Source organism: Clostridium neonatale, assembly GCF_900465025.1.
GTDB classification, from domain to species: domain Bacteria; phylum Bacillota; class Clostridia; order Clostridiales; family Clostridiaceae; genus Clostridium; species Clostridium neonatale.
Genome location: NZ_UICR01000001.1, coordinates 2,493,599 through 2,546,783, shown reverse-complemented (window position 1 = coordinate 2,546,783; position 53,185 = coordinate 2,493,599). Strand labels below are relative to the sequence as shown.

Genomic DNA, 53,185 nt, shown 5'->3' with positions numbered 1-53,185 from the left:
GATTTATATATATTAGCATTAAAAGAAGCAAAAAATAATTTAGATATGAAGTATACACATATAATAATGGATGATGCTCAAGAATTTACAAAAGTTCAAATAGAATTTCTAAAAGAACTATATTGTGAGAAGAGTTATTCTAGTTTTACATTTATAATCGGCCAAAAAGATATTAAAAATGAATTATCTTATTTAAGCAAAAATAGGTCTTTTTCTCAGTTATCTCTTAATTTTAAAGGTAAGACAAGGATCTTAAGTGAAATATATAATTTTGATGCATTGAGTGAAAGCAAAGAAATTTTAAGTGAAGATAAGATGATAGATGAATCTTTAGAATTGGATAAAATAGAATACATAGATTTAAAAAGAAATGTAGTACATAAATTTATTCAAGATGCTTTTAATAATAAAGAAATATATATAGAGGATAATGAAAAAGAAGAAAAGGAAGAAAATTTAGAGGAAATTCCAGTTTTTAATGAAATAGCTGCAGGAAGTCCTATTATAATGAATGATTCTATAGAGGATTTTTACTATCTTCCAAAGCAATGGATTAGAAGAAGCAATAATGTTTTTATTTTAAAAATAAAAGGTGATTCCATGATAAATAAAAATATTAATGATGGAGATTATGTAGTTATAAGCAAAGAACCTTCTGCAAATAACAATGACATAGTAGCAGTTGAATTTTCAGGAGAAGCAACATTAAAAACACTTAAAATAAAAGATAATAATATTATTTTTGTACCAGAAAATGAAAAATATGAACCTATTGTAGTTGGGGAATATGATGAATTTAATATTTTAGGAGTAGCGATTGGAATCATAAAAAAATAGAATTATACATAAAATTTAAATATAGAATTTTTAACAATATAGCTTTTATAAATATAGAATTAAATATAAAAGTTATATTGTTGTTAAAATTTATAATTATCTTGATTGTAAACGTATAAATATGATACTATAGTAATATGAGATAAGCGTAAAGGGGGATTGCTAATGGAAAAATTATATGAAATAAAAAATAAATTATATATAGCTATTCATAGTTTTATATGTACAGTTATGAATACATCAGATTATGCAATGTGGCAGCAAGATGAATGTGGAAATTGGATATATATGAGTGAAGAAAGAGATGCCATTACAGGTTAAATATATTATGGATAATTGTATTGCTTTTTTATATTATAAAAATGTATAGAAAGTCATTTAATAAAAGATAAAAATATTAAATGACTTTCTTCTTTTTGACTATTTTTAAATATATTTTAAAATAATAATTGAATTACTTGTTAATGTATTAGAATATATAAATATAAATCTTTATAGCAATATAATTTAATTAGACATATATCTATTAGTGAGAAATAATATAATGGAGATTGTTTTTACTCATGTCAGAATTAAATTATGAAGAACTAATTCTTTTAGATAATTTTATATATTTAAGATGGGAAAGCGAAAAAAACGCTTTAATAATAGATATTGTTAATGAGATTTTAAAAGATAATAATTTGGATAAACTTATTAATAAAGAAGAAAATTGTATTGTAAAGATGCCTGCAGAGGAATGGATTGATACATTAGAAAAAATGAAAATCAAACCTAATTTGAAGAATCTCAAACTTCACAATCTAAAAAGTACTAATGATGGGTTTAGAGCTGCCTGCTTTATTGATGATGAATTAAATGCAACAGTAGTTTTTAGAGGCAGCAGTAGTAAAGAAGAATGGGATGATAATGGAAAAGGTGCATATGAATATGATACAAAAGATCAAGAAAAAGCACTTTTTTATATTAATAGCCTAGAATTTGATAATATAACAGTAACAGGTCATTCAAAAGGTGGAAATAAAGCACAATATGTGGCTGTTTTATCTACTAAGATAAAAAGATGTATATCAATTAATGGACAAGGATTTTCAAATGAATTTATAAAGAAATATAGCGAAGATATTGAAAATAACAAATATAAAATCATTTGCATAAATTGCAAATATGATTATGTAAACTGCTTATTGAATACAATTGCAAACCAAAGTTATTACATTAGTACAGAGCTTCAGATTAATCCATTTTTCTATCATAAATGCAATATACTTTTGGACAAGCATGGAAACTTAAGAAAGGAGAGTAAAAGAGCATTTTTTTCTAAAATAATAAATGACTTTTCAACGTCACTTATATCAGACTTACCAAAAGAACTAAGGATATTAGTTATGGAAGGACTTATGAGCATTATAGAGGCTTTCTTATGCAGAAATCTGATTAACGAGAATATAATTAAAATTGCTGGGGGAAGTTTAATTATATTAATGTATGGAAAATACTTTAAATACAAAGAAGCATTTGCAATAAGTTATTCTGTATTAGAAATGATATTAGTACCATTGTTATTATGGAAGGATTTTATAGATATTGACGAAACACATTCAAAGGAAAAATATAAAGAACTCCAAAGGAAAATAATTTCTATGGAGAATAATGTTTTAAATAAACTTGGTATAATTAGTGATAAAGCAGAAATTTTTACTAAAATCAAAAATAACAATAATTTAATAGATAATAATAGAATAATAAAAAATATACAAAATACCTTGGATAAATTCACAAAAAGTCTTTATGATGAGGAGCTTAATATGCAATAATAATATTATAATTATTTATAAATAAACTTTAGATAATGTTTAATAACATATAGGAAGAGGTAATATAATGAAAACAACTTTATTGTTAGTAAGACATGGGGAAACAGAATGGAATAAACTTGGGAAATTTCAAGGATGTACTGATATTGAACTTTCAAAAGATGGTATTAATCAAGCTGAAAATTTAAAATTAAAATTAAATGAAGAATTTGATGTTATATATTCAAGTCCTTTAAAGAGAGCATATGAGACAGCTAAAATTCTAGCAAAAGATAAAGATATTACTATTTTAGAAGATATAAGAGAAATAAATTTTGGAGAATGGGAAGGACTAACTATAAGTCAAATTTCTGAAAAATATCCTGAAATTTTTAAGGTATGGAGAACAGATAAAAAAGAAGCTCCTTTTGTTGGAGGAGATGCTAGTACAAAAAACGCAGTAAATAGAGCATTAAGATGTATTATTGATATTATAAAGAAACATAAAGGTGAGAAGATAGTAATAGTTGCTCATGGAGGAATTATAAAAGCAGCACTAATAGGACTCTTTAATTGGGACATGAGTATGTATCATAAAATTGCTTTGGGAAATACTTGTATAAATACTGTTACTTTTGATGATGAGATGAAACCAACAATTATAGGTATAAATGATACTAGTCATTTAAATGAAAATGTAAAAACAGTATAAATAAAAAAGCTATACTATTTAAATAAGCATAGTATAGCTTATTTTTATTAGAAATTATGAAAATATACTATATAATAAATAAATTGCTACTTTTATTATAAATGAGAGTAATTCATGATATAATTTCATTGTTAAAGAAATACATTAGGTGAAAGGAAAGAATAAAAAAATGGAATATACAAATTTGCATGAAAATGATCAATTTGAAAGATTTCAAAAAGAAATTCAAAGTTATAATAATTTTGGGTATTACAATAGATCAGTTGTGATTTTATCAAATGCAATAGGCTGCTTTCCTAATCACCCTGGTCTTTATTATCTACTTGCTTTAACATATTATAATTCTAAGGAATATTTAAAAGCAACTGAATGTTTAAAAAATGCAATAAATTATGATGAAAAAAATAATAAATATTTAGGTCTCATTGGATGCTGTCTCTTTAATACAGGTGACTATGAAAATGCATTTAATTATTCAAGAAAAGCTTTTGAGCTAGATAATAGAAATTTAGATGCTATAGTAACACTTGGGAAAATTGAACTTTTTAGGCATAACTATAATGAGGCATATATGTATATAAATTTAGCTGTTGAAATAGATGATAATAATTATAAAGCTATAAGACTGTTAAGTAAGTATTATATAGCTAAAGAAGATGATCCTAAGAAAGTATTAGAAGTTTTATATGCATCACAAAAGCTAGGTAATGATGAAGAATTAGATTTAGATATAATTAAATTTTTATATATTCTAGGAGAATATACTGAATGTTTAAAAAGATGTAAATATGTTATAACCAATCATTCAAATGCTTATGTGGCTCAAAAAGCAACTAAATTTGTATCTGAAATCTATAATGAAGTTATGCAAAGCAAAAGTGAAATGAAAAAAGAGCTTAGTACGATTTTAAATGAAAAAGAAAACTTATTTAAGGAAAATAAATTAATTGAAGAAATTAAACAAGAATTAGATTTTAATAATGGTAAAAAAGAAGAAGATATGTATTCTATTTTAGATGACCCATCTAATGAAATTTATGAAAAAATAGAAAAAGCTAATATTATAGAAAAAGATAGTAAAAATAATAAAAGTCATAAGAATGATATAACTGATTCTGAAAATAGTAATGATTTATTAAAAGAATCATTAGATAAATTAAATTCATTAATTGGTCTTGATAATGTAAAAGGTCAAATTCAAAGAATAGTTCAACTTATAAAATATGAGAGAAATAGAGCTGATATTTTAGAAATTGAAGAAAATATAAATATGTCATATCATTTTGCTTTCCTTGGAAATCCAGGTACAGGTAAAACAACTGTTGCTAGGCTTATTGGAGATATATTTCATAATCTTGGTATATTAGAGAAGGGTCAGCTTATTGAAGTGGACAGAAGTAATATTGTTGGAAGGTTTATAGGAGAAACAGCTAAGCTTACACAAAAAGCTATTGATAATGCAATGGGAGGGATACTTTTTATTGATGAAGCATATTCTCTAGCTAAAGGTGGTAGCGATAGCAATGATTATGGAAGTGAAGCAATTGAGACATTAATTAAAGCAATGGAGGATAATAGAGATAAGTTCACAGTCATTTTAGCAGGATACACTAATGAAATGAATAAGTTAATAAAATTAAATCCAGGGTTAAAGAGCAGGATTAATTTAATAATAGAATTCAATGATTATAGCGATAAAGAATTATTAGAAATTGCAAAAAGCATGGCAGAAAAAGATTATTATAAATTATCTAAAAAAGGAGAGCAGGCCTTTATTGAAAAGATAAATAAAGAAAAAGTAGATGAGAACTTTGCCAACGCAAGAGTAGTAAGAAATATAATTGAAAATGCAATAAGAGAAAAAGCATTTAGAATAGGTGATAAAAAAGTTTCAAAAAAACAACTTACAATTCTTGAACCTAAAGATTTTGGGGTTAATTTATCATTTAATCGAAAAGAAAAAATGAATAGCTTGAAAAAAGAACTTTATAATTTAATAGGTTTAGATGAAGTTAAGAGGCTAATTGAAGGAGTAGTAGATACTTTAGAGTTACAATATAGAAAAAGAAATATGGGATTAAAGACAGAAAATATTTCATTAAATATGATATTTTCAGGCAATCCAGGAACAGGTAAGACAAGTGTAGCCAGAGTGCTTAGTAAAATATTAAAAGAAATTGGTGTACTTAAAAAAGGGCATATGGTTGAAGTTACAAGAACTGATTTAGTAGGTCAATATGTAGGACAAACAGCTCCAAAGACTCTTGAAAAGATAAAAGAGGCATATGGAGGAATTCTTTTTATTGATGAAGCGTACAGCCTAAATGGCGGAGGAGAAAATGACTTTGGACGAGAAGCTTTAGCAACCATTATAAAAGAAATGGAAGATAATCGTGATAAGTTAGTAATCATAATGGCTGGCTACACAAAAGAGATGCAGGAACTTATGGAATTGAATCCAGGACTTAAATCAAGAATAAAATTTTTAATTGAATTTCCAGATTATAATGATGATGAACTTATGGCAATATTTATGCTTTTATGTAAAAAAGAAGGCTATATGATAGAAAAGTCAGCACAGGAAAAATTAAAGGAAATATTTAAAAAAGAATATTTAATAAGGGATAAGCATTTTGGAAATGGAAGACTTGCACGAAAATATTATGAAAAAATTAAAATGAATCAGGCCAGCAGAATTATTAAAGAAGAAATAGATGATAAAATACAAATAATGAATATAAAGAAAGAAGATTTAGAAAATATATAAATCTTCTTTTAAATTTATTGTTGACAAATAACAATTATTAGTTAATAATATATTTGAGAAATGAAATAGAATTATTAATGTGTTTAAAAGATGGTTCTAAAGTATATATATTAAATTTAGGAGGTACTATAAATGAAAGCATTTGTAGATGAAAATACATGTATTTGTTGTGGACTATGTGAAGGGATTTGCGGAGAAGTCTTTTCAACTGAAACAGGAGTGGCTGTAGCAGGTGAAGTTAATGCTGAACAAGAAGACGAAGTAAGAGAAGCATGTGACTCTTGCCCTGTTGGAGCAATTTCAATAGAAGAATAATAATATTATCACCAGAGATAATAATATTAGAAACATTTGGATAAAGGAGCAAAATATTATGGAAAATATATGTCTATGCAAAAAAGTAACTAAGGAAAAGATCGTGGAAGCTGTAAAAAATGGTGCAGATACTTATGAAAAAGTTCAAGAAGCAACTGGAGCAGGAACAGGCGGATGCCACGGTGGAAGATGTAAATCTAAAATATTAGAAATAATAGAAGAAAACTAGAAAATACTCCAAATCTATAAGGGACGTACAAAGTTTAGAGTGAAATAATCGAAATAAAGCTCTTATGTGTGGCTCGCTTGCTACAAAAATGAAGGTGTGAATTTTAAACATCAATGATTGTGCCCAAAACCGTTTGCTCCAATAACGAGTATTGGACAAACAATTTTGGAACAATCATTAATGTAAAAATTCTACATATTCATTTTTTAATGCAAGACACCGCCAACATAAGAGCTTTATTTCTTTGTTTCATCTAGATTCATAGTATTGACATTATTGCTCTAAATAAATATACTTTTAAATTAAAGAATAGTTATTTATATATGACGAATTGTCAAGCTAAGTGTTGCACTTAGCTTGACAATTCGTCATAAATAAAAAAGCAATTGCAAAGTATAATATAGATTTGAGGTTAGATTATGAAGTGGAGTTTGAAAAAATTTTTTGAATTAACCAATGAAGAAGTTTATAAAATATTAAAATTAAGAAATGAAATATTTATTGTTGAACAATCATGTCCGTATATGGATTGCGATGGAAAAGATGAAGAATCATATCATTTATTTGCAGAAGATGGTAAAGATATTATAGCATATTTAAGAATAGTAAAAAAAGGAATTATATATGATGATACAGCTATTGGCAGAGTTTGTGTAAATAAAAAATATCGCAAAAATAACTTAGGCAGAGAAATGTTATTAAGAGCAATATCTTTTATTGACAATGAATTAAACGAGAAAAAAATTAAAATTCAAGCTCAATCATATTTACGTGATTTTTATAAAAGTTTAGGCTTTAAAGAAATATCCGACAATTATTTAGAAGATGGAATTTTGCATATAGATATGATATATAATAAAAAAGTTATATAAATTTAATATTTATTTAATATATTTATAAGATAAGTAAAAGAATATTGTTAAGAAAATATGTTATTATATGAATAGTTTTAAATATATATGAATATTCGTATTATAAAAAAATTTTGCGAGAAAAGAGGCGTAAATGTATACTTATAATATATTACAATGGTTAGCATTTTTCTTTATTTATTGTTTTATTGGATGGTGTATAGAATCAACCATTGTTTCAATTGAACGTAAAAAAATAGTTAATAGAGGATTTTTAAAATTACCTCTACTGCCCATATATGGTAGTGGGGCCATTATAATTTTAATTGTATGCTTGCCAGTAAGGGATAGTATTTTTAAGGTTTATTTTGTGGGCATGATATGTGCTACTATTTTAGAATATATAGTAGGATACTTTATGGAAGTTATTTTTAAAATGAAATATTGGGATTATAGTAACGATAAATTTAATTATAAGGGTAGAATTTGTTTAGTATCATCATTATTTTGGGGAGTATTATCAGTTCTGCTAGTAGAATTTATTCATACATATATTGAAGGTATAGTGCTTTTTATTCATGAGAATAATTTAGAAATACTTGTATCATGTATTTTTGCTATGACTTGCATAGACACATTTATATCTGCTAAAGAATCAATAGACCTTAATAAAGTTTTGAAAAAGATATCTTCTTTAAAAAATGAAATTGAAAACACCACTTCAGAAATCGAAGAAGTTTTAAAAGGTGGATATAAAGATATTTCATATATAACAGCAAAAGAGTTAATAGGATCAACTAAAGAAAAAGTAGAAAATCTAAAAATGAGGTTAGTAAAAGCAACCGAAAAAAGAAAAGAAGAAATTACTAAGCTTAGTTTAGTAAAAACACGTTTAATAAAAAACAACCCTACTGTTTACTCAATACAATTTAATGATGCTTTAAAAGAAATTAAGGACAGGCTATTAAATAAGTATGGAGAAAAAAAGAGTGATATTATGGAGAGAATTGGGATACTTCAAAAGAAAATTGAAGAATTTATTAAAGAATTATAAAAACTAAAAATTAGATAGAAATAAAGGTTTCTATCTAATTTTTAGTTTTTTAATTAATTCCATAATATATACTTTATCTTATAATATTCTTATAAGTCTCAGCCATACTGCAATATTTATCTACAAATGTAACAATTAATCCTTCTAAATGTTTAGGAGGAATTATGGTTAATGGCCACATATGCTTTAAAATTATATCCTGTTCTAATTTACTTAGTGTGAATTCTTTTAATGCATTATTTAGTGCAGTTCTTGGGTGTGTAAGACCATGGAATCTTAAGCCAGTTTCTTTGTAATGAGTATGCCAGTCATAAAGATAATAATCATGCAAAAGAGCCGCTCTGGCAACTGCATCATGATTTAATTTGAATTTTTTACATATTTTATAGCTTAAATAGGAAACATTTATACTATGAACTCTTGTATTTGTATTTCCATGCTGCATGTATTTATCCATAGAACGAAAATTTTTATTGCACAATATATCATTAACTACATTAATATACTCATAATCTCTTACATATTCTTTTGAATTTATAAAAATCATATCCAATATTTTTCACTATCCTTAAATAATATTATTATACATAATTGTATTATACACAATAAATAAATACATATTCTAGTTTAATTTATAAAAAAATTAAATAAAAAATTAGAAAATTGTACTTGAAAACAGCAAAGGAATATGTTACTATTAATACAAGTTAATGTTATTAAAGCCGTTGATAAGAATAGTAAATAATAGAGTTTAGTATAAAGAGAATTTGGCATTTGGTGAGAGTCAAATACTGTAGCTATTATTGAATGGGTCTTTGAGGTGATATCTTGAAATATTTAAGTAGGGATATACGGGAAGTCAGCCGTTAAAATGACAGGATATAATAAAACAATTGTTTTACGTATCTGATAAATATATATACATGGGTGGTGTAGCGAGTGTTAACATTTCGTCCTATTTTAGGAGAAGTGTTTTTTTTATTTATATAGCTTTTTATGCTGCATTAAAAATGTATTAATTTGGGTGGCACCACGAGTCACTTCGTCCCAATATTGGGGATGAAGTGACTTTTTTTATAGAAAATTAAAAAGAAGCTTTTCTAAGTTACATTAGCCACTATTTTTTAGAAGAAAGTAAAACATGGTAGAATTCTTAAAATTAGGAGGAGAAATATGGTCAATTTATCAAAAGAGCAGTTTGAATTAAAGAAAAAAGAAAAATTAAGTTTTTCACTAATAAGTGAATATAGGGGAGATGAAGTTACCCCAATCAGAATATTTAATGGATTTAGAGGAAGAAGAAGATTTATTTTCGAAAGTGGAAGTACAGAAAATTATTTTGGCAGATATTCATTTTTAGGTGAAGATCCATATAAAGAAGTAGTTGGAAGCACCATTTCAGAAATTGAAGAATTAAAAAAAGAAATAAGAATAGACTTTGATAAAACAAGCAATCCTTTTTCATTTAAGGGCGGAGCAATAGGCTATATGGCATATGATACTGTTAAGTTATATGAAAATAAAAAATTGGACTTTAAAAATCCTGATTTATTAAATTTACCAATAATAAGATTCAATATTTATAGCAGATATATTTGTTATGATCATTTTACTCATAAGGTATTTGTTGTAGACAATATTTTAGAAAATGATGAGAGAAAATATGAAAATATAGTAGAAAATCAAAAAGAATATATCTTTTCCCTACTACTTAAGCTTTCGAATATTGAAGATATAGAAGAAAAAAAGGACATAGATTTTGAATTTTGTACTACTAAAGATAAGTATGAAGAGAATGTAAGAATTGCAAAAGAGCATATACTTGCTGGAGATGTATTTCAATTAGTGCCATCCTTAAGAATGAAATGTGAAACTGATAAGTCTTTTATTGAAATATATAGAAGACTTAGAGAAGTAAATCCTTCACCTTATATGTATTTAATAGATTATGAGAATTATCAAGTTATTGGCTCTTCACCAGAAAGTGTTGTATCTGTTAAAAATGGCAAGATATCGACGAAACCTATAGCGGGCACAAGAAAAAGAGGTGAAACACCTGAAATAGATAGTCAGCTTGAAGAAGAACTTATTGAAGATAAAAAGGAACTTGCAGAACATGTTATGCTTGTAGATCTTGCAAGAAATGATGTCGGTAGAATAAGCAAAATTGGAAGTGTTGAAGTTCATGACTTTATGAAGATTGAAAAGTTTTCACATGTAATGCATATAACAAGCAGTGTTACTGGGACTATTTTAGATAATCTAGATGGCTTTGATGCATTAAGTAAATGCCTTCCAGCTGGAACGCTTTCTGGAGCTCCTAAAATAAAAGCCATGGAAATAATTGAAGAACTTGAAGAGTATAGCAGAGGAATTTATGGGGGTTCTGTTGGATATTTCTCATATGGCGGAGACACAGATATGGCCATTGCCATAAGAACAATAGTTATGAAAGGAAAAACAGCATACCTTCAAGCAGGTGCTGGAGTAGTATATGATTCTATCCCTGAAAAAGAATTTGAAGAAGCTCAAAATAAATTAATGGCATTAAAGGAGGCTTTAAGATGATACTTTTAATAGATAATTATGATTCTTTTACTTATAACCTTTTCCAATATATAAGTGAATTTGCTAAAACAAAGGTTGTTAGAAATGATGCAATAACAATTGAAGAAATCAAAATGCTTAATCCAAGTGGCATTGTAATTTCACCAGGCCCTGGTACTCCGGATGATGCGGGGATAGCGATTGAAGTAATCAAAAAACTTGGTGGACAGATACCTATTCTTGGAATTTGTCTTGGACATCAAAGTATAGCTCAGGCTTATGGCGGTAAGGTAATAAGAGCAGATGAAATATATCATGGAAAAACTTCAAAGATAAGTGTTAAGGGAAAAGACATATTTGAAGGAATACCAAGAAAAGTTGATGTTATGAGATATCATTCATTAATCGTAGATAATAAATCTGTGCCAGATTGTTTAGACGTTATTGCAGCAACGGTTGATAGAAATATTATAATGGCAGTTAAGCATAAAGAGTACGAGGTATATGGACTTCAATTTCATCCAGAATCGATTTATACACCTAAGGGGAAGCATATGATTTCTAATTTTGTGATTAATATATGTGGCGAAATGAACAATGAATAATTGATCATTAGTAAATGGAGGTATCAAAATGAATATTGTAGAAGGAATTCAAAAATTAACAGAAAAGAAAAATTTAACACAAGGTGAAGTTCGAGATATTATAAACCAAATAATGAGAGGTGAAGCAACTTCTTGTCAAAAAGGTGGATTTTTGACTGCACTTAAGCTTAAAGGTGAAACTGCAGAGGAGATGCTTGGTGCAGTGCAGGCTCTTAGAGATAATTTTACACGTGTTGAAATTGCAAATCCTAAAAACTTAATTGATACTTGCGGAACTGGTGGAGATGGTGGAAAGACATTTAATGTATCAACAGCAGTTGCAATAATAGCAGCAAGTGGTGGAGCTAAAATTGCTAAACACGGAAATAGAGCAGTTTCGAGCAAAAGTGGAAGTGCTGATGTCTTGGGTGAGCTTAATATAAAGACAGATTATAGTGCAGAAGAAAGTGCAGATATTATTATGAATAAAGGTATGGCTTTTCTTTTTGCACCACAGTATAATCCAGCAATGAAAAATGTTGCAGAAGAAAGAAAAGAACTTGGATGTAGAACACTATTTAATCTAATTGGCCCTCTTTCAAATCCAGCACCACTGACAGGACAGCTCATGGGAATATATGATGGAAGTTTGATAGAAAGCGTTGGACAAGTACTTAAGAATTTAGGTCTTAATAGAGCAATGGTTGTTCATGGTGATGATGGCTTAGATGAAATTACAACAACAACTACAACAACGGTATGTGAACTTAATAATGGAGTAATAAATAAGTACACATTAGATATTGAAAAACTAGGATTTAGTAAAGCAAAAATAGAAGATATAGCTGGTGGAACTCCAGGTGAAAATGCTCAAATAATAGTTGATATATTACAAGGACATAAAGGTCCAAAGAGAGATATTGTTGTAATAAATTCAGGAGCAGCATTATATGCAGCTGAAATAGTAGATTCACTTGAAGAAGGAATCAAAAAAGCTGAGGAGTTAATAGATAGTGGGAAAGCATATGAGAAATACAAAGAATTAATAATAGCTTAAAAGTTGAAAAGGGGGCGTAACTTTGATATTAGATGATATAGTAGCAAAAAAGAAAACTCGAGTAGATACTAGAAAAAAAGAAATTCCAATAGATATGGTAAAAGAAAAAGCCTTAGAAATAGTAAAAAGAGAAAATGAATTATATAAAGGAAAATATGAAAATCCATTTAAAAAGGCTTTAAGCAAAGAATGTTTATCAGTAATTGGGGAATTTAAAAAAGCATCCCCCTCTAAAGGTATAATAGTAGAAAATTTTAATATTGAAAATATATTAAATTATTATAATTTTATGAAAGTTGATGCTTTTTCAATTTTGACTGAAGAAGACTATTTTAAAGGAAAGGATGAATATATTAAAAAAATCAATTCTTTAAGTAATACACCCATACTTAGAAAAGATTTTGTCATAGATTTTTATCAAATCTATGAAGCGAAAATTCTTGGGGCAAGTGGAATTTTACTAATAGTAAGTGTATTAGGTGAGGAGCTAGGAAAATATTTTGAAGAAGCCAAAAAGTTTAATTTGCAGCCTTTAGTTGAAGTTCACAATAAAGAGGAGCTGGAAATAGCGCTTAAATATGACTGCGATGTTATTGGAATAAACAATAGAGATTTAAAAACCTTCAATGTATCTTTAGATACTACAAAAGAACTCATAAAGTGTATTCCAGAAGGAAAAATAAAAATAACTGAAAGTGGAATAATGAGTATAGGTGATTTAAAAAAAGCAAAAGAATATGAAGCAGATGGAGTTTTAATTGGAGAATTTTTTATGAGAAATATTGAAAATATTAAATTTCAAGCAGAATATAAAAAATTTAAGAATATAATATAAATTTTAATAAATACACATTTTTATTGAGAAACCTAAAATAATAATTTGGAGCAGAAAATATGAAAGAAATTAAAGTTTGTGGTATTACAAAACAAGAAGAAATAGAATATTTAAATGAACTTAAAGTACAATATGCAGGTTTTGTTTTTACACAAAGCAAACGTGCAGTAAATATTGGACAGGCAAATGAACTTATAAAATGTTTAGATAAGGACATTCAAAAGGTGGGTGTTTTTAAAGATAATTCACTAACAGAAATTTTAGAAATTTTAATGTATGTACCTTTGAATGTAGTTCAGCTTCATGGAAATGAAGACAAAAAGTTTATAAGTGATCTTAAAGAACGAATAAGTGATAATGTTCAAATTTGGAAAGCTTTATCTGTAAAAGATGAAGACAAATTAGATGAATTCTTGTTCAAAGATTACAGTTCACTTATAGATATGTATGTAATAGATGGAGATAATCCAGGTAGTGGAGAAGCTTTTTCTTTAGAAATTTTAAAACAAAAATTAAAAAATTGTGAAAATAAAATTCCATATCTTTTAGCTGGTGGTATAACACCCAAAAATGCATTGAAAAGAGCAGAAGAAGTATGTGCTTTAGGAGTAGATGTTTCCTCAGGGGTAGAAATAATTGAGGATAATATGAGAAGTAAGTCATTTAACAAAATTAGAGAGTTAATAAATAATCTAAAGTTTGAAAATACAAAACAAATTTCAAGAAATAGACAATATAAAAATTAAGAATAATAAAACTATAGGAAATTTATAAAATAAGAGAAATTTATAGATACATTTATGTCATAATTATCAAAACTTAATTTTATAAAAAAAGGAGAAGAAAACATGAATGGAAGATTTGGAGAGTTTGGCGGACAATATGTTCCTGAAACAGTAATGAATGCACTTATTGAGCTTGAAGAAGCATATGGAAAAGTATTACATGATAAAGATTTTAATGATGAGTATATGTATTACTTGAAATATTATACAGGAAGACCAAGCCCGCTTTATTATGCTGAAAATATGACTAAAGATTTAGGTGGAGCAAAAGTATATCTAAAAAGGGAAGATTTGAATCATACTGGTGCACATAAAATAAATAATGCACTAGGACAAGTTCTTTTAGCAAAAAGAATGGGAAAAAAGAAAGTTATAGCAGAAACAGGTGCAGGACAGCATGGAGTTGCAACAGCTACTGTGGCAGCAAAATTTGGACTTGAATGTAAAGTTTTTATGGGATCTGAAGATATAAAAAGACAAAATATAAATGTTAAGAAGATGGAGCTTTTGGGCACTGAAGTGGTTCCTGTCACTAATGGACTTGGAACATTAAACGATGCAGTAACAGAAGCAATAAGATACTGGGCGGCTAATGTTGAAGATACATTTTATGTTATTGGCTCAGCTCTTGGACCACATCCGTATCCAACAATGGTTAGAAATTTCCAAAGAGTTATTGGAGATGAAGCAAGAGAACAAATTTTAGAAATGGAACATAAATTTCCAGATTATGTTTTAGCACCAGTTGGAGGTGGAAGTAATTCAATTGGAATATTTTATCCATTTGTTGATGATAAAGATGTTAAATTAATTGGAGTAGAAGGTGCAGGTAAAGGAATTGAAACTGATGAACATGCGGCTGCTATGTCTAAAAAACAAAAGGGAATATTACATGGAATGCTTAGTTATGTTCTTCAAGATGATGATGGAAGAATACAGGAAGCATATTCAATTTCAGCAGGACTTGATTATCCCGGAGTTGGTCCTGAACATTCTTATCTAGCACAAAGTAAAAGAGCAGATTATGTAAGCATAACTGATGATGAAGCAGTTGATTCATTTATGTATTTAACAAAACTAGAAGGAATAGTGCCAGCACTTGAAAGTTCGCATGCTGTTGCTTATGCAAAAAAACTTGCTCCAACATTAAATAAGGATCAAGTAATAATTGTAAATTTATCAGGGAGAGGAGATAAAGATATGGATGCAATACTTTCATATCTTTCAAAGAAAGATGAATAGAATAGATGAAAGATTTAAAAAATTAAAAGAAGATAATAAAAAAGCACTTATTCCATTTGTAACTTTTGGAACAGGTATGAGTATAAAAGAAACTATAGATTTAGTTTCTGAATTAGATAAAAATGGAGCTACAGTTGTAGAAATTGGAGTACCTTTTAGTGATCCGCTGGCAGATGGACCAGTAATTCAAAATTCGTATATAAATGCATTAAATGAAGGAATAAAACTTAATGATGTATTTAATGCAGTAAAAGAAATAAGAGAATCTAGTGAAGTTCCAATAGTTATAATGGTTTACTTTAATATAGTATTTCATAAAGGAATCGAAGAGTTTATCAAAACTGCTGCAGAATGTGGTGTAGATGGACTTATAGTACCAGATGTTCCACTTGAAGAAAGAAAGGAATTAGATAATATATGTTTAAAAAATAATATTCATTTAATTCCACTTGTGGCTAGAACTTCAAGAGATAGGATTTCTAAAATTGTAGATGGTGCAAGAGGATTTGTATATTGTGTTTCAACTAACGGGACAACTGGAGAAAGAAGTAAATTATATTCAGGAACAGTTGAGTATTTAGAAGAAGTAAAAAAACTTGTTAACATTCCAATGTGCATAGGTTTTGGAATATCTTCAAAAGAAGTTGTAGCAGATGTTAAAGATCACTGTGATGGTGTAATAGTTGGAAGTGCTATAGTTAAGAGAATGAAAGAAGGAAAAGAGGCTGCAATAGATTTTGTTAAAGATCTTAAAAAAGGTTTTGAAGATAAATAAATTCATCATAACATAAATAAGGGACGTAGAATCAGAGTTTAGTGGATAACAACCGAAATTCAATATATGATAGGCTCGATTGTAGGGAAATTTCAGCTAAAACCTGCTAAGAAAAATCAAGTTTTTTTTAGCAGGTTTTTTATATATTTTTTGCATGACAAATAAATTAAACAGAAATTCTGTTTAATTTAGATATAGATACTATCTAAATTTAAGTATTATAGACTTCTTTTACTCTAGCGTAGTATATTCTTAGAAACTTATTTAATGCAGCAATTTTAGCAACTTTTTTAGGTTTTCCTTCTGCTTCTTTTTTTAACATATATAAAAATATAGGATCATCCTTTGGTTTGGCACTTTTGATACATTTCATAATTTCATATCCAGTTTTTCGTAATAATGCAGAACCTCTTTTAGAAATACGACGTTTGTTTGCAACAAACTGTCCCGACTCAAAAGGAGGTGAATCAATACCCGTATAAGCTATCAAAGCCTTTTTATTATAAAAGCGTTTTAAATCACCGATTTCAGCAATTAAGCGTGGAGCCAATGTATCTCCAACTCCAGGCATATTTCTAACAACATTGTATTCCTTTAAACTACTTGCTAATTCTTGCATTTGTGATAATATCATAGATAGAGTTCTATCTATTTCGCTAAGAACTCGAACAGCTTCTAATACTAACATTTTGGTTGATGGGGTACTAGAAGATAGTGTAGGGATGCCTTCTTGTGCTAAAGCATATATCTGTTTTGCTTTTGTTTCACTTTGATGGTATCCTTTATTTTTTGCCCATTTAAAATAACTATTTATAAATTGCTTTTCATTTTTCTTGGTAATATTATCGTAATGCCAGTATTCTTTAACAAAATCATTTAATTTATCTTTCTCTGGCTTATCGGATCTATTTTTTAATAGATTTTTAATTCCTGGCATTGTTCTATCTAATAGATTACTTAGTACAAGTTTGCTCTCTATTCTCATAGCTATATAATGAGAATATTGCCTACCTAATAATTTTAATTCAGAATACACCTCATCTGTTGCTTCATAGTCAGTTAATTTAAACCAATTATCAATTCCATAATTAGCTATTTTGATAGAATCTAATTTATCAGTTTTACCTTTCCTTAATCCTATAGCAGAATATTTTTTCATAATTAATGGATTTATTACGGCTACAAATATACCATGATTTTTAAGATAAGTAAGTAGTGGCAAATGGTATGCACCGGTCGCTCAATGTCGTCAACTTAAGAAAATATAGAAAATTTAATAAAAAACACTTGACAATAGGTAAAAAAATGCAGCCTCGCTATAGATATTAAATTTATAGCGAGGTTTGATTTTATGAAAAATATTAAATTACTATCACAAATTTTAAAACGAACAAATAAATTAATTGTTTCAGATGAATATAAGCAGTCATATAGTTTAGGAAATTCTTTTTCAAGGAAAAGAAAACTATCGTTTTCTAATGTAGTTTATTTAATTTGTTCTGTATTACGAAAGTCTATACCTTTAGAAATAGATAATTTTATTGAAAATCATACATGTTTAAACTTTCCTAATATATCAAAGCAAGCATTTTCTAAAGCAAGACAAAATATTTCACCTGAAGCCTTTAAAGAACTATGTAGATTATTTGTTGATTCTTTTTATAATTCAAAAAAGAAATTGAATAAATGGCATGGATTTAATATTCTTGCAGTTGATGGAACATCTATACAAGTTCCTGATACTATTGAATGTGGTAAATACTTTGGAGTAAGTAAAAATCAAAATAAAACTCAAACAGCAGTTGCGACGGCATCAGCCTTATATGATATATTAAATGATATTATAATTGATGCTTCAATAACTAAATTTAAAACTAGTGAAAGAGAATTAGCAAAACAACATCTAGATCAAATCAACAATGAAAAATTATCAAAAAACAGTATTGTAATATTTGATAGAGGATACCCTTCTTATGAGATGTTTGACTATTTAGATACTAAAAATATGCTTTTCTTAATGAGAGTACCATCATCATTTAAAACAGTACAAAATATTGATTCCAATGATTGTATTTTGGAATATAAAATAAAGAGAAAATACAGAAAATTGCGTGTTATAAAAATAGAGCTTTCAAACAACATTACAGAAATATTAGTCACTAATATTTTTGATGAAAACATTAAATATGATGAATTTAAAGAGTTGTATTTCCTTAGATGGGGAGTCGAAAGTAAATACAAAGAGTTAAAAAGTAGTATTCAGATAGAAGAATTTTCGGGAACAAAACCAATTTCTATAGAACAAGACTTTTTTGTTTCTATTTATTTATCAATGGTTGTAGCTCTTATAAAAGATGAGGCCGATGCTGCGATAGCAGATGAAATTAAAGATAAGAATTTAAAATCAATGTATCAAGCAAATCGAAATTTTATACTTGGGCAAGTTTTTAATAGAATTATTAATTTATTAGTTAATGCTAAATTAACAAGAAAAATTTTAGAAATAATATTAGAAAAATCTAAAAAAATTCGCTCACAAATACGTCCCAATCGTTCTCGTGAGCGAAAAAACAAACATCCAAGGAAAAAGCATCATCACAATAAAAAATCATGCATTTAAATTACAAATAATTGCATATTTCAAAATTCACTTTAACCAGTGGATTTATTTAGTGTACCATTTTTTAGAAGAAATTTAAATATATCATCTAAAAATAATTGTGATTTATATTTACAAATTACTTAAGTTGACGACATTGGCCGTACGGTTTCAACCTGCTTAATCGAATCTTTATAATAAGGGATGGCTGACAGTTTTAGCTACGGATGTTAAAACCCAATTCTAAAGTCGTCATACCAAATTACTCCCTTTATTATAAATTAAAATAAGTGCAGATGTTAAATCATATATTTATGATTTGTATCTACACTTATAGAGTACCAAACTTCTAAAGAGATAGGCTGTGCCCAAAACAATTTGCTCCAACAGCAAGTATTGGACAAATTGTTTTGGAACAGCCTATCTCTAAGAAGTTAAAAGCTTAAATTTCTTAATACAATACTACGCCTATTCATATATTGAATTTCTTTGTTTTACTCTAAAATCATAGATACAATGCCCATTTTAATTATAATTTATATTTTCAGGAATATTCCATATCTAAAATATAGTTTTAAATCAATTTCACCAATTTATGGAACTACTTAGAAAAGTCTCGTATACCCCAATAAATAAGCAAATTCGTAAGAACTTATATTTATAAAATTATACCTTTTGAGAAATGATAAAATATTAACTTTTTAAATCTTTAATGTGTATAAATAACTCTTCTTTAATTTAAAAATATATTTATAGCAATAATGTTGATACTGTAAATTTAGATGAAACAAAGAAATAAAGCTCTTATGTTGGCGGTGTCTTGCATTCAAAAAATGAGCTTTAGAATTCTTACGTGTAGACTTGTTCCACAATTGTTTGTCCAATTTTAGATTGGAGCAAACAGTTGTGGATACAAGTCTGCATGTTTGAATTCTTAGCTCATTTTTTGTAGCAAGCGAGCCACACATAAGAGCTTTATTTCGGTTATTTCTCTCTAAACCTAGTACGTCTTTTATTTATTGATTGAATAAAAATAATAATTTTTAGAACCAATTTATTATAAATAGAATAATATACTATGTAGAGTATTTACGGAGATTATTAATATATTATTGTAAAGCGGGTGCTTTAAAATGAAAAGTATATCCAATCAGATTATTACTAATATAAGGCGAGGATATTATAAGTATATTGGATCAGGATCTTGCAGAAAAGTGTATGATTTAGGTAATGGGTATGTAGTGAAGGTAGCGAAAAATAGGGCAGGCATAGCACAAAATAAAGCAGAATATACAATATCACTACATGATTATTCAAATTTATTTGCAAGAGTAATACAAGTTTCTAATGATTTTAAATTTTTAATAATGGAAAAAGCAGATAAGATAAATGATATCTCATACGTATGGGATTACTTTAATGTTTCAAATAAAAGAGAATTATTTAATATAGATGAGCTTCAAAAAATAAAAAAAGATTATAATTTAATCCTTGGAGATTTTGGAAAAAAAAGCAGTTGGGGAACCATAAATGGACGTCCGGTAATTATAGATTATGGTTTTACAATAAATGTAAGAAACAAATATTATAACTAATAAGTTTATGAATAAGCAGGGTAACCATATCCTGCTATAATACATAAATTAATTATACAACTATTAAGTAATATTTTTATTGAAAATAAAATTATTATCCTTATAATTTAAATGGTATGGAAAAATAAATAATTTAAACATAGGAGATAAAATGGACAAAAGAATAGATTTAACAGAGGGGAATATTACAGAAAAGCTAGTGAAGCTTGCATTACCTATAATGGGAACATCTTTTATACAAATGGCCTATAATATGATAGATATGATATGGGTGGGGAAAGAAGGAAGCAATGCAGTTGCAGCAGTTGGGACTGCAGGGTTTTATCCATGGCTTGCAATGGCTTTTATAATGATTTCGAAGGTTGGTGGAGAAATAAAAGTTGCACAAGCAGTAGGAAATAAAGATACTAAAAGAGCTAAATCGTATATTAAAGCAGCAATTGAGATAAATTTAATTTTAGCTTTAATATATTCAGTATTTCTATTAATATTTAATAGACAATTAATATATCTTTTTAATTTAGGAAATAATGATGTTATTTTAATGTCAAGGCAATATTTAATTATTGTGGCAATTGGAATGGTATTTTATTTCATAAATCCAGTTTTTACATCTATATTTAATGGACTTGGTAATAGTAAATCACCATTTAAAATCAATACCATAGGTTTAATGGCTAATATAATATTAGATCCATTATTAATATTTGGTGCTGGTCCTATACCTGCATTAGGAGTTATTGGTGCGGCCTTAGCAACTGTAGCTGCTCAAATTATAGTATCAATATGTTTTATATTTATGATAATAAGAAATAAAGATCATCTTTTTAATATTAAGTTATTTAGAAATATGGACTTTAAATACTATAATGTTTTGTATAAACTGGGGTTACCAGTAGCGGTACAAAGTGGTCTATTTACTTTATTTTCTATGGCAATGGGAGTAATAGTTGCAAGTTTTGGACCAGTAGCAGTTGCAGCACAAAAGGTAGGATCTCAAATAGAATCAATATCATGGATGAGTGCAGATGGGTTGGCAGTCGCATTATCAACATTTGTAGGTCAAAATTATGGCGCAAGAAAATATGATAGGATCAATAAAGGATGTAAATCTGGAATAATAACAGCATTAGTTTGGGGGATTTTTACTACTGTTATTTTGGTGGTGTTTAATAGACAAATATTTTCTATATTTATAAATGAACCAGATGCAATACAAAAAGGTTCAGACTATTTAAGAATACTTGGATATTCACAATTATTTATGTGTATAGAAATTATTGTTTGTGGTATTTTCAAAGGAATTGGAAGAACATATATACCATCTATAATAAGCATAATATTTACTGGAATTAGAATTCCAATGGCTTATGTACTTAGCAAACCTAATTTTTTAGGTATTGATGGAATATGGTGGAGCATAGCAATTTCAAGTATATTTAAGGGAATTTTATTATTAAGTATATTTAGTGTTCTTTATAAATTAAAGAAATTGTATAAAGAAATTAAAGAGAATTAAATTTTATGGAAAAGGTTTTGTAGATTAGTAATTGAGGCCCAGAGTAGATTTTTTCTCTTCTGGCTTTTTTTGTATAGGTAAAGTATAAAATTTTTGATGAGCTGACTAAAAAAGTGTAATAAAATCACATAATTATATATACTAATTTTAGTATAATGGTTTTATATTAAGTTTAATTTGTATTTTTAAGAAGGGAGCTTATTAATGTTTGATACACTAATAAATAGCAAAAATATAAGTTTTATATTTGTATTTTTTCAAGGAATACTTTCATTTTTATCACCGTGCATATTACCACTTATTCCAATATATATAAGTTATCTTGCGGGAAATTCAAAAAAAGTAAGTGGTGATGGAATTATTACTTATGAAAGAAGAGAGGTATTTTTAAATACAGTATTTTTTGTACTTGGAATTTCAACTGTATTTTTTATACTAGGATTATCCTTTACAACTCTTGGAAGGATACTTAATAGTTATAAAGTGATTATTAGTAGAATTTCAGGTATAATAATAATTTTTCTTGGTTTATTTCAATTAGGGTTATTTAATTTTGGATTTTTAAATAGGGAATTTAAAATTAAAGCTAAAATTAATTTTAATAATATGAATCCATCTGTAGCATACATTATGGGATTTACATTTAGCTTTGCATGGACACCGTGTGTTGGACCCGCATTATCTTCAATATTATTGCTTGCCTCTAGTGCAAAAACTACAATACTTGGAAATATGCTTGTTTTAGTTTATGCATTGGGATTTATAATACCATTTTTAATTTTGGGAATATTTACAACACAAGCACTTAATTTTATAAAGAAGAATAAAAAAATTGTTCAATATACCATAAAAGTTGGAGGAGTCATAATGGTTATAATGGGACTTATGACCTTTACTGGAGGTATAAATAATATAACTAAATATTTAAATAGCAATAATTCATACATTAATGAAGAAACAAAAGATAAAAAGATAGAAGATGAAAATAAAGCACAAAATGATTATAGTGATGAAAGTAAGAATGAGCATAATGGTAGTAATAATAAAGATCTTATGGAGGCAGTTGATTTTTCACTTACTGATCAATATGGAAATACTCATACCTTATCAGATTATAAGGGCAAAACAGTATTTTTAAATTTTTTTGCGACTTGGTGTGGTCCATGTAAAGTTGAGATGCCTCATATAGAGGAGTTATACAATGAACACAATTTAAATAATGATGATATTGTAATTATTGCTGTTTCAAATCCTGGTGGAAGAGAAAAAGATATGAATGGAGTAAAGCAGTTTTTAAAAGATGAAGGATATACGTTTCCAGTAGTTTTTGATGAAAGTGGAGAAGTTTTCTCAAAATATAATATAATGTCACTTCCAACCACATTTATGATAAATGAATATGGGAAGGTATATGGATATGTAAGTGGAGCATTAAGTAAAGATCAAATGGAAAGTATTATAAAGCAGACACAAGAAAATAAGTAATATTATATTATTAATAACCATAAAATAATATAAATAAATTAAATTTCAGTAAAATGTGTATCATATTTACAATATATAAGTTGACATATAAATCCTATAATGTTACACTTTACAATGATAATTTAATATTAAAAAGGTGCTTGGTGCAATTATTAATTGCAGGCCAAGAGAATAGGGAAATGGGTGAAAGTCCCATACGGTCCCGCCGCTGTAATGGAGGAGTAGAAGCCATAATTATTTCTAAAATGTAATCTGATTTTTATTATATTCTGAAATAATTATAAAATCACTGTATATTTTTAGTATATGGGAAGATGGAGTACTGCTAAGATACCTAAGTCAGAAGACCTGCCTTTTTAATAGGCTATTACACTATGTTACGGACGATGGCAAAGTGTCTAAAATTTATTTCCATTAATTTGGAGGTAGTTTTGTCACGTCTTTTTATAGTTTATTCATTTAGAATAAACTATAAAAGGACTTTTTTATTACTTAAATAAGGAGGATAAATATGTCAAATAAACAAAAAAGATTAACTGTAATTGGACTTACTCTTTTAATTATGTTCGGATTTAATAAAGGTGTAAATGCAATGCATATTATGGAAGGATATCTGCCTGCTAAATATTGTATAGTATGGGGTGTTTTATGTATTCCATTTTTAATCTATGGATTTATTTCAATTAAGAAGACGGCAGCAGAACATAGAAAAACACTACTTATTTTAGCTATGGTAGGGGCGTATGCATTCGTACTTTCTGCATTAAAGATTCCATCAGTTACAGGAAGTAGTTCACATCCAACTGGAACAGGACTTGGCGCAATGCTTTTTGGACCAAGTGCCATGAGTATTATAGGAATTATAGTATTACTATTTCAGGCAATTTTACTTGCACATGGAGGACTAACAACTCTAGGTGCAAATACATTTTCTATGGCAATTGCTGGGCCATTTCTTTCATACGGAATTTATAAATTATGTGAAAAATTAAAAATAAACAGAATGGTTGGAGTATTTTTAGGGGCATGTTTAGGTGATTTATTCACATATTGTGTAACATCTTTCCAACTTGGACTAGCCTATCCATCACAAGTAGGAGGAGTAGGAGCATCAGTTGTAAAATTCCTTGGAATTTTTGCAATTACACAAGTTCCACTTGCTATAATCGAAGGTATATTGACTGCTGTTGTAGTTATGATTCTTGAATCATATGCAAAGCAAGAGCTTACTGAAATAGGATTTTTAAAAGGAGGAGTTATAAATGAGTAGTAAAGTTAAGACATGTATAATTTTAATTCTTCTTTGTGTAATTATTGCAGTAGTTCCACTAGCATTTATAAAAGATTCAGAATTTGGTGGGTCAGATGATGAAGCGTCAAACGCAATAAGCAGTATACTTGAAGTTGATGAATACAAGCCTTGGTTTTCACCTATTTATGAGCCACCAGGTGGGGAAACAGAATCTTTATTATTCTGCCTTCAAGCAGCTATTGGTGCAGGAATCTTTGGGTTCGGACTTGGTACATTAATGGAAAGAGGAAGAAATAGAAAAGAAAAATCAAAATAACTTTTAAAGGGGAAATGAAAGATGATAATGATAGATAAACTTGCATATTCGTCCAAATTACGATATAAAAGTCCATGCTTGAAATCATTTGTTGCAGTAAGTACACTATTTATATGTGTAATAGCACGTTTACCTCTCATTTCATTATTAATCCTTTTATGTATGGGAAGTCTTACCGTATTTATTGGTAAGACTTCTTTAAAATATTATTTGAAATTAATGATTATTCCACTAGGATTTCTAATTTTAAGCACTATAGCTATAATTGTTAACATCTCTGATGAACCACTATCTTCAATTTCAATTGCACTATTTGGAAAATACATATCTATAACGACAGCATCTTTTTATTATGGTTGTAATTTAATTTTAGTTTCACTTGCAGCAGTGTCATGCTTATATTTCTTATCTTTATCAACTCCAGTGATTGATTTGTTATATGTGCTTAAAACAATACATTGCCCAGAGCTAATTATTGAATTATTACTATTAATTTATAGATTCATTTTTGTATTATTAGATATATCAAATTCTATTTATACTTCGCAAAAATGTAGATTAGGTAATAGAAATTTCAAAACATCATTAAAATCTGCAAGCAGTTTATGTGCAGTAATGTTTATTCGTGCATTAAAAAAATCTTCAATGTTATATGATTCAATGGAATCAAGATGTTATGACGGGCGAATAAATGTTTTAAAAAGATATGTAAAGGCAGAAAGAAAAGAAATTATTTTATCAATAATTTTTGAAGTAGCATTAATAATTATAGCAATTATTTGTTGGAGGTCTATATGAGTAATAGTATTTTAAAGGTTGCAAATTTAAGTTATGTGTATGAAGATGGAACAAAAGCACTAAAAAAAATAGATTTTAATATAAAAAAAGGCGAGAAAATAGCGTTTATAGGCGGAAATGGTTCAGGTAAATCTACCATGTTTTTATGCTTAAATGGTGTACTTAGACCTACGAATGGGAATATTTATTATGAAGATAAGCAAATAGAATATACAAGAAAAGGATTATTAGATTTGAGAAGTAAAGTCCAGATAGTTTTTCAAGATCCAGACAATCAGCTATTTTCAGCAAGCGTTTATGAAGAGATCTCGTTTGGAATTTTAAATTTGGGAATAGATGAAAAGGTAGTTGAAAGAAAAGTTAATGAAGTTATAAAGGAGCTGGAAATTGAACCTTTTGTAAATAAACCAACACATTTTTTAAGTGGAGGACAAAAAAAGAGAGTTTCTATTGCAGATATTCTTGTTATGGATCCAGAGGTCATAATATTAGATGAGCCAACATCTGCCTTAGATCCGAAATATACAAATGTTGTGAATAATCTTATTGATGAACTAACTGAAAAAGGTAAGACAGTTATTTTATCAACTCATGATGTAAATCAAGCATTAAAATGGGCTGATAGAATTTTTGTGTTTATGGATGGAGACATAGTAAAAGAAGGAAAACCGGAAGAAATATTTTTAGATGATGAAACATTAGATAAAGCAAATTTATTAGTACCATATACAATAAAATTATATAAAAATCTTTTGCGTAAAGGAATTTTAAATGAAAATTTAAAAGTACCTAAAACTATTGAAATTTTAGAAAAATATATAGAAGAAAGTTTTGAAAGCAAGAAGGGATAAAATATGCATTTAAAGCAAAGAAATGCAGTAACATATGCCATTTTAGCTGCTGTTTTGTATGGAACAATGGCACCTTTCTCATTATTATGTAAAAGCTCAGAAAGAACTAGGTGCAGCCAAAACAAGTGCATACTATGCTATAGCACCGTTTGTGGGAGCACTTATTTCAGTAATAGTTTTTAGAGGAGAATTCACTATGAATTTTTTCTAGGCCTAATAATCATGATTATTGGTACCTATCTTGCAGTATAAAAAAATATAGAGTTATATCAAATACATTTGATTTAGATCTATATTTTTATTTTAAAATTAATTATGAATTTAGCGCTGCCTCTTAATGCTATTTTTGAAAACATCTTAATTATGACAATTAATAAGTTCTTTTTAGTAGCGAAATAAAAGAATGAAAAAAAATATACTATTTTATTGAAAGAGTGTTAAAAATAAAATATAATTATTAATATATTTAATAATTATGAAGAAGGGATGAATTATATGTCGATAAAAACAAGAAAAGTAGCGATTATTGGTACAGGTAATGTAGGATCACATTGTGCATTTTCTTTAGCACTTCAAGGTGTATGTGATGAAATCATATTCATAGATAAAAATGAAGTGAAAGCAAATGCAGAAGCAGTAGATTTAAGTGATACAATTTCATATCTTCAACATTACGTTGAAAGTAGAAAAGGTACATTTGAAGACTGCTCTGATGCAGATATTGTAGTAGTAAGTCTTGGAGTGCCTCCAGCACCTAATAAAAGCAGACTTGATTTTTTAGAAGGTACACTTAAAGAAGTAGATACAATTATAGATCCAATATTAAATTCAGGGTTTGATGGTATATTTGTAGTAATATCTAATCCGGTTGATGTAGTAACACACTATATATATGAAAAAACAAACTTTCCTAAAAATAAGGTGTTTGGAACTGGAACAACATTAGATTCATCAAGACTTAGAAGAATACTTTCAAAGGAAACAGGAATTGATCCAAAATCAATACAAGCTTATTCAATGGGTGAACATGGCGATTCACAAATGGTTCCTTGGTCACATGTATACTTAGGTGGTAAACCATTATTAGATTTAATGAAAGAAAAGCCAGATACATTTGGTAAACTTAATTTAGATGATATAGCTAAGAGAGCAGCTTTGGCAGCTTATGAAATCATCGAAGGAAAAGGATGTACTGAATTTGGCATAGGTGTTGGCTTAACTGAAATAGTAAAAACAATTTTACACAATGAAAGAAAAATACTTCCAGCAACTACATTATTAGAAGGACAATATGGACAAACTGATGTATTTGCAAGTGTTCCAGTTGTTATGACTAAAGATGGAATCGAAGAAATTGTTGAAATTAATCTTACAGATGATGAACAAGAAAAGTTCAGTAATTCATGTGCAATAATTAAAGAATATATAGAAAAAGCAAAACATATAAAATAGTATTAAAAATTTGTAGGAAATAAATAAAAGGTTTTTATTTATGTAGGATAAGAAGGAGTAAATATGGATAATTCAAAAGCTTTAATACCATTGATTGTAGTTTTAGTTTATATAGCAATATTAATGGTGATTAGTATAGTAGTTTCAAGAAAGCAAAAGAAAGATGGGGAAGCATTTCTTCTTTATAAAGGAAAAAATAATGCATTCATTACAGCAGTTACAGTAGCTGGACTAGCTATTGGAGGAGCATCAACTATTGGTATTGCCGAAAATGCTGTTAGTGATGGAATGAGCGCTGGATGGTACAATATTGCATGGGCATCTGGAGCTGTAATGGCAGCTTTCTTCATAATTAACAAGTTTAGAAAGACAGGATATAACACAATTGCAAAAATGCTTAATGATATATATGATAAAAAAGCTATATTTATAGTTATAGTAGCACAAGTTATTATGCAGTGCGCAATCATATCATTACAATATAAGGCTGGAGGAGCAATACTTGCAAGCCTTCTTCCAAATATTTTTGATTCACAAAATGGAACATTCTTTAGCTTTATAATGTTTATGATAATATCATTTGTTGGAGGGATGGGCTCAGCAAGTATAAGCAATATTTTCAATATTTCTTTAATCTATTTTGGAATATTAACAACAACAGGAATTATTTTGTTTACTAAGAATGCAGAAATAGGAATGACAGGACTTAATGCAGCTATAAATATGAATGCATCAAGTGCACAAAATTTCTTTAATCCTATTGAAGGGCATTCAGGTATCGTAATATTTAGTATAGTAGCACTTATAATAACTATGGTTGCTAATTGCACATCACTTCAAGGGGTTGTTCAAATTGGGTTAACTTCAAAAAGTGATAAAGATGCTAAAAAAGGTTTTATAATTGCAGCTATTATAATGGTACCACTTGGTTTTTTATGTGCACTTCTTGGAATATGTGCAAAAGCAATATATCCAGACTTAGAGCCTGCAACAAGAGCTCTTCCTGTGATTATTTTATCTCTTAATCCATTAATAGCTGGAATTACTTTAGCAGGACTTTGGGCTGCTGATATGTCAACTGCATGCAGTATGCTAATTGGATGTTCAACTACAGTTAGCCAAGATATCTTATGTAAAACAAAATTAAAAGACAGTATAAACAAAAATTCTCTTATAGCTAATAAATTAATAATTTTAGGAATAGGTTTTGTAACATATATTATTTCTATGGGGCAAGGCCAGATATTAGCCACTATAAAAGTAGCATTATCTTTATCAATTCCATGTTCAATAGTAGTCTTAGGTGGAATATGGTTTAGAGAAAATGTTTCAAGAAAATCTGCTTTTTATACAATATTTTCAGGGATAATTGTTATAGGTGCATGGCTTATTTTTCCTATAAAAACTCAGTTCTCGGATATACCTGTTTTAAGTGTAATATGTAATGATATTGCATATATAATGCTTATAATATGTGGTGGAGTATTTGTTATTTCTAATTGTGTATTTAAAGAAAAAGTATCAAATCTAAGGAAAATATATGATTAATTTAGGTTAGATATACTAAAATCTTGTTTTTATGATATAATTCAAAAGAAACGAGGTGTTTAAAGAAATGGCAAAGAAAAATAGTAGAAATACAGATATTCTTAAAGATAGTAAAGACACTACTTCGCCTAAAGTTTATTCTATTCTTGTGAATCTTGTAAATAATGACAGAGAAGATTTAGCAGAAGATGTGTTAAAAATAGATTACTTATTAGATTATACAAATAGATGTATAAAAGATAAAGATATTAAAGAAGCTAAAGAAACTATAAAAATAGCAGAAGATAGAATGAACAAAATAAAAGAATCTGGATTTGAAATAGATTATCTTGACTACGTATATGAAGGTATTAAGTCTAAATTAAAATAATTAAAGATACGAGTAGTAATATAATAATTATATTATTACTCGTATCTTTATTTTAAATGAAATTGTATAAAATTTATTTGTCTACAGGATTAACTAAGTAATCATAATCTATATCTGTAATTGTAATGTTGCTTAATTTTAAATTACTTCCTAAATCTAGAATTTTATGTTTTTCCCCAATTATCTTAACTTTTGGCCTTAATGGATTACTATGATTTTCTTTTATTACAACAGCAGTTTTATTATTGCTTAATTTTACACTCATTCCAACAGGATAAGGAGAAATCTTTTTTAAAAATGCCTTTACAATATCATAATCAAAAAGAGTTCCACATCCGCCCATAACATATTCAATTGCTTCAGATGGCTTAATTGGTTTCCTATAGGATCTATTTCCAGTAAGTGCATCATATACATCAGCAACAGCTATTATACGACCAAATAGTGGGATATTATTCCCTTTTAATCCTTTAGGATAGCCTGTACCATCATATTTTTCATGATGAGCTAATATTCCAAAATATATTTTATCTGTAATAGCCAAGTTAGAATCAACAAATTTACCACCGATCTCTGGGTGAGATTTTACAATTTCATATTCTTCATTTGTGAGCTTAGAAGGCTTGTCTATTATACTATGAGGAATGTTTATTTTTCCTATGTCGTGAAGTAAAGCAGAAACTCCAAGCTCTACCAACTCATCTTTATTCATATTTAAGCCTGTACCGATTGCTAAAGATAGAACAGTTACACTCAATGAGTGATAATATGTGTTATTATCGTATGTTTGTAAATCAGTTATACCAATAGAAGTATTGCCGGCTTTTGTAATTTTATTCACCAAATTTGAAGAAATATTTTCAATTTGTTCAATATTTTTTATATCCAAGATTTTTCTTTGTGTTTCGCATACTGTAAAGATATCCTTAACCGCAGATACGGCTTCATCTTTTAGAGAATCATCAATTAATCTTTTTATTTCAATTTTATTTTTTATCCCATCCTCTATATATACACCATGTATATTAAATAACTTAAGCTTGTCTATTAAATTAGATGTTAGCATTTTTTTCTTTTTTAAAAGGTATGCATCAGAATAATTACAGCCGTTTATAGAAATATCAGCGGATAATTTCATGCCTGGTTTTAAGTTAGATATGGGGACGTAAATCATTATGATATACTCCTTTCGTTTAAATATGTCGAATTTATGAAAAATCTGCAACAATATACGACACAATAAATATATATAAGTAAAAATTATTATCTTAACTATTATTTTATCAGAAGTAGTAATATAAAACAATCTTGCTAAAGTAGAAGCTAAAGTTTGTATAATAATATTATGTGAAATTTTATCGATATATTTCATAATAAAGTAAATAAGTTTGATTATTAAGTACTTTAAAGTTATAATTTATTTTGGAAAAGAAATTAGGGGATATTAATATAATAAATTAATAGAAATAGAAAATTATCATATATAAAGAGGTGTAATTTAAATGTTATTAGATAGAAATGAAAAGTGTTGGTGTGGCAGTGGACTTAAATATAAAAAATGTCACTTGGATTTTGATCAAAAATTAGAAAGTTATAAATTAAAGGGTATAATGGTTCCTTCAAGGGATCTCATAAAGAGCCAAAAAGATATAGATGGAATTAAAAAAAGTGCAGAAATAAATAATGGGGTTTTAGATTTAGTTGCAAGCAAAATAAAAGCAGGTATGTCTACAGCTGAAATAGATACTTTAGTATACGATTATACAGTATCACATGGAGGAATTCCTGCACCACTTAATTATGATGGATTCCCTAAGAGTGTTTGTACATCAATTAATGATGAGGTTTGTCATGGTATACCAGACGAGAATATAATATTAAAAGATGGTGATATAGTTAATGTTGATGTATCAACAATACTTGATGGATACTATTCTGATGCTTCAAGAATGTTTATGATAGGAAATGTCAGTGATGAAGCAAGAAGACTTGTAGAAGTCTCAAGAGAATGTATGATAAAAGGAATTGAAGCAATTAAACCTTGGGGATTTTTAGGTGATATTGGTGCTGCATGTGGAGAACATGCACATAAAAATGGATACACAATAGTTAGAGCCTTAGGTGGCCATGGAGTTGGTAATGAATTTCATGAGGATCCATTTGTACCTCATATAGGTAAGGCTGGTACTGGTATGTTACTTGTTCCGGGAATGGTACTAACAGTTGAGCCTATGGTTAATGCTGGAGATTATGATGTATATGAAGATGCTGATAATGGATGGACTATTTATACTGCAGATGGTTCATTATCATCACAATGGGAGCACACAGTTTTAATTACCGATACAGGTGTTGAGATTATTGCTAAATAAATTATATAGATATCAGTTTAAAGCGCAAAAATAATATCATAATATAAGCAATGAAGCTACTATTTAGATAGATTAAATTTATTTAAATAGTAGCTTATTATTTACAGGAAGAATCATAAATAATAAGGAGGATATATGAATGCCTTTCAAAGTCTTATTACCGCAAGATATGGATAGTTCAGGAAAAGATTTATTAATTAAAAATAATATCGAAATAAAAATGGGAACAGGTATAGATGAGAAGATTTTAATTAGAGAAATAGAAGATTGTGATGGTGTTATTACACGTACTGCTATCATTACAGAAAATGTTATAAAAGCTTCAAAGAAGCTAAAGGTAATCGCAAAGCATGGTGTTGGAGTTGATATGATAGATGCTGATTTTGCAACTAAAATGGGGATAAAGGTAGTTAATGCAGGTGATTCAAATAAATTATCAGTTGCTGAATACACAATAGGACTTATTATAGCACTGGCTAAGAATTATTTTATATATGATAGTGAGCTTAGAAAAGAAAACTTTGAAATTAGAAATATTAAAGGAATGGACTTAGAAGGTAAAACATTAGGACTCATAGGTTTCGGTAAAATTGGACAATTAGTGGCTAAAAAAGCATCTTTAGGTCTTGGAATGAAAATACTAGTATATAAAAGAAAAGTAGGTAACAAGAAAGTTATTGATGGAATAGAATTTACAGAGGAATTGAATCACGTACTTAAAAACGCAGATTTTTTAAGTTTACATATTCCATATACAAAAGATACTAAAAAGCTTATTGGTAAAAATGAAATCTCATTAATGAAAAAAGAAGCTTTTCTGATTAATACAGCACGTGGTGAAGTAATAGATAATGATGCACTAGCGGATGCGTTAGAATGCAGAAAAATTGCAGGAGCTGCAATTGATGTATTTGAAAATGAAATTCCAACATTAGATAATAAGCTTTTTAAACTTGAAAATGTTATAGTAACGCCTCATGCAGCAGCATTTTCTAATGAAGCACTTCAAAGAATGTCATATGAGGCAGCAATGGGAGTAGTAGAGGTATTAAACGAAGATAAAGTCACTTATCTTGTAAATAAAATATAAGAATTTAATGATTAAGAGAAATACTTTTAGGTTAATTTATATTAATTCTAAAAGTATTTCGTTTATACGGATAAGTTATTAAAATGAAAAGATATCATATAAATATAGTAATTAATAATATGTTTAGGTGGTTTTATGAATGATATTTCAAAAAATCAATTATATTATGACGAAAATTCATTTAACTATTTACTAGACTTGTGCAGTAAATAGGAAAAATTTAAGCTACTAGTCCTAATTTGGCAATAGTAGACTGTAAATCAATCCCGTTATCTGCACATTCATGTGCAAAAGAAACTATTTTTACCAAATAGTTGTTTCGGAAGTGTAATATTACATCTCCAATATTTTTAAATTTATATAATTTCCCACATTTGACTCTGAAAATCTCAAGAAAAGTATACGTTAAAAATATCATGCTCCAATATCTATGTATTGATTTTAAAGATTGAATTTGAAATTCATCAAAACCAAGAGCTGTTTTATGATATCTATAACTTACTTCAATATCCCAACGCTTTTCGTAATATGAAATTATGGTTTTATTATCGAGTGAAACATCCGTACTTATAATGAATGCTGGATTATCAGATAAATCGTTTTTAGTCCAGCTTATAAGTACAACTACATTCTCAATATCATTAAGTTTTCCTTCATATCTATAAACATAGTACTTGTTATTACTAGCGGTAACTAAGCTAGTCTCATTAGTCCTAATGTATGAAGAAAACTTTTTGACATTTGTTTTAATGCCAGCCGGATATATTACTCTGTTAGATTTTATTCTGCCTATAGTGTGACAACCATTTATTAAACCGTGAAGCAAAATTTTTGCTGAAGTATACCATGAATCAACTAGTAAATAATTGTTTTTAGTTACAGGAGTGAATTCATTCATCAGTTCCATCGCAAGTTCATTTTTATCTAGAAATTTTTTAGATAATTTTTTACTCGATTCCTTTCGGTGATATTGTCTAAAATCTAAAGGTATAGAATAATCATTAATCTTATAATGCGATGTAACTAAGCAGTGTGACCATTTGGGTTTATTGCCATCAGCATGTGAATTGTGAAAATCTAAGCTTTCAATTTTTTTAGTTGAAGTATTTTTCTTAGTTAAGGTATCATCAATGATTAGGAATCCAACATCACTAGCTTCACAAGTGTTGGAAATTTCAGATATTGCATGAAATATGCGTTCTTGCGTAACATATTCATGATTCCATGAATATGAACTTAGAAACCTTGAACCAGTACTTCGATCTCTATTACATGTAATTTTATTATGAACAGATGAAATAGTTTTGCTTCCTTCTGTTACAATAATTCCAGATACTATATTTACCATATGATTCTTTATCGCAGAAGAATATGGCAGATTTAGCTCTGAAATATAGTTGATAATTGTTTCATTTTGGTTTAATATTGTTGTCAGCATATAAATCTCCTTAGATTTGGTTTCGCAACAATAAATCTAGCATGTTTGAGGTTTATATGCTACTTTTTTATTTAAAATTATACTGGTAAAATGTCAATAAAAATCCAATGGTAAATTTTCTTAAATTAATGCACAAGTCAAGTAACTATTTAGTTGAATATAGAGGAGATTTTAAAAAATCTATAGAAAAAATTAACTATGCAACAGGAGCTGCAATAACAAATACCATAGGAGTAATATCTGTACCAAAAAAATATTATAATAGATTATTACAAGATGTCCCAGAAATTATTTTTACGGATTTTAGAAATATGTTCGTATTACAAGAAGCTGTAGTTTCAGAAATAGATAATATAACGAAGGTTAAGATAAATCCATATTTGTCACTGACGGGAAAAGGCGTCCTAATTGGTATTGTTGATACTGGTATAGATTATCTTAATGAAGAATTCATAAGAGAAGATGGAACGTCAAGAATTTTAAGTATATGGGATCAAAATATACGTGACAATAGTGATGAAAATATGTACATTGGAAAAATTTATACTAAGGAAAAAATCAGTATGGCAATTGAAGAATATAGAAAAGATAATGATCCGTATAAAATTGTACCTACAAAAGATGAAGTGGGTCATGGAACTAAAATAGCAGGAATAATAGGTGCAAGGGGATATAATGAAAGCGTGGAGGGAGTAGCAAAAGATTGTGATTTTGTTATAGTTAAATTATTAGAATCTCAAGAATCAAAAAAGATACTAAGAGAAAATGGAATTAATAATATTCCTGTATATAATAATTCTTAGTTACTTACTGGTATAGAGTATTTAAAAAATTATGCTCTAAAAGAAAATAGACCAATGATTATTTGCTTATGCATTGGGACAACAGAAGGTAGTCATGATGGAAATAATCTGATATCTAGATATATAACGTCTATAGCTACAATAAGGGGACTAGTAATAGTAGCTGGTGTTGGAAATGAAGGTAGTTCTGCAGGACATGTATCTGGAAATATAAATGATATAGAAGAAGTAAAAAAAAATAGAATTAAAGGTATCCAAAGATATGAAAAATTTCTCGTTTAATATTTGGGTGCAAAAACCTAATAGAATTACGGCAAGCATAATTTCTCCTAATGGAGAAGATTCAAAATTCATAAATCCAAGTATTAATAACATTAATATAATCAAGTCAAAAAAAATAAAATATGTTTTTACAAATACAGATATGTCAGTCAATTATTATACACCTGAGCATTTCACTGGGCACCAAGTTGTAAGCATTTCCTTTAAAAACATAAAAGCTGGCATATGGAAGATTATTTTAAAAACGGAATTCAAATCAGATGGAAGATATGATATATGGCTGCAACCTAATAATACGTTGCCAGAAGGCACAATGTTTCTTGAGCCTGATCCTGAAATAACATTAACGATTCCTTCAACTGCGAGGAAAGTAATTACTGTAGCATATAGCAGAAGTGATAAAAATATTCTAGTATCAGAGTCTGGAAGAGGTTTTAATTCTAATAATTTGATTAATCCAGATATTGTTTCTGAAGGAATTAATATAAAAACAACAGGATTATCTAATAGTATAACAACATTATCAGGAAGCTCTGCTGCTACTGCGATTGTTGCAGGAGCATGTGCTTTGCTTTTACAATGGGGAGTAATAGATGGAAATGATATAACGATGTATTCTATAAAAATTAGAAGCTATTTTATCTATGGAGCTAGGAGGGATGCTCTTTATAAATATCCTAATAAAGAATTAGGATATGGTAATTTAGATTTACTAGGAGTATTCAATGTACTCAGCAAATCATATAGAAATTATCATGTGAAAATTTCACATGATAATTATGAAGAATTTTATATAAATAATTTATTTATAAGAATTCTATGTGGAGGTAAAGAGTATAATGAATAATAATATTGAAGAATCATTAAATATTTTTAGGGATATTAATTATAGCCATTATATAGTTCAATATCAAGGGGATATTGAATATGAAATTTCTAAAAAATCAGGATACTATGTTACTTTAATTAATGATAAATTTGCAATTGTATCAATGCCTTTATCTTCAAAATTATTTGTTGGAGATAAAGATTTAAAATCAATAGTATATATTAAATCGCCAGAAAGATATACGCTTCAGCAGATGTCTCCAATTGAATCAGCTCAAATCAGACCATTACAATTGGAATCACCACTAAATCTAACAGGAAAAGATGTTATAGTAGCTATGTTAGATACAGGAATTGACTATTTAAATGAAGAGTTTATGGATTCTCATGGTAATACAAGAATTGAATGCATATGGGATCAAAATATTCTAAGCCAAAGCAATGGTATTAATAATGAAGTGACTTTTGGGCAGGTATATAGCAAAGAAAAAATTCAAGAAGCTATTACAGCATTTAGAAATGGACAATCACCCTATGATATTGTACCAACTATAGACGAAATAGGACACGGAACAAGCATGGCTGGAATAATAGGAGCTTCTGGGAAAAATCATGAATTAAAGGGCGTAGCAAGCGATTGTAGTTTAATTTCAATAAAACTTATAGAAGATTATGAATACAAAAATAAATATAATATAAGAATTCCAATCTTTAACATTACAGCGATTTTTTCAGCATTGGAATTCTTGTATAGATATGCACTAAAAAATAATAAGCCGATGGTTATTTATTTTCCGTTAGGCACCAATTCAGGAAATCACAAAGGTAATGGTATTTTAGAGGAGTATATAGAGTCGATTTCAGCTAATAGTGGTATAGTAATAGTTACTGGAACAGGTAATGAAAGAGAAAAAAGAAGGCATGCATCTGGAGTTATAGATAAAGAAGGTGGAATGAGCTTGATCGATTTAGAAATCTCTCCAGAGCAAAAACATTTATGGGTTGAAATATGGGCAGATGCACCGAATATATTTTCTATAGATATTTTATCTCCATCTGGAGAAAATACAGGAATTATAGAAGCTGCAATTAATTCAACAGATTTTCATACATTTATTTTTGAAGAAACATCAATAATTGTAAAAACATATTTGCCAGAAGAAAATACAGGTGACGAATTAATATGCATAAATTTTTATAATTTGCAACCAGGAATATGGAAACTTAGAATTATTGGAAATATGATATTAGATGGAAAATTCAATGTCTGGATTCCACAAGAAGGAATATCTTTAGGAGATACACATTTGAGTCCTTCAGATCCATATGGAACTTTAATGAACCCAAGCAGTTCAGACTATATAGTTGCTGTAGCAGCATATAATCAAAACAATAATAATGTTTTGGCATATTCTGGAATGGCATTTGTTGATAATTATAAAAATATAATAGATGTAGCAGCTGGAGGTGTAAATACATTAGCAGTTGCACCAAACAATAAAACAAGCATTGTTAATGGAACTAGTGTTGCAGCTGCAATAGTATCAGGAGTATGTGCGATGTTATTTGAATGGGGAATTATTAATAAAAATGATCCATATATATATTCACAAAGTATAAAGACATATTTATCAAGGGGGACTAATAAAAGAATTGGAGATATATATCCGAATCCACAATGGGGATATGGAATGATCAATGTTTTAAAAATGTTTGAGAATATGACATAGAATATTATTTTATAATTTTATTGTTTTGGTTATAATAAAGGGTATAGTAAATAACAAATTATTATGTGTAATTAAATAGATATTTATACATTTTTATAAGGAGCAATATTTTTAATGAATAATAAAGCGTTAGAAGTTTTAGAAAAGTACTTTGGATATAAATCATTTAGAAAAGGACAGGAGCAGATAATTGCAGCAATACTTGAAGATAATGATTTACTTGGAGTAATGCCTACAGGCGGTGGTAAATCAATATGTTATCAGATACCTGCCCTTGTTTTTGAAGGAATGACTATTGTAATATCTCCACTTATTTCTTTAATGAAAGATCAAGTAGATACATTAAAGGAAATGGGAATAGACGGTGAATATATAAATAGTACACTTTCTGAGAGTGAAGAAACAGAAATATATAATAAGATTAAAAGTAGCCAAATAAAAATACTTTATGTTGCACCAGAAAGATTAGAATCAATGGAATTTTTAAGCGTGATTTCAGAATGTAGTATCTCGCAAATTGCTATTGATGAAGCACATTGTATTTCTCAGTGGGGGCATGATTTTAGAAGCAGCTATAGAAAAATATATGGATTTATATCATTATTAAAAGAGCGACCTGTTGTAACTGCTTTTACTGCAACAGCATCAGATGAAGTACGCGAAGACATAATTAATTTACTTAAATTAAATAATCCTAAAATATTTATAACAGGCTTTGATAGAGAAAACTTATATATAAATATAATAAAGGGAGAAAATAAAAATAAGTTTTTATATAAGTATATAGAAAATAATAAAGATGTATCTGGAATTATATATGCTGCAACAAGAAAAGAAGTAGAGAAAATATACGAGGATTTATGTAAAAGAGATTTTAATATATCATATTATCATGGTGGATTAAGTGATGAAAAAAGAAGAGAAAACCAAGAAAGCTTTATTTATGATAGAACTAATATAATGGTAGCTACAAATGCTTTTGGTATGGGAATAGATAAACCAAATATAAGATATGTAATTCATTATAATATGCCAAGAAATATAGAAAGTTATTATCAGGAAATAGGAAGAGCAGGAAGAGATGGTGAAAAGTCTGAATGTATACTTTTATATTCACCACAGGACGTTCATATACAAAGATATTTAATAGAAAATTCAATTGAAAATCCTGAAAGAAAAAATATGCAGTATAAAAAGCTTCATCAAATGAATGATTTAGTATTCAGTAATGATTGTTATAGAAAATATTTGTTATCATATTTTGGCGAAGAACCAAATGAGAATTGCAATAACTGTAGTAATTGTCTAAGTGAAGGTGAAGTTGTAGATAAAACTACTGATGCACAAAAGGTGCTTTCATGTATATATAGAATGAAAACAAAATTTGGTGCTACAATTCTTGTAGATGTATTAAGAGGGTCAAAGAATAAAAAAGTTTTAGATTTGAAATTTAACGAATTATCCACTTATGGAATAATGAAGGACTATTCAAGTGAAGAATTAAAAACATTTATAAATACTCTTATTTCGCATGGATTTATATCTGTTTTTGAAGGGACTTATCCTGTTCTTGGATTAAATGATATGTCTAGAAAAGTTCTTGTTGGAGAGCAAAAAGTATTATTTAAAGAAATTAAGGTATCAAAGAAATTAAGTGAAGATAATGAATTGTTTGAATTATTAAGAAGACTTAGATTTAACTTAGCAAGTGAGCATAATGTACCACCATATGTTATTTTTGGTGATGCAACTTTACGTGAAATGGCTTCTAAATATCCAAGTAGTAGAGAACAGATGCTTGAAATTACAGGGGTTGGTGGAACTAAATATGAAAGATACGGAAATGAATTTGAAAATTTAATTAAAGAATATGTTATTGACAATAATATAAAACTTGAAAATGAGAATGATAAAAGTAGTGATGAAAAAATAAAAAATCATGAAAGTGATATATTAGAAGTTCAAACAGATATAGATTTATATAAAAGCTTAAGAAGTATAAGAAATGATTTAGCTAAAAAAGCTAATACATTACCACAAGCAATTTTGAGTATGAATACTCTAAAAGAAATTAGTGGAAGGTATCCAAAAACATTAGATGAGCTAAAAGATATATCAGGAATCGGTCCTAAAAAAATAGAGTCATATGGGGAGATAATAATCAATGAAGTTAATAATTATATATTAAAGAATAATATAGATGCTGTTTGGCAGGAGAAAAAAAGAAAGAAAGTAATAATAGATAATGAAACTAGAAAAGTAGATGAAATCGCAATAGACATGTTAAAAAATAATATAAAAATAGATGAAGTGTCAAAAGAAATTGAAGTTTCAATTTCTACAATTTTAGGATATGTTACAGATTATATTAAAGAATTTGGTGAAAATGGTTTTAATATAAATTTAAATGATTTTTATAATGAAGAGGAAGAAGAAACTATATTAAAGGCAATAAATAAAGTGGGATATGAAAAAATAAGTTTAATTAAAAAAGAATTACCAGATTGTATTAAATATGAGGCGATAAGAGCTGTTATATTAAAAGAATTTTTTAAAGCCTAGATATTTGTGAAGGAATTTATAAGGAATAATATTAAGTTTTTTAAATATAATTATAGTGTATATAAATATATAAGAGGTGTATTTAAACTTTGGATCCATATCAAATTTTAGGTATAGATAGTAATGCATCAGAAGAAGAAATTCAAGCTAGATATCAAGCACTAATAGAGGAATATACAAAAAATCAAGATGAAACTACTCAGGAAAAAATAAAGCTTTTAAATTCAGCTTATGATATTCTTATAAACAAGGATATATATAAAGAAGTAAGAGCCTTCATAGAACATAAAAATTTTGCTGCGGCAGAAGCAAAGTTGAACTTATTATCTGATAGAAACAGTGCAGAATGGAACTATCTTCAAGGATTTGTTGCTGTACAAAAGGGATGGTTTGAATCTGGTCTTAATTATTTAAAAAGATCAGTAGAGATTGATCCAAATAATATTGAATATATGAATAGCCTAAATACCCTTCAAGCAAGAGTGCTTGATTATGCTTCTAGATATGCTCAAAAAGGCGTAAAACCACAATCTCAAAATAATATGAATGGTTGTGGTGGGGGGAATAATGGTGGTAATGGCGGAATGTGCTAATAATTAAATTTTATAATAAAGTATCATTGAAATTACGAAAGTATGTTTAATGATACTTTATTTATTGCAATTTATAATATTGTAATTTAATTAATTGTAAATTATAAATACTAAATGATATAATTAATTTTTAAAGTAAAGAGATTGGAATAATATTAAATACAAAAGGATGGTGAATTAATGAAATTATCAAAATTTGAAGAACTTATAATAAATAATTCTTCAAAATATAGCATTGAAAAAGGTAAGGAACTTTTGAAAAATAAAGAATTACTCAAATTAAACGTTCATAAAAATGATTATATTTATAATATATATGGTAGTTTTAAGAAAGAAAATATTAATGAATTTTTTAGTAGCCATCTAAAGATTGATACAAAAAATGAGAAAATAATTTCATGCAGATGTGGATGTGATTATTTTTTAGATATATCTAAAAATGATAAGAATATATATATATGTAAGCATTTATACGCAACAGGATTTAAATTTACAGAAGCAGCTAAAGCAAATCTAAAGAAAAAAAGTCCTGAAAACATTAAAAAAAATATTTTGAACAAGTTATATTATATTGATGAAATTAAAAATATTAATAACTCTGTAGAAAAAACTAAACTTACTCTAAGTATTAGTATTAAAGAAGTTGTTGAAACTAATGGAAAAAATTTTGATATAAGTTTGTATATAAACAATGAATATTCGTATCCAGTATTAAGTATTAATGAATGGTTAAATAGCTATTTTAATAAGGAAGAATATATAATAGGAAAGGGTCTTATCTATACATATAAAAAATATTATTTTTCTAAGGAAGATAAGGAGTTATTAGAATACTTATATGAATATTCCTGTGAATTTAATTCAAATAAAAGTACTGTAAGAGTATCAAATAAATTTTTAAGAAGGCTTTTTAGCAAGTTAATAGATAGAAAAGTTAAATTAATATTCAATTCAACTACATATTTGTGTAATATTAAAAAGTCTGATTTACCATTATTTTTTACTTTAAAGCAGATGAAGGATAAGTACATATTAACAACAAGAAAGAATCATCCAATTCCTTTAAATGATCGATTTGATGTGTTTATGTATGATAAAGATATTTATATACCATCATCAGAGCAAATAGAAATATATAAGGTTTTATTTAATGAGCTTAAAAATAAAAATGTGATAGAAATAAATAAGAATATATCTATAGAAGAGCTAAAAGATCTATTGGCATATTTGAATATTGCAGGTGAAAAAATAAATTTAGATAATAATATAATTGAAATTATAAATAAAAATACAGAAGTCATTTTATATTTTAAAAAACAATCAGATAGATATATATGTAATGCAGTATTAATTTGTGACCATGAAGAAGTTGATTATAAAACTGTTATTAATGATAGAAATTTATATGAGAAATATGGTAAAAAGCTTAGAATTATAGAAAGTGAATTAAATAAAAATAGATTTTATTATAGAAATGAAACATTTGAGTTTTTAGGTACAGATGATGAATACTACGATTTCTTAAAATATGGAATAAAAAATCTAAATAATATTGCTAAGATTAATATCTTAAATAATGATAATTTCTTTAACTTTAAAAAAATTGAGTTTAGTGATTTTAGCTTAAATATAAATAGAGATAATAAATATGATTTTTCATTTAAATTAGATAAAATAAATGAATATGATTTTAAAAATATTATAAAAGAATATAAAGATAGCAAGTCATATATAAAGTTAAGTGATGGCAGCTATATAGATTTAAATAATACAGAAATATCTAATATATTAGATATATTTAGCATACTGAATATAGAAAGTGAAAAATCTATTTTGGATATTAATAAATTGTATTATTTAAATGAAAAGATAAAAGATAATAAATCATTCTTAGAAGTAAGAAAGAATTTAGAGAATGTAATAAAAGAAATTACAGATATTGGTGAGCTGAAATTTACAATTCCAGATGATTTAAATGGAAACCTAAGAGGTTATCAGATGGAAGGCTATAAATGGTTTAAAAGCCTAAGTTATTTTAATTTGGGTGGAATTTTAGCAGATGAAATGGGACTTGGAAAGACAATTCAGACAATTACATTCTTACTGTCAGAGAAACTAAAAAAGTCTTTAGTAGTTGTACCGACTTCTTTAATATATAACTGGATATCAGAATTTAATAAATTTGCACCTGCTTTAAAAATAGGAATTGTTTATGGTGATGTTAAGGAAAGAAAAAAAATAATTCAAGATAGCGATAAATATAATATTTTAATTACTACTTATGGATTGTTAAAAAATGATATTGATGATTATAAAGAAATAAATTTTGAATATTTAATTTTAGATGAAGGACAAAATATCAATAATTATAAAACTCAAACTGCAAAAGTGGTAAGGGAAATTAATTCAAGTATTAGATTTGTATTAACAGGAACACCTATTGAAAATAATCTTATTGAATTATGGAGTATTTTTGATTTTATAATGCCTGGGTATTTATATTCAAAAGATGAATTTACAAGAAAATTTTTAAAAGATGATAAAAATATGCTAGAAGAGCTTAAGTTGCTAATAAGTCCATATATCTTAAAAAGAAACAAAAAAGATGTTTTAAAAGAATTGCCTGATAAAATTGAAAATAAAGTTCTAGTTACGCTTCCTAAAAAGCAAAAAGAATTATATGATTCACTGCTCTTAGAAATAAAAAATAAAATTAATAATGAAAGAGAAAAGGAAAATACGATTGAATTATTTTCATATTTAATGAAACTTAGACAAATGTGTTTAGATCCATCATTGATTTTGGAAAGTTATAGTGGCAATAATGGAAAGCTCAATGTTACTGAAGAGATTATAGAGAAAAATATAAATGAACATAAAATAGTTATTTTTTCGCAATTTACATCAATGCTTAAGAGAATAGAAGAGAAAATTAAATATAAAAACATTAATTATGTATACTTGGATGGATCAACATCTGCTAAAAAGCGTATAGAATTAGTTGAGCAGTTTAACAATGATGAAAACATAAGGATATTTTTAATTTCATTGAAAGCAGGGGGAACAGGTTTAAACTTAACTAGCTCAGATATAGTTATACATTTTGATCCTTGGTACAATCCAGGAGTACATGATCAAGCCAGTGATAGGGCACATAGGATAGGGCAAAAAAGAGTTGTTAATATATATAAACTAATTGCTAAAGATACAATTGAAGAAACTATATATTTAATGCAAGAATATAAGAAGAATTTGATAAATGAAGTATTGGAAAATGATGATATAACAGACAATGATGTATTAAATAGGCTAAGTAATGAACAGATAATTAATATTATTTTAAGGTAATAATTCTTAATTTATTCATGAAAATATGTTAGTATAAATGTATATAATTAAAAATTAACGAAAAATACTATTGCAGTATAATTAATTTAGGTAAAGCTGTAGAAAAAAGGGTATTTTAATTTTTATACATAGGAGAAACGTATTTTTTTCTTAAATTTTTTTAAGAAAAGTACCCAAAATAAGTTTATCCTATGTATATTATATTGAACGGGAAAGGAGCCAAGATATGCTCGAATGTGTCTTAAAAGATTTAAATATGGGTGAATATTCTGATATTGATTCTCTTATTGAAAAACATATGCCTTTTATAATAAAGAGTATTTCGGATACTACAGGAAGATATGTTTCGTGCGAGAATGATGAGGAAATTAGTATTGGATTGCTTGCATTTAATGAAGCTATAGAGAGATATGACAATGATAAAGGACATTTTTTATCCTTTGCAAAACTCGTTATTTCAAGTAGAATAAAAAACTACTTAAAAAGCGAAAATAAACATCAACATTCTTCTTTTGAAGATTTAGTTGAAAAAGGTTTAGATATTAAGGACGAGTATATTGAGCAAGAGGAAGAAAATGAATTGTTAGTTGACGAGATAACAAGATTTAAAGAAGAAATAAGCTCCTTTGGTTTTAGTTTGGAAGATTTAGTTGAAGAAGCACCTAAACAACAAGCTACAAGAATTAATGCAATCAATTTATCAGAGCAGATAAGTGATGATGAAGAATTTCTTACTTTCATGTATGAAAAAAAGAGACTTCCAATAAAAAGAATAGTATTAAAATATTCTGTTACGGAAAAAGTAATAAAAAGAAGTAAAAAATTTATTATTTCTGTTGTGATAATAATTGATAAGAATTTCAGAATGCTGAGAAACTGGATAAGGAAGTAGGTGATAAAATGAATAAAGGTATAATAATGGAAGTAAAACAGAATTACGCGATTATTATGAATGACGATGGTCATATGGACAAAATATCTAAAAAGAAGAATATGGCTATAGGACAAAAAATATTTTATTTTGAAGAAGATATTATAAGAACGAATAATATACGAAATATTAGAAGTAATTCATTTATGAAAACAATCGGATCAATAGCTGCATTATTCTTAATAGCATTTACTTTCTTTTATCAGTTATCATATAAAGAAGCAGCGTATGCAGTTGTTAGTTTAGATATAAATCCTAGTATACAAATAGAAGTTGATAATAATAAAACAATCCTTAAAGTTGAAGGAATGAATGATGACGGAAAAAATATTAATTTTAAGGAGTTAAAAGGTTTAAATATTAATGAGGGTATACAAAAAATAAAGAATATATTGGTAGAAAAGAATTATCTAAAAGAAAATAGAGATGTTTTGGTTGCATTTGCATTAGTAAATGAGGATGAAAATACAGATTATGAAGAATCAGTTTTTGGAACTATAAAATCTACATTTAAATCTGAAAAGGTTACTTACGTAAAAGGTAAAAAAGAAGATGTTGAAGAAGCAAAGAGTGCAGGAATAAGCTTAGGAAGATATGAAGTTTTACAAGTTGCAGATGAAGATGCAAAAAAGGAAATTGATAAAGCACCAGTAAAAGAAATTACTGAACTTATAAAAGATAAGGAAAATGTAATTCAATGGGGCGATGATGAAGATAGTGAAAAAGTTAAGGTTCCAGGATCTGAGGTAGTTGATAAAGTGGAAAATAATACCGCTAATACAGATAATAATTCAAATAATACTAATGGTTCGAATAACAACAATGATGGAATTAAGAAACCTGTAATTAATGGTGCAGTTGACTCTAGTAGTAACGCGAATACAAATAATAATAATAATAATAATTCAGGTACTCAAAAGCCTGAAGATGATATTATAATAGAAGTACCACCGGAAAATAAGGTGCCAGAAGAAACTGTACCACCTAATAAAGAAGAAACTATTCCAGAAAAGGAACCAGCAAAACCAAGTGGAAATGACAATCCATCTGAGAATGAAGATAATAGTAATGATTCAGGAAATGATAATAAAAACCAAGAAAATGATAAGCTTCCTGTTCAAGGTGAAACTAAATAGTAGAAATTTATAAATAAGTTCAATATTATTATTGGGAAAGAATAATTAATGGACGAATTTGAAATAGGCTGATTTTTAATCAGCCTATTTTTTGGTACAAGTATACATTGAGAAAAATTTATAGTATAATAACCAAAAGATTAAATTATAAGTACAAAGAATTGGGGAGACTTACAATGATGATTGATGAATATTTAAAAAATAGGGTATTGGTTTCTGATGGGGCTATGGGAACATATTATTCAGAAATTAGTGGAAATGATATTTCATACTGTGAATTTGCAAATTTAAATGATAAAAATACAATAAAGAAAATACATTCAAAATATATTGAAGCTGGGGCTAAATTAATAAGAACAAATACTTTTTCTGCTAATATTTATGATTTAAGTGTTACACATAAAGCTCTAAAAGAAATTATACATTCTGGAATAGATATAGCAAAAGAAGCTACTTATAACAAGGATATATTTATAGGTGGAAGTATAGGACCAATAAGGAAAGAAAATAGCTTAGATGAATTTGATGAAGAAATATTAGATGAATATAAATTTATTGTTGATTGCTTTTTAGAAAAAAAGATTGATATTTTTATTTTTGAAACATTTAGTAACTATACATACTTAGATGAAATAAGCAAATATATAAAAGAAAAAAATAATGAAACATTTATATTAACTTCTTTTGCATTTAAGCCAGATGGATTTACAAGAGATGGATTAAGTGTATCAAAAGTATTAAGTTATCTTGAAAATATAAATGAAATTGATGGTTATGGTTTTAATTGTGGATCAGGTCCAAGCCATTTGTGCGAAATAGTAAAAAAATCAGCAATAAATAATAAAATAATAGCAGTATTACCTAATGCAGGATTTCCAGAAATAATTCATGAAAGAACTGTTTATCCTAATAATCCAGTATATTTTGCAAAGAAAGTTTCTGAATTAAAGAATTTTGGTGTATCGATTTTTGGAGGCTGTTGCGGAACAAATCCATCTTATGTAAAGGAACTATCATCATACATATCTGCTAGTAAATTAGGTGATAATATTAAAACAAATGTTGTTATAACTAATGAACATACGATTAAGCTAAAGAAAAATAAATTCAAACAAAATCTGGATGATGGAGAATTTGTAATAGCTATTGAGTTATCTCCTCCTTCAGATACTGAAATTTCTAAGGTTATAGAAGGCGCTAGATTATGTAAAGAAAATAATGTTGACTTAGTTACAGTTCCTGATTCTCCTATGTCAAGAGTTAGAGCAGATTCAGTAATAATGGCATCAAAAATTCAAAGGGAAATAGGAATAGATGCTATGCCTCATATTTGCTGCAGAGATAAGAATACTAATGCAATACGTTCTAGCCTTATTGGATCACATATTGAAAATATAAGGAATGTATTAGCTATAACTGGTGATCCAGTATCAGATGCAAGTAAAGTTCAGACTAAAAGTGTATTTAACTTAAATTCGTTTAAATTAATAGAACTTATAAATGATATGAATACAGAAGTTTTTAAAGAAGATGGTATGTTAATAGGTGGCGCATTAAACTTAAATGTGTTTAATAAAGAAGTTGAGTTTAATCGTATGATGAAAAAAATTGAAAAAGGAGCTGATTTTTTTCTGACTCAGCCAATATATGATGATGAAGCTATAGAATTTTTAAAAGTAATTAAACAAAGAGTTGATGTTAAAATATTAGCAGGGGTTCTTCCAATTGTAAGTTATAGAAATGCAATGTTCTTACATAATGAATTACCAGGTGTAACTATACCAGAAAAGTATATAAATATGTTTTCAGAAGATATGACAAAAGAAGAAGGACAATCTGTAGGAACAGAAATAGCAGTTGACATTGTTAAAAAACTAAAAGAGGTCAGCGATGGACTATATTTTATAGCGCCTTTTCATAGGGTTAGTATGTTAATTGATATTATTAAACAAATAAGAGATTAAACTTATTAAGTAAATAGTATTAATAGATAAAGTTTTGACACAACATATTACTTTAACTATAAATAAAAGTAATATGTTGTGTTACTTTTATTTTATATGATTTTTATTTATTTTTCATTTTTTTGAAAAATAAAATTAAAAATAGCACTAACAAAAATGATTATATATCCAATAAAAGAATATATATCTGGGATCTCATGGAATATTATAAGACCATATATGCCAGATATAATAAGACCTATGTAATCATAAATAGCAATACTTGATGCCGGTGAATTTTTGTAGGCAAGAGTTAGAAAAATTTGTCCAAATGCTATACATAATCCACCAAGAACCATATAGACTAAAGATGATTTATATGAATAACTTTCTACATTGAAAAACATAAAAGGAAAGCTTATAAGAGTTGCTAAAGCAATATTGTAAAAAATTATTGTATATGAATTTTCTTTATTGCCTATGATTCTGATCATAGTAAATGCCATTCCAGCAGAAGCTGCTGAGAATAAACCTATTAATGCTGGAAGAAATTCAAAAGAAAACTTAGGTTTTATAATAAATACAGCACCTATTAATGTAATAAATAAAAATAATATTTGTCTTTTATTTATCTTATCTTTACTTATAAATACTCCAAATATAGTTGCGAAAATAGGACCAAGTTTAGATAACATAGCAGAATCTGATAATATTAAATGTTCTATTGAGTAATATAAGCATATCAATGATGCAGTTCCGCATATTCCTCTAATTATTAAATTTTTTCTATTTTCTTTATTTCCAATAAAAGAAAGTCTGTTTTTAAAAATAATTATTGAAATTACAATAACAGCTGTAATATTTGCAACAAAAGCTTTTTGATATAAGCTGATATTTGTAGATAATTTGCTAAATAAGTTCATAGTAGTAAATAATATTGATGAAATTACTATGAATAATATTGATTTTATCTTATTGTTCAAGTTCAAAATAGTTCTCCTTATAATTATATTTTCTAAAGCTATATTAAGCTTCTCATTAATGCATTTTTTCGAATTTTAAGATTTAAAACTTATCTAATATAATATTGCCAATTTTATAAAAATTTATTTTAGATAAAGCGATTTGATAATATATGATTGAAAATGAATTTTATTGAATATTTATGAATGAAAATGATTGATTTATTTCTAAAAATAGGTTAATATATAAATATAATAAATTTAAATGTTTACATATAAGCTTTATATCTATAAAAATAGAAATGTGGTGATAAAAATATAAGTAAATTTTATTATGTATTATAATTAATTCTTACTAATGAAAAGGAAATTTGAAATTAAAAATTATTTATATAGGGGGAATTATAAAATGAAAATTATAGATTTACTTAAAAGTGATTGTATTAATTTGAATTTAAAAACTGTAAATAAAAATCAATGCATAGATAATTTGGTTGATTTGATGTATAAGACTGGAAACATAAAAGATAAGGAGATTTATAAAAAGTCTATTTTAGAAAGAGAAGCTTTAAGTACTACAGGCATAGGAGATGGGATTGCTATTCCTCATGGAAAAAGCAGCTCAGTAAAACAAGCAACTTTGATTGCAGCAGTATGTAGAGATGGAATAGATTACGATTCTCTTGACGGACAACCATCTAAATTATTTTTTATGATAGCAGTTCCTGAAAATGGTGATAATTTACATTTAGAAGTACTTGCACGATTATCTACTATACTTATGGATAATGATTTTAAGGAAAGTTTAATTAATAGTAGAAGTAATGATGAATTCTTAAGACTTATAGATAAAAAAGAAAAAGAAAAATATGGTCAAGAAAAAAATGAATATAGTAATTCTAATTATAGAATCTTAGCAGTAACAGCATGTCCTACAGGTATAGCTCATACTTATATGGCGGCAGAAGCTCTTGAAGAAAAGGCAAAGGAAAAGGGAATTTCTATTAAGGTAGAAACAAATGGTTCTGGTGGAGCTAAAAATGTTTTAAAAGCTCAGGAAATTAGAAATGCTGAATGTATTATTATTGCAGCAGATAAAAACGTTGATATGGCTAGATTTGATGGCAAAAAAGTTATTAAAACTTCAGTATCAAATGGTATACACAAAGCTTCGAATTTAATAGATGAAGCTATAAATGGAAAGATTAGTGTATATCATCATGATGGACAAGTTAGCTCAGGCGAAGATTCTATGCAAAATGAAAGTATAGGCCATCAAATATACAAGCACCTAATGAATGGTGTATCGCATATGCTTCCATTTGTAATTGGCGGTGGTATATTAATTGCTTTAGCGTTTCTTTTTGATGACTATAGTATAGATCCATCTAATTTTGGTATGAATACACCATTTGCAGCATTTCTAAAGACGGTTGGTGGACAAGCATTTGGATTTATGCTACCTATACTTGCAGGATATATAGCAATGAGTATAGGAGACAGACCAGCTCTTGCTGTTGGATTCGTAGGTGGAGCTCTTGCAAATGCAGGTGGTTCAGGATTCTTAGGAGCTCTTTTAGCAGGATTTGTTGCAGGATATTTAATAGTATTATTAAAAAAGATATTCAATAAATTACCTCAAAGTTTAGAAGGTATAAAGCCTGTATTATTATATCCTTTCTTTGGAATTTTAATTATTGGTGCTATAATCACATTTTTAATAAACCCTCCAGTAGGAGCGTTAAACACAATGCTATCTAATGGATTAAATTCTATGGGAAATACATCAAAGATATTATTAGGTGTAGTTTTAGGCGGAATGATGTCAGTTGATATGGGAGGCCCTGTAAATAAAGCAGCATATGTATTTGGTACTGCATCACTTGCTAGCGGAAACTTTGAAATCATGGCAGCTGTAATGGCAGGAGGAATGGTACCTCCACTTGCAATAGCTTTATGCACAACATTTTTTAAGAATAGATTTACCGAAAAAGAAAGACAATCAGGTCTTACAAATTATATAATGGGATTATCATTTATTTCAGAGGGGGCAATTCCATTTGCAGCATCTGATCCGTTAAGAGTATTACCATCTTGTATTATAGGATCAGCAGTAGCTGGAGGAATGTCTATGTTTTTGGGATGCGCACTTAGAGCACCTCATGGAGGAGTATTTGTAATACCAGTTGTAAGCAATCCATTTGGATATATTTGTGCCATAGTTTGTGGATCTATTATTGGAATGTTTATTTTAGCTATACTAAAAAAACCAATAAATAAATAATTATTTTAAAAGATATTAGATGAATAAACTCCATATTAGCTTGAAATATTTTTAAGTTAATATGGAGTTTTTGTTAATGTTTTGCTTGGACTTATAGAATATAAGCATTATTAATTGAAGTAAATATGCTTAAAGATTATAATCTTTATTATAGGAACATTTTACTAAAGAATGAATGTTAAAGGAGAATAATATATGAAAAAACCTATAAGCAGAATAGCAACAATACATGACTTATGTGGTGTAGGAAAAGCAGCACTTACAAATGTAATTCCTGTTTTATCAATTATGAAAATAGAAGTATGTCCTATTCCAACTATGATTTTAAGTACCCATACTGGTGGATTTGGAAGTCCAGAAATAATAAAATGTGATGGATATATAGAAAAAGCTTTTAATCATTATAAGAGTATAGATATGGACTTTGACGGAATATTCATTGGATATTTAGGGTCACTAGAAAATGTAAAAGCTACATTAAAATTTTTAAAAAGTAATGACATAGATAAGCAATTAGTAATACTAGATCCTATTTTTGGAGATAATGGATCTTATTATAAAAATTTTAATAAAGAATATTCAGATAGCTTAAAGGAATTGATTAAATATTCAAAAGTAATAACTCCTAATTATACTGAAAGCTGTATTTTATGTGATGAAATAATAAAAGAAAGTATAACAAATGACGATATATTAACACTTTCAAGAAAGT

General features: G+C 27.4%; 43 protein-coding genes, 2 pseudogenes and 1 riboswitch (1 of these 46 only partly in view). Of the genes and pseudogenes, 40 read left to right on the top strand and 5 right to left on the bottom strand.

The genetic code is table 11. The annotated features are described in order from the left end of the window. The 9 genes from lexA to CNEONATNEC86_RS11545 form a co-directional block, all read left to right on the top strand. Positions 1 to 837, top strand: an 837-nt coding sequence (gene lexA, locus CNEONATNEC86_RS11585) for a transcriptional repressor LexA (RefSeq protein ID WP_159116335.1), incomplete at its 5' end; no start/stop codon positions are given. A 165-nt stretch (positions 838 to 1,002) separates the two neighbouring features. Continuing rightward, on the top strand, positions 1,003 to 1,158 hold the full coding sequence (locus CNEONATNEC86_RS11580; RefSeq protein ID WP_157065776.1) for a hypothetical protein: 156 nt from the start codon (positions 1,003 to 1,005) through the stop codon (positions 1,156 to 1,158). Positions 1,159 to 1,400: 242 nt separating this feature from the next. Then, positions 1,401 to 2,654: an Mbeg1-like protein gene (locus CNEONATNEC86_RS11575; RefSeq protein WP_159136046.1), complete on the top strand. Its 1,254-nt coding sequence runs from the start codon at positions 1,401 to 1,403 to the stop codon at positions 2,652 to 2,654. A 67-nt stretch (positions 2,655 to 2,721) separates the two neighbouring features. Continuing rightward, positions 2,722 to 3,345, top strand: coding sequence for a histidine phosphatase family protein (locus CNEONATNEC86_RS11570; protein ID WP_125150101.1), 624 nt, complete (start codon positions 2,722 to 2,724; stop codon positions 3,343 to 3,345). A gap of 169 nt (positions 3,346 to 3,514) precedes the next feature. Next, positions 3,515 to 6,112, top strand: coding sequence for an AAA family ATPase (locus CNEONATNEC86_RS11565; RefSeq protein WP_159136045.1), 2,598 nt, complete (start codon positions 3,515 to 3,517; stop codon positions 6,110 to 6,112). A gap of 132 nt (positions 6,113 to 6,244) precedes the next feature. Then, positions 6,245 to 6,427: a ferredoxin gene (locus CNEONATNEC86_RS11560; RefSeq protein WP_058295158.1), complete on the top strand. Its 183-nt coding sequence runs from the start codon at positions 6,245 to 6,247 to the stop codon at positions 6,425 to 6,427. A gap of 58 nt (positions 6,428 to 6,485) precedes the next feature. Further along, positions 6,486 to 6,656: a (2Fe-2S)-binding protein gene (locus tag CNEONATNEC86_RS11555; protein WP_058295159.1), complete on the top strand. Its 171-nt coding sequence runs from the start codon at positions 6,486 to 6,488 to the stop codon at positions 6,654 to 6,656. Positions 6,657 to 7,075: 419 nt separating this feature from the next. Continuing rightward, entirely contained in the window at positions 7,076 to 7,528 is a 453-nt protein-coding gene (locus CNEONATNEC86_RS11550; RefSeq protein WP_058295160.1) for a GNAT family N-acetyltransferase, read from the top strand. Positions 7,529 to 7,661: 133 nt separating this feature from the next. After that, positions 7,662 to 8,561, top strand: coding sequence for a putative ABC transporter permease (locus CNEONATNEC86_RS11545; protein ID WP_159136044.1), 900 nt, complete (start codon positions 7,662 to 7,664; stop codon positions 8,559 to 8,561). Positions 8,562 to 8,634: 73 nt separating this feature from the next. On the opposite strand, the gene CNEONATNEC86_RS11540 is transcribed toward CNEONATNEC86_RS11545, so the two are convergent. Next, entirely contained in the window at positions 8,635 to 9,108 is a 474-nt protein-coding gene (locus CNEONATNEC86_RS11540) for an HD domain-containing protein (protein WP_058296904.1), read from the bottom strand. 626 nt (positions 9,109 to 9,734) lie between these two features. Here CNEONATNEC86_RS11540 and CNEONATNEC86_RS11535 point away from each other — a divergent pair. The 7 genes from CNEONATNEC86_RS11535 to trpA all read left to right on the top strand — a co-directional run bounded on the left by CNEONATNEC86_RS11535 (position 9,735) and on the right by trpA (position 16,386). Then, positions 9,735 to 11,129, top strand: coding sequence for an anthranilate synthase component I family protein (locus CNEONATNEC86_RS11535; protein WP_125150098.1), 1,395 nt, complete (start codon positions 9,735 to 9,737; stop codon positions 11,127 to 11,129). After that, the gene (locus tag CNEONATNEC86_RS11530; RefSeq protein ID WP_058295163.1) at positions 11,126 to 11,713 is read left to right on the top strand and encodes an anthranilate synthase component II; all 588 of its coding nucleotides are present in this window, start codon (positions 11,126 to 11,128) and stop codon (positions 11,711 to 11,713) included. Before CNEONATNEC86_RS11535 ends, CNEONATNEC86_RS11530 begins: the two co-directional genes overlap by 4 nt. Before the next feature lie 28 nt (positions 11,714 to 11,741). Further along, entirely contained in the window at positions 11,742 to 12,749 is a 1,008-nt protein-coding gene (trpD, locus tag CNEONATNEC86_RS11525) for an anthranilate phosphoribosyltransferase (protein WP_125150097.1), read from the top strand. 22 nt (positions 12,750 to 12,771) lie between these two features. After that, a complete protein-coding gene (gene trpC / locus CNEONATNEC86_RS11520; protein ID WP_125150096.1) occupies positions 12,772 to 13,584 on the top strand; it encodes an indole-3-glycerol phosphate synthase TrpC in 813 nt (270 codons plus the stop codon). Between the two features lie 59 nt (positions 13,585 to 13,643). Further along, entirely contained in the window at positions 13,644 to 14,330 is a 687-nt protein-coding gene (locus CNEONATNEC86_RS11515; RefSeq protein WP_125150095.1) for a phosphoribosylanthranilate isomerase, read from the top strand. Positions 14,331 to 14,432: 102 nt separating this feature from the next. Then, entirely contained in the window at positions 14,433 to 15,611 is a 1,179-nt protein-coding gene (gene trpB, locus CNEONATNEC86_RS11510) for a tryptophan synthase subunit beta (RefSeq protein WP_159136043.1), read from the top strand. Beyond that, positions 15,604 to 16,386 carry a tryptophan synthase subunit alpha gene (gene trpA, locus CNEONATNEC86_RS11505; protein ID WP_125150093.1) on the top strand — a complete coding sequence of 261 codons (783 nt, stop codon included), beginning with the start codon at positions 15,604 to 15,606 and terminating at the stop codon, positions 16,384 to 16,386. Before trpB ends, trpA begins: the two co-directional genes overlap by 8 nt. Before the next feature lie 211 nt (positions 16,387 to 16,597). Here the strand turns inward: trpA and CNEONATNEC86_RS11500 are convergent. Next, a pseudogene (locus CNEONATNEC86_RS11500) lies at positions 16,598 to 17,626 on the bottom strand (IS110 family RNA-guided transposase); the annotation flags it as partial. A gap of 111 nt (positions 17,627 to 17,737) precedes the next feature. Between CNEONATNEC86_RS11500 and CNEONATNEC86_RS11495 the strand changes: the two are divergent. The 12 genes from CNEONATNEC86_RS11495 (at position 17,738) to CNEONATNEC86_RS11440 (ending at position 30,171) form a co-directional block, all read left to right on the top strand. Further along, the gene (locus CNEONATNEC86_RS11495; protein ID WP_125147759.1) at positions 17,738 to 19,006 is read left to right on the top strand and encodes an IS4 family transposase; all 1,269 of its coding nucleotides are present in this window, start codon (positions 17,738 to 17,740) and stop codon (positions 19,004 to 19,006) included. 1,112 nt (positions 19,007 to 20,118) lie between these two features. Continuing rightward, the gene (locus tag CNEONATNEC86_RS11490; RefSeq protein ID WP_058295168.1) at positions 20,119 to 20,580 is read left to right on the top strand and encodes a hypothetical protein; all 462 of its coding nucleotides are present in this window, start codon (positions 20,119 to 20,121) and stop codon (positions 20,578 to 20,580) included. A gap of 151 nt (positions 20,581 to 20,731) precedes the next feature. Then, positions 20,732 to 22,099, top strand: coding sequence for an MATE family efflux transporter (locus CNEONATNEC86_RS11485; protein WP_159136042.1), 1,368 nt, complete (start codon positions 20,732 to 20,734; stop codon positions 22,097 to 22,099). Between the two features lie 204 nt (positions 22,100 to 22,303). After that, positions 22,304 to 23,584, top strand: a complete 1,281-nt coding sequence (locus CNEONATNEC86_RS11480; RefSeq protein ID WP_125150089.1) for a redoxin family protein — start codon at positions 22,304 to 22,306, stop codon at positions 23,582 to 23,584. Between the two features lie 117 nt (positions 23,585 to 23,701). Beyond that, positions 23,702 to 23,954: riboswitch (cobalamin riboswitch) on the top strand. Between the two features lie 192 nt (positions 23,955 to 24,146). After that, on the top strand, positions 24,147 to 24,854 hold the full coding sequence (locus tag CNEONATNEC86_RS11475) for an energy-coupling factor ABC transporter permease (RefSeq protein ID WP_394372093.1): 708 nt from the start codon (positions 24,147 to 24,149) through the stop codon (positions 24,852 to 24,854). Further along, on the top strand, positions 24,847 to 25,152 hold the full coding sequence (locus CNEONATNEC86_RS11470; RefSeq protein WP_125150087.1) for an energy-coupling factor ABC transporter substrate-binding protein: 306 nt from the start codon (positions 24,847 to 24,849) through the stop codon (positions 25,150 to 25,152). The genes CNEONATNEC86_RS11475 and CNEONATNEC86_RS11470 overlap by 8 nt, the downstream gene beginning before the upstream one ends. A 21-nt stretch (positions 25,153 to 25,173) precedes the next feature. Continuing rightward, positions 25,174 to 25,950, top strand: a complete 777-nt coding sequence (gene cbiQ, locus CNEONATNEC86_RS11465; protein ID WP_125150086.1) for a cobalt ECF transporter T component CbiQ — start codon at positions 25,174 to 25,176, stop codon at positions 25,948 to 25,950. Further along, positions 25,947 to 26,801, top strand: a complete 855-nt coding sequence (locus CNEONATNEC86_RS11460; RefSeq protein WP_125150085.1) for an energy-coupling factor ABC transporter ATP-binding protein — start codon at positions 25,947 to 25,949, stop codon at positions 26,799 to 26,801. Before cbiQ ends, CNEONATNEC86_RS11460 begins: the two co-directional genes overlap by 4 nt. A 58-nt stretch (positions 26,802 to 26,859) precedes the next feature. After that, complete coding sequence (locus tag CNEONATNEC86_RS11455; protein WP_159136041.1) at positions 26,860 to 27,012, top strand: hypothetical protein; 153 nt, start codon at positions 26,860 to 26,862, stop codon at positions 27,010 to 27,012. A 284-nt stretch (positions 27,013 to 27,296) separates the two neighbouring features. After that, positions 27,297 to 28,253 carry an L-lactate dehydrogenase gene (locus CNEONATNEC86_RS11450; protein ID WP_159116325.1) on the top strand — a complete coding sequence of 319 codons (957 nt, stop codon included), beginning with the start codon at positions 27,297 to 27,299 and terminating at the stop codon, positions 28,251 to 28,253. 63 nt (positions 28,254 to 28,316) lie between these two features. After that, positions 28,317 to 29,801 carry a sodium:solute symporter family protein gene (locus tag CNEONATNEC86_RS11445; RefSeq protein ID WP_125150083.1) on the top strand — a complete coding sequence of 495 codons (1,485 nt, stop codon included), beginning with the start codon at positions 28,317 to 28,319 and terminating at the stop codon, positions 29,799 to 29,801. Between the two features lie 67 nt (positions 29,802 to 29,868). Further along, positions 29,869 to 30,171: a hypothetical protein gene (locus tag CNEONATNEC86_RS11440; RefSeq protein ID WP_058295178.1), complete on the top strand. Its 303-nt coding sequence runs from the start codon at positions 29,869 to 29,871 to the stop codon at positions 30,169 to 30,171. Between the two features lie 73 nt (positions 30,172 to 30,244). Here the strand turns inward: CNEONATNEC86_RS11440 and CNEONATNEC86_RS11435 are convergent, their stop codons facing one another. Beyond that, complete coding sequence (locus CNEONATNEC86_RS11435) at positions 30,245 to 31,345, bottom strand: HD-GYP domain-containing protein (RefSeq protein ID WP_058295179.1); 1,101 nt, start codon at positions 31,343 to 31,345, stop codon at positions 30,245 to 30,247. 328 nt (positions 31,346 to 31,673) lie between these two features. Here CNEONATNEC86_RS11435 and CNEONATNEC86_RS11430 point away from each other — a divergent pair, with 328 nt between their 5' ends. Together CNEONATNEC86_RS11430 and CNEONATNEC86_RS11425 are read left to right on the top strand one after the other, a co-directional pair. Beyond that, the gene (locus CNEONATNEC86_RS11430) at positions 31,674 to 32,543 is read left to right on the top strand and encodes a type I methionyl aminopeptidase (RefSeq protein ID WP_058295180.1); all 870 of its coding nucleotides are present in this window, start codon (positions 31,674 to 31,676) and stop codon (positions 32,541 to 32,543) included. Between the two features lie 139 nt (positions 32,544 to 32,682). After that, positions 32,683 to 33,633: a hydroxyacid dehydrogenase gene (locus CNEONATNEC86_RS11425; RefSeq protein WP_159136040.1), complete on the top strand. Its 951-nt coding sequence runs from the start codon at positions 32,683 to 32,685 to the stop codon at positions 33,631 to 33,633. Positions 33,634 to 33,853: 220 nt separating this feature from the next. Here the strand turns inward: CNEONATNEC86_RS11425 and CNEONATNEC86_RS11420 are convergent, their stop codons facing one another. Continuing rightward, positions 33,854 to 35,071 (bottom strand): IS701 family transposase, encoded by a 1,218-nt coding sequence (locus CNEONATNEC86_RS11420; RefSeq protein ID WP_159136039.1) that lies wholly within the window; start codon positions 35,069 to 35,071, stop codon positions 33,854 to 33,856. 107 nt (positions 35,072 to 35,178) lie between these two features. Here CNEONATNEC86_RS11420 and CNEONATNEC86_RS11415 point away from each other — a divergent pair. From CNEONATNEC86_RS11415 to CNEONATNEC86_RS11380, 8 genes and pseudogenes are all read left to right on the top strand, one after another. After that, a pseudogene (locus tag CNEONATNEC86_RS11415) lies at positions 35,179 to 37,003 on the top strand (S8 family peptidase). Beyond that, positions 36,996 to 38,714, top strand: a complete 1,719-nt coding sequence (locus CNEONATNEC86_RS11410) for a S8 family peptidase (protein WP_159136038.1) — start codon at positions 36,996 to 36,998, stop codon at positions 38,712 to 38,714. The pseudogene CNEONATNEC86_RS11415 and the gene CNEONATNEC86_RS11410 overlap by 8 nt, the downstream one beginning before the upstream one ends. Positions 38,715 to 38,828: 114 nt before the next feature. Further along, complete coding sequence (gene recQ, locus CNEONATNEC86_RS11405; RefSeq protein WP_159136037.1) at positions 38,829 to 41,276, top strand: DNA helicase RecQ; 2,448 nt, start codon at positions 38,829 to 38,831, stop codon at positions 41,274 to 41,276. An 89-nt stretch (positions 41,277 to 41,365) separates the two neighbouring features. Then, entirely contained in the window at positions 41,366 to 41,869 is a 504-nt protein-coding gene (locus CNEONATNEC86_RS11400; protein WP_058295185.1) for a J domain-containing protein, read from the top strand. Between the two features lie 180 nt (positions 41,870 to 42,049). Next, a complete protein-coding gene (locus CNEONATNEC86_RS11395) occupies positions 42,050 to 45,217 on the top strand; it encodes a DEAD/DEAH box helicase (protein ID WP_159136036.1) in 3,168 nt (1,055 codons plus the stop codon). 226 nt (positions 45,218 to 45,443) lie between these two features. Next, on the top strand, positions 45,444 to 46,109 hold the full coding sequence (gene sigI / locus CNEONATNEC86_RS11390; protein ID WP_058295187.1) for an RNA polymerase sigma factor SigI: 666 nt from the start codon (positions 45,444 to 45,446) through the stop codon (positions 46,107 to 46,109). An 8-nt stretch (positions 46,110 to 46,117) separates the two neighbouring features. Then, positions 46,118 to 47,284, top strand: a complete 1,167-nt coding sequence (locus CNEONATNEC86_RS11385; RefSeq protein WP_125150077.1) for an anti-sigma factor domain-containing protein — start codon at positions 46,118 to 46,120, stop codon at positions 47,282 to 47,284. Between the two features lie 179 nt (positions 47,285 to 47,463). Next, positions 47,464 to 49,248 (top strand): bifunctional homocysteine S-methyltransferase/methylenetetrahydrofolate reductase, encoded by a 1,785-nt coding sequence (locus CNEONATNEC86_RS11380; protein ID WP_159136079.1) that lies wholly within the window; start codon positions 47,464 to 47,466, stop codon positions 49,246 to 49,248. A gap of 107 nt (positions 49,249 to 49,355) precedes the next feature. Here the strand turns inward: CNEONATNEC86_RS11380 and CNEONATNEC86_RS11375 are convergent, their stop codons facing one another. Further along, on the bottom strand, positions 49,356 to 50,216 hold the full coding sequence (locus tag CNEONATNEC86_RS11375) for a DMT family transporter (protein WP_159136035.1): 861 nt from the start codon (positions 50,214 to 50,216) through the stop codon (positions 49,356 to 49,358). A gap of 382 nt (positions 50,217 to 50,598) precedes the next feature. On the opposite strand from CNEONATNEC86_RS11375, the gene CNEONATNEC86_RS11370 reads away from it, so the two are divergent. Beyond that, entirely contained in the window at positions 50,599 to 52,473 is a 1,875-nt protein-coding gene (locus CNEONATNEC86_RS11370; protein WP_159136034.1) for a PTS fructose transporter subunit IIABC, read from the top strand. Positions 52,474 to 52,668: 195 nt separating this feature from the next. Next, positions 52,669 to 53,185 carry the 5' portion of a pyridoxamine kinase gene (locus tag CNEONATNEC86_RS11365; protein ID WP_159116313.1) on the top strand. It continues 341 nt past the right edge of the window, so only the first 517 of its 858 coding nucleotides appear in the window; the start codon lies at positions 52,669 to 52,671; its stop codon lies beyond the right edge, outside the window.

Bases quoted from the DNA above. Each gene is read 5' to 3' on its own strand.
- CNEONATNEC86_RS11385 (WP_125150077.1), top strand. From the start codon at position 46,118: ATGAATAAAGGTATAATAATGGAAGTAAAACAGAATTACGCGATTATT.
- CNEONATNEC86_RS11445 (WP_125150083.1), top strand. From the start codon at position 28,317: ATGGATAATTCAAAAGCTTTAATACCATTGATTGTAGTTTTAGTTTAT.
- CNEONATNEC86_RS11480 (WP_125150089.1), top strand. From the start codon at position 22,304: ATGTTTGATACACTAATAAATAGCAAAAATATAAGTTTTATATTTGTA.
- CNEONATNEC86_RS11475 (WP_394372093.1), top strand. From the start codon at position 24,147: ATGTTCGGATTTAATAAAGGTGTAAATGCAATGCATATTATGGAAGGA.
- CNEONATNEC86_RS11580 (WP_157065776.1), top strand. From the start codon at position 1,003: ATGGAAAAATTATATGAAATAAAAAATAAATTATATATAGCTATTCAT.
- CNEONATNEC86_RS11545 (WP_159136044.1), top strand. From the start codon at position 7,662: ATGTATACTTATAATATATTACAATGGTTAGCATTTTTCTTTATTTAT.
- CNEONATNEC86_RS11550 (WP_058295160.1), top strand. From the start codon at position 7,076: ATGAAGTGGAGTTTGAAAAAATTTTTTGAATTAACCAATGAAGAAGTT.
- CNEONATNEC86_RS11420 (WP_159136039.1), bottom strand. From the start codon at position 35,071: ATGCTGACAACAATATTAAACCAAAATGAAACAATTATCAACTATATT.
- CNEONATNEC86_RS11555 (WP_058295159.1), top strand. From the start codon at position 6,486: ATGGAAAATATATGTCTATGCAAAAAAGTAACTAAGGAAAAGATCGTG.
- recQ (WP_159136037.1), top strand. From the start codon at position 38,829: ATGAATAATAAAGCGTTAGAAGTTTTAGAAAAGTACTTTGGATATAAA.
- CNEONATNEC86_RS11395 (WP_159136036.1), top strand. From the start codon at position 42,050: ATGAAATTATCAAAATTTGAAGAACTTATAATAAATAATTCTTCAAAA.
- CNEONATNEC86_RS11495 (WP_125147759.1), top strand. From the start codon at position 17,738: ATGAAAAATATTAAATTACTATCACAAATTTTAAAACGAACAAATAAA.
- CNEONATNEC86_RS11435 (WP_058295179.1), bottom strand. From the start codon at position 31,345: ATGATTTACGTCCCCATATCTAACTTAAAACCAGGCATGAAATTATCC.
- CNEONATNEC86_RS11535 (WP_125150098.1), top strand. From the start codon at position 9,735: ATGGTCAATTTATCAAAAGAGCAGTTTGAATTAAAGAAAAAAGAAAAA.
- CNEONATNEC86_RS11575 (WP_159136046.1), top strand. From the start codon at position 1,401: ATGTCAGAATTAAATTATGAAGAACTAATTCTTTTAGATAATTTTATA.
- CNEONATNEC86_RS11380 (WP_159136079.1), top strand. From the start codon at position 47,464: ATGATTGATGAATATTTAAAAAATAGGGTATTGGTTTCTGATGGGGCT.
- CNEONATNEC86_RS11560 (WP_058295158.1), top strand. From the start codon at position 6,245: ATGAAAGCATTTGTAGATGAAAATACATGTATTTGTTGTGGACTATGT.
- CNEONATNEC86_RS11565 (WP_159136045.1), top strand. From the start codon at position 3,515: ATGGAATATACAAATTTGCATGAAAATGATCAATTTGAAAGATTTCAA.
- CNEONATNEC86_RS11370 (WP_159136034.1), top strand. From the start codon at position 50,599: ATGAAAATTATAGATTTACTTAAAAGTGATTGTATTAATTTGAATTTA.
- CNEONATNEC86_RS11460 (WP_125150085.1), top strand. From the start codon at position 25,947: ATGAGTAATAGTATTTTAAAGGTTGCAAATTTAAGTTATGTGTATGAA.
- CNEONATNEC86_RS11440 (WP_058295178.1), top strand. From the start codon at position 29,869: ATGGCAAAGAAAAATAGTAGAAATACAGATATTCTTAAAGATAGTAAA.
- CNEONATNEC86_RS11430 (WP_058295180.1), top strand. From the start codon at position 31,674: ATGTTATTAGATAGAAATGAAAAGTGTTGGTGTGGCAGTGGACTTAAA.
- sigI (WP_058295187.1), top strand. From the start codon at position 45,444: ATGCTCGAATGTGTCTTAAAAGATTTAAATATGGGTGAATATTCTGAT.
- CNEONATNEC86_RS11450 (WP_159116325.1), top strand. From the start codon at position 27,297: ATGTCGATAAAAACAAGAAAAGTAGCGATTATTGGTACAGGTAATGTA.
- CNEONATNEC86_RS11410 (WP_159136038.1), top strand. From the start codon at position 36,996: ATGAATAATAATATTGAAGAATCATTAAATATTTTTAGGGATATTAAT.
- trpA (WP_125150093.1), top strand. From the start codon at position 15,604: ATGAATAGAATAGATGAAAGATTTAAAAAATTAAAAGAAGATAATAAA.
- CNEONATNEC86_RS11455 (WP_159136041.1), top strand. From the start codon at position 26,860: ATGGAACAATGGCACCTTTCTCATTATTATGTAAAAGCTCAGAAAGAA.
- cbiQ (WP_125150086.1), top strand. From the start codon at position 25,174: ATGATAATGATAGATAAACTTGCATATTCGTCCAAATTACGATATAAA.
- CNEONATNEC86_RS11425 (WP_159136040.1), top strand. From the start codon at position 32,683: ATGCCTTTCAAAGTCTTATTACCGCAAGATATGGATAGTTCAGGAAAA.
- CNEONATNEC86_RS11470 (WP_125150087.1), top strand. From the start codon at position 24,847: ATGAGTAGTAAAGTTAAGACATGTATAATTTTAATTCTTCTTTGTGTA.
- CNEONATNEC86_RS11570 (WP_125150101.1), top strand. From the start codon at position 2,722: ATGAAAACAACTTTATTGTTAGTAAGACATGGGGAAACAGAATGGAAT.
- CNEONATNEC86_RS11515 (WP_125150095.1), top strand. From the start codon at position 13,644: ATGAAAGAAATTAAAGTTTGTGGTATTACAAAACAAGAAGAAATAGAA.
- trpB (WP_159136043.1), top strand. From the start codon at position 14,433: ATGAATGGAAGATTTGGAGAGTTTGGCGGACAATATGTTCCTGAAACA.
- CNEONATNEC86_RS11490 (WP_058295168.1), top strand. From the start codon at position 20,119: ATGAAAAGTATATCCAATCAGATTATTACTAATATAAGGCGAGGATAT.
- trpD (WP_125150097.1), top strand. From the start codon at position 11,742: ATGAATATTGTAGAAGGAATTCAAAAATTAACAGAAAAGAAAAATTTA.
- CNEONATNEC86_RS11540 (WP_058296904.1), bottom strand. From the start codon at position 9,108: ATGATTTTTATAAATTCAAAAGAATATGTAAGAGATTATGAGTATATT.
- CNEONATNEC86_RS11485 (WP_159136042.1), top strand. From the start codon at position 20,732: ATGGACAAAAGAATAGATTTAACAGAGGGGAATATTACAGAAAAGCTA.
- CNEONATNEC86_RS11530 (WP_058295163.1), top strand. From the start codon at position 11,126: ATGATACTTTTAATAGATAATTATGATTCTTTTACTTATAACCTTTTC.